At 52.9% G+C, this 56,475-nt stretch carries 60 protein-coding genes (2 of these 60 only partly in view); 19 read left to right on the top strand and 41 right to left on the bottom strand.

The genetic code is table 11. The features are described 5' to 3' along the window. From PsB1_RS02515 to PsB1_RS02475, 9 genes are all read right to left on the bottom strand, one after another. On the bottom strand, positions 1-122 hold the beginning of the coding sequence (locus PsB1_RS02515) for a hypothetical protein (RefSeq protein ID WP_284358836.1). Its footprint begins 253 nt before the window's first position; the window shows 122 of its 375 coding nt (coding positions 1-122); its start codon is at positions 120-122; its stop codon lies off the left edge, out of view. 182 nt (positions 123-304) lie between these two features. Continuing rightward, complete coding sequence (locus tag PsB1_RS02510; RefSeq protein WP_284358835.1) at positions 305-592, bottom strand: hypothetical protein; 288 nt, start codon at positions 590-592, stop codon at positions 305-307. A 76-nt stretch (positions 593-668) separates the two neighbouring features. After that, positions 669-1,220, bottom strand: coding sequence for a DsbE family thiol:disulfide interchange protein (locus PsB1_RS02505; protein ID WP_284358833.1), 552 nt, complete (start codon positions 1,218-1,220; stop codon positions 669-671). Continuing rightward, positions 1,213-1,410, bottom strand: a complete 198-nt coding sequence (gene ccmD, locus PsB1_RS02500) for a heme exporter protein CcmD (RefSeq protein ID WP_284358831.1) — start codon at positions 1,408-1,410, stop codon at positions 1,213-1,215. Before ccmD ends, PsB1_RS02505 begins: the two co-directional genes overlap by 8 nt. Next, complete coding sequence (locus tag PsB1_RS02495; RefSeq protein WP_284358830.1) at positions 1,407-2,138, bottom strand: heme ABC transporter permease; 732 nt, start codon at positions 2,136-2,138, stop codon at positions 1,407-1,409. Before PsB1_RS02495 ends, ccmD begins: the two co-directional genes overlap by 4 nt. Positions 2,139-2,207: 69 nt before the next feature. After that, entirely contained in the window at positions 2,208-4,034 is a 1,827-nt protein-coding gene (locus tag PsB1_RS02490) for a GldG family protein (RefSeq protein WP_284358828.1), read from the bottom strand. Next, the gene (locus PsB1_RS02485) at positions 4,031-4,780 is read right to left on the bottom strand and encodes an ABC transporter permease (RefSeq protein WP_284358827.1); all 750 of its coding nucleotides are present in this window, start codon (positions 4,778-4,780) and stop codon (positions 4,031-4,033) included. The genes PsB1_RS02490 and PsB1_RS02485 overlap by 4 nt, the downstream gene beginning before the upstream one ends. After that, positions 4,780-5,532: an ABC transporter ATP-binding protein gene (locus PsB1_RS02480; RefSeq protein WP_284358825.1), complete on the bottom strand. Its 753-nt coding sequence runs from the start codon at positions 5,530-5,532 to the stop codon at positions 4,780-4,782. The genes PsB1_RS02485 and PsB1_RS02480 overlap by 1 nt, the downstream gene beginning before the upstream one ends. Before the next feature lie 40 nt (positions 5,533-5,572). Then, entirely contained in the window at positions 5,573-6,565 is a 993-nt protein-coding gene (locus PsB1_RS02475; RefSeq protein WP_284358824.1) for an adenosine kinase, read from the bottom strand. 71 nt (positions 6,566-6,636) lie between these two features. Between PsB1_RS02475 and PsB1_RS02470 the strand changes: the two genes are divergently transcribed. After that, a complete protein-coding gene (locus tag PsB1_RS02470; RefSeq protein WP_284358822.1) occupies positions 6,637-7,548 on the top strand; it encodes an ATP-grasp domain-containing protein in 912 nt (303 codons plus the stop codon). Here PsB1_RS02470 and PsB1_RS02465 read toward each other — a convergent pair. From PsB1_RS02465 to PsB1_RS02455, 3 genes are read right to left on the bottom strand one after another with little or no spacing between them, the layout of a single operon-like run. Beyond that, positions 7,528-8,820 carry a UbiH/UbiF/VisC/COQ6 family ubiquinone biosynthesis hydroxylase gene (locus tag PsB1_RS02465; protein ID WP_284358820.1) on the bottom strand — a complete coding sequence of 431 codons (1,293 nt, stop codon included), beginning with the start codon at positions 8,818-8,820 and terminating at the stop codon, positions 7,528-7,530. The genes PsB1_RS02470 and PsB1_RS02465 overlap by 21 nt on opposite strands. Continuing rightward, on the bottom strand, positions 8,817-9,572 hold the full coding sequence (locus PsB1_RS02460) for a creatininase family protein (RefSeq protein ID WP_284358818.1): 756 nt from the start codon (positions 9,570-9,572) through the stop codon (positions 8,817-8,819). Before PsB1_RS02460 ends, PsB1_RS02465 begins: the two co-directional genes overlap by 4 nt. 43 nt (positions 9,573-9,615) lie before the next feature. Further along, complete coding sequence (locus PsB1_RS02455; protein WP_284358817.1) at positions 9,616-10,614, bottom strand: NAD(P)/FAD-dependent oxidoreductase; 999 nt, start codon at positions 10,612-10,614, stop codon at positions 9,616-9,618. Between the two features lie 159 nt (positions 10,615-10,773). Here PsB1_RS02455 and PsB1_RS02450 point away from each other — a divergent pair, with 159 nt between their 5' ends. Next, complete coding sequence (locus tag PsB1_RS02450; RefSeq protein WP_284358815.1) at positions 10,774-11,439, top strand: hypothetical protein; 666 nt, start codon at positions 10,774-10,776, stop codon at positions 11,437-11,439. A gap of 10 nt (positions 11,440-11,449) precedes the next feature. Here the strand turns inward: PsB1_RS02450 and PsB1_RS02445 are convergent, their stop codons facing one another. From PsB1_RS02445 to argH, 6 genes are all read right to left on the bottom strand, one after another. Continuing rightward, entirely contained in the window at positions 11,450-12,487 is a 1,038-nt protein-coding gene (locus PsB1_RS02445; protein WP_284358814.1) for an SDR family oxidoreductase, read from the bottom strand. A 32-nt stretch (positions 12,488-12,519) separates the two neighbouring features. Then, positions 12,520-14,661: a prolyl oligopeptidase family serine peptidase gene (locus tag PsB1_RS02440; protein WP_284358812.1), complete on the bottom strand. Its 2,142-nt coding sequence runs from the start codon at positions 14,659-14,661 to the stop codon at positions 12,520-12,522. A 76-nt stretch (positions 14,662-14,737) separates the two neighbouring features. Beyond that, positions 14,738-15,412 carry an inner membrane-spanning protein YciB gene (locus PsB1_RS02435; protein WP_284358811.1) on the bottom strand — a complete coding sequence of 225 codons (675 nt, stop codon included), beginning with the start codon at positions 15,410-15,412 and terminating at the stop codon, positions 14,738-14,740. A gap of 29 nt (positions 15,413-15,441) precedes the next feature. Then, a complete protein-coding gene (gene lysA, locus PsB1_RS02430) occupies positions 15,442-16,704 on the bottom strand; it encodes a diaminopimelate decarboxylase (protein ID WP_284358810.1) in 1,263 nt (420 codons plus the stop codon). A 7-nt stretch (positions 16,705-16,711) separates the two neighbouring features. Beyond that, a complete protein-coding gene (locus PsB1_RS02425) occupies positions 16,712-16,927 on the bottom strand; it encodes a lipoprotein (protein ID WP_284358809.1) in 216 nt (71 codons plus the stop codon). 106 nt (positions 16,928-17,033) lie between these two features. After that, a complete protein-coding gene (argH, locus tag PsB1_RS02420; protein WP_284358996.1) occupies positions 17,034-18,416 on the bottom strand; it encodes an argininosuccinate lyase in 1,383 nt (460 codons plus the stop codon). Positions 18,417-18,477: 61 nt separating this feature from the next. Here argH and PsB1_RS02415 point away from each other — a divergent pair, with 61 nt between their 5' ends. After that, positions 18,478-19,110 carry a TlpA family protein disulfide reductase gene (locus tag PsB1_RS02415; protein ID WP_284358808.1) on the top strand — a complete coding sequence of 211 codons (633 nt, stop codon included), beginning with the start codon at positions 18,478-18,480 and terminating at the stop codon, positions 19,108-19,110. Here PsB1_RS02415 and ccmB read toward each other — a convergent pair. Genes ccmB through metX form a run of 4 tightly spaced genes read right to left on the bottom strand, consistent with a single transcriptional unit; the run spans position 19,098 to position 22,163 of the window. Beyond that, positions 19,098-19,775 (bottom strand): heme exporter protein CcmB, encoded by a 678-nt coding sequence (gene ccmB / locus PsB1_RS02410; RefSeq protein WP_284358807.1) that lies wholly within the window; start codon positions 19,773-19,775, stop codon positions 19,098-19,100. The genes PsB1_RS02415 and ccmB overlap by 13 nt on opposite strands. Beyond that, entirely contained in the window at positions 19,772-20,428 is a 657-nt protein-coding gene (ccmA, locus tag PsB1_RS02405; protein WP_284358806.1) for a heme ABC exporter ATP-binding protein CcmA, read from the bottom strand. The genes ccmB and ccmA overlap by 4 nt, the downstream gene beginning before the upstream one ends. Further along, positions 20,425-21,045 carry a methionine biosynthesis protein MetW gene (gene metW, locus PsB1_RS02400; protein WP_284358805.1) on the bottom strand — a complete coding sequence of 207 codons (621 nt, stop codon included), beginning with the start codon at positions 21,043-21,045 and terminating at the stop codon, positions 20,425-20,427. Before metW ends, ccmA begins: the two co-directional genes overlap by 4 nt. Before the next feature lie 2 nt (positions 21,046-21,047). Beyond that, the gene (metX, locus tag PsB1_RS02395) at positions 21,048-22,163 is read right to left on the bottom strand and encodes a homoserine O-acetyltransferase MetX (protein ID WP_284358995.1); all 1,116 of its coding nucleotides are present in this window, start codon (positions 22,161-22,163) and stop codon (positions 21,048-21,050) included. Between the two features lie 116 nt (positions 22,164-22,279). On the opposite strand from metX, the gene PsB1_RS02390 reads away from it, so the two are divergent. The 4 genes from PsB1_RS02390 (at position 22,280) to PsB1_RS02375 (ending at position 25,791) form a co-directional block, all read left to right on the top strand. Beyond that, on the top strand, positions 22,280-23,353 hold the full coding sequence (locus PsB1_RS02390) for a DUF2855 family protein (protein ID WP_284358803.1): 1,074 nt from the start codon (positions 22,280-22,282) through the stop codon (positions 23,351-23,353). Positions 23,354-23,406: 53 nt separating this feature from the next. Beyond that, positions 23,407-23,817, top strand: coding sequence for a DUF1499 domain-containing protein (locus tag PsB1_RS02385; protein WP_284358802.1), 411 nt, complete (start codon positions 23,407-23,409; stop codon positions 23,815-23,817). 2 nt (positions 23,818-23,819) lie between these two features. Next, positions 23,820-24,809, top strand: a complete 990-nt coding sequence (locus PsB1_RS02380; RefSeq protein ID WP_284358801.1) for an alpha/beta fold hydrolase — start codon at positions 23,820-23,822, stop codon at positions 24,807-24,809. A 94-nt stretch (positions 24,810-24,903) separates the two neighbouring features. Then, entirely contained in the window at positions 24,904-25,791 is an 888-nt protein-coding gene (locus PsB1_RS02375; protein WP_284358800.1) for a response regulator, read from the top strand. 241 nt (positions 25,792-26,032) lie between these two features. Here the strand turns inward: PsB1_RS02375 and PsB1_RS02370 are convergent, their stop codons facing one another. The 3 genes from PsB1_RS02370 to PsB1_RS02360 all read right to left on the bottom strand — a co-directional run bounded on the left by PsB1_RS02370 (position 26,033) and on the right by PsB1_RS02360 (position 27,457). After that, a complete protein-coding gene (locus tag PsB1_RS02370) occupies positions 26,033-26,158 on the bottom strand; it encodes a hypothetical protein (RefSeq protein WP_284358799.1) in 126 nt (41 codons plus the stop codon). Between the two features lie 177 nt (positions 26,159-26,335). Next, a complete protein-coding gene (locus PsB1_RS02365) occupies positions 26,336-26,674 on the bottom strand; it encodes an alpha/beta hydrolase fold domain-containing protein (protein WP_284358798.1) in 339 nt (112 codons plus the stop codon). 78 nt (positions 26,675-26,752) lie between these two features. Beyond that, positions 26,753-27,457 carry a TetR/AcrR family transcriptional regulator gene (locus PsB1_RS02360; RefSeq protein WP_284358797.1) on the bottom strand — a complete coding sequence of 235 codons (705 nt, stop codon included), beginning with the start codon at positions 27,455-27,457 and terminating at the stop codon, positions 26,753-26,755. A 180-nt stretch (positions 27,458-27,637) separates the two neighbouring features. On the opposite strand from PsB1_RS02360, the gene PsB1_RS02355 reads away from it, so the two are divergent. Further along, positions 27,638-28,030: a thiol-disulfide oxidoreductase DCC family protein gene (locus tag PsB1_RS02355; RefSeq protein ID WP_284358796.1), complete on the top strand. Its 393-nt coding sequence runs from the start codon at positions 27,638-27,640 to the stop codon at positions 28,028-28,030. Next, entirely contained in the window at positions 28,017-28,175 is a 159-nt protein-coding gene (locus PsB1_RS02350; RefSeq protein ID WP_284358795.1) for a DUF2256 domain-containing protein, read from the top strand. Before PsB1_RS02355 ends, PsB1_RS02350 begins: the two co-directional genes overlap by 14 nt. On the opposite strand, the gene PsB1_RS02345 is transcribed toward PsB1_RS02350, so the two are convergent. From PsB1_RS02345 to mutM, 10 genes are all read right to left on the bottom strand, one after another. Then, positions 28,172-29,086 (bottom strand): DMT family transporter, encoded by a 915-nt coding sequence (locus PsB1_RS02345; protein WP_284358794.1) that lies wholly within the window; start codon positions 29,084-29,086, stop codon positions 28,172-28,174. The two genes, PsB1_RS02350 and PsB1_RS02345, sit on opposite strands and share 4 nt — an antisense overlap. A 48-nt stretch (positions 29,087-29,134) precedes the next feature. Beyond that, a complete protein-coding gene (gene ileS, locus PsB1_RS02340; RefSeq protein ID WP_284358792.1) occupies positions 29,135-32,029 on the bottom strand; it encodes an isoleucine--tRNA ligase in 2,895 nt (964 codons plus the stop codon). A 196-nt stretch (positions 32,030-32,225) separates the two neighbouring features. Continuing rightward, positions 32,226-33,266 carry a hypothetical protein gene (locus tag PsB1_RS02335; RefSeq protein WP_284358791.1) on the bottom strand — a complete coding sequence of 347 codons (1,041 nt, stop codon included), beginning with the start codon at positions 33,264-33,266 and terminating at the stop codon, positions 32,226-32,228. Between the two features lie 18 nt (positions 33,267-33,284). Next, positions 33,285-35,798 carry a DNA topoisomerase (ATP-hydrolyzing) subunit B gene (gene gyrB / locus PsB1_RS02330; protein ID WP_284358790.1) on the bottom strand — a complete coding sequence of 838 codons (2,514 nt, stop codon included), beginning with the start codon at positions 35,796-35,798 and terminating at the stop codon, positions 33,285-33,287. A gap of 17 nt (positions 35,799-35,815) precedes the next feature. Beyond that, positions 35,816-36,994: a DNA replication/repair protein RecF gene (recF, locus tag PsB1_RS02325; protein ID WP_284358789.1), complete on the bottom strand. Its 1,179-nt coding sequence runs from the start codon at positions 36,992-36,994 to the stop codon at positions 35,816-35,818. Continuing rightward, positions 36,991-38,109, bottom strand: coding sequence for a DNA polymerase III subunit beta (gene dnaN, locus PsB1_RS02320; RefSeq protein WP_284358788.1), 1,119 nt, complete (start codon positions 38,107-38,109; stop codon positions 36,991-36,993). The genes recF and dnaN overlap by 4 nt, the downstream gene beginning before the upstream one ends. Positions 38,110-38,265: 156 nt before the next feature. Then, on the bottom strand, positions 38,266-39,705 hold the full coding sequence (gene dnaA / locus PsB1_RS02315) for a chromosomal replication initiator protein DnaA (RefSeq protein ID WP_284358787.1): 1,440 nt from the start codon (positions 39,703-39,705) through the stop codon (positions 38,266-38,268). Between the two features lie 1,118 nt (positions 39,706-40,823). Beyond that, positions 40,824-41,096 (bottom strand): 30S ribosomal protein S20, encoded by a 273-nt coding sequence (rpsT, locus tag PsB1_RS02310; RefSeq protein ID WP_284358785.1) that lies wholly within the window; start codon positions 41,094-41,096, stop codon positions 40,824-40,826. 108 nt (positions 41,097-41,204) lie between these two features. Next, positions 41,205-41,981: an enoyl-CoA hydratase gene (locus PsB1_RS02305; protein ID WP_284358784.1), complete on the bottom strand. Its 777-nt coding sequence runs from the start codon at positions 41,979-41,981 to the stop codon at positions 41,205-41,207. 25 nt (positions 41,982-42,006) lie between these two features. Beyond that, the gene (gene mutM, locus PsB1_RS02300; RefSeq protein WP_284358783.1) at positions 42,007-42,882 is read right to left on the bottom strand and encodes a bifunctional DNA-formamidopyrimidine glycosylase/DNA-(apurinic or apyrimidinic site) lyase; all 876 of its coding nucleotides are present in this window, start codon (positions 42,880-42,882) and stop codon (positions 42,007-42,009) included. A gap of 41 nt (positions 42,883-42,923) precedes the next feature. Between mutM and PsB1_RS02295 the strand changes: the two genes are divergently transcribed. From PsB1_RS02295 to aptA, 5 genes are all read left to right on the top strand, one after another. Next, positions 42,924-43,262, top strand: a complete 339-nt coding sequence (locus PsB1_RS02295; RefSeq protein ID WP_284358782.1) for a hypothetical protein — start codon at positions 42,924-42,926, stop codon at positions 43,260-43,262. 8 nt (positions 43,263-43,270) lie between these two features. After that, positions 43,271-43,756, top strand: coding sequence for a hypothetical protein (locus PsB1_RS02290; RefSeq protein ID WP_284358781.1), 486 nt, complete (start codon positions 43,271-43,273; stop codon positions 43,754-43,756). A gap of 8 nt (positions 43,757-43,764) precedes the next feature. After that, positions 43,765-44,550 carry a class I SAM-dependent methyltransferase gene (locus PsB1_RS02285; RefSeq protein ID WP_284358780.1) on the top strand — a complete coding sequence of 262 codons (786 nt, stop codon included), beginning with the start codon at positions 43,765-43,767 and terminating at the stop codon, positions 44,548-44,550. After that, positions 44,547-45,968 carry an AarF/UbiB family protein gene (locus PsB1_RS02280; RefSeq protein WP_284358779.1) on the top strand — a complete coding sequence of 474 codons (1,422 nt, stop codon included), beginning with the start codon at positions 44,547-44,549 and terminating at the stop codon, positions 45,966-45,968. The genes PsB1_RS02285 and PsB1_RS02280 overlap by 4 nt, the downstream gene beginning before the upstream one ends. Positions 45,969-46,075: 107 nt before the next feature. Beyond that, a complete protein-coding gene (gene aptA, locus PsB1_RS02275) occupies positions 46,076-47,404 on the top strand; it encodes an omega-aminotransferase AptA (RefSeq protein WP_284358778.1) in 1,329 nt (442 codons plus the stop codon). 174 nt (positions 47,405-47,578) lie between these two features. On the opposite strand, the gene PsB1_RS11900 is transcribed toward aptA, so the two are convergent. Then, the gene (locus PsB1_RS11900; protein WP_420887868.1) at positions 47,579-47,782 is read right to left on the bottom strand and encodes a DUF559 domain-containing protein; all 204 of its coding nucleotides are present in this window, start codon (positions 47,780-47,782) and stop codon (positions 47,579-47,581) included. A gap of 242 nt (positions 47,783-48,024) precedes the next feature. On the opposite strand from PsB1_RS11900, the gene def reads away from it, so the two are divergent. After that, positions 48,025-48,546, top strand: coding sequence for a peptide deformylase (gene def, locus PsB1_RS02270; RefSeq protein WP_284358777.1), 522 nt, complete (start codon positions 48,025-48,027; stop codon positions 48,544-48,546). Positions 48,547-48,575: 29 nt separating this feature from the next. Continuing rightward, positions 48,576-49,478 carry a methionyl-tRNA formyltransferase gene (fmt, locus tag PsB1_RS02265; RefSeq protein WP_284358994.1) on the top strand — a complete coding sequence of 301 codons (903 nt, stop codon included), beginning with the start codon at positions 48,576-48,578 and terminating at the stop codon, positions 49,476-49,478. A 121-nt stretch (positions 49,479-49,599) separates the two neighbouring features. Here the strand turns inward: fmt and PsB1_RS02260 are convergent, their stop codons facing one another. The 3 genes from PsB1_RS02260 to PsB1_RS02250 are packed head-to-tail and all read right to left on the bottom strand — an operon-like array spanning position 49,600 to position 50,916. Next, positions 49,600-49,830 carry a YdcH family protein gene (locus tag PsB1_RS02260; RefSeq protein WP_284358776.1) on the bottom strand — a complete coding sequence of 77 codons (231 nt, stop codon included), beginning with the start codon at positions 49,828-49,830 and terminating at the stop codon, positions 49,600-49,602. Between the two features lie 32 nt (positions 49,831-49,862). Continuing rightward, a complete protein-coding gene (locus PsB1_RS02255) occupies positions 49,863-50,354 on the bottom strand; it encodes a TIGR02444 family protein (RefSeq protein WP_284358775.1) in 492 nt (163 codons plus the stop codon). After that, complete coding sequence (locus PsB1_RS02250; RefSeq protein WP_284358774.1) at positions 50,332-50,916, bottom strand: UbiX family flavin prenyltransferase; 585 nt, start codon at positions 50,914-50,916, stop codon at positions 50,332-50,334. Before PsB1_RS02250 ends, PsB1_RS02255 begins: the two co-directional genes overlap by 23 nt. A 96-nt stretch (positions 50,917-51,012) precedes the next feature. Here PsB1_RS02250 and PsB1_RS02245 point away from each other — a divergent pair, with 96 nt between their 5' ends. Next, positions 51,013-51,183 carry a YdcH family protein gene (locus PsB1_RS02245; protein WP_284358773.1) on the top strand — a complete coding sequence of 57 codons (171 nt, stop codon included), beginning with the start codon at positions 51,013-51,015 and terminating at the stop codon, positions 51,181-51,183. Positions 51,184-52,390: 1,207 nt separating this feature from the next. Here PsB1_RS02245 and rpmE read toward each other — a convergent pair. Further along, positions 52,391-52,615: a 50S ribosomal protein L31 gene (gene rpmE, locus PsB1_RS02240; protein WP_284358772.1), complete on the bottom strand. Its 225-nt coding sequence runs from the start codon at positions 52,613-52,615 to the stop codon at positions 52,391-52,393. Positions 52,616-53,114: 499 nt separating this feature from the next. Here rpmE and PsB1_RS02235 point away from each other — a divergent pair, with 499 nt between their 5' ends. Beyond that, positions 53,115-54,800: a phosphate ABC transporter substrate-binding/OmpA family protein gene (locus PsB1_RS02235; protein WP_284358771.1), complete on the top strand. Its 1,686-nt coding sequence runs from the start codon at positions 53,115-53,117 to the stop codon at positions 54,798-54,800. On the opposite strand, the gene serB is transcribed toward PsB1_RS02235, so the two are convergent. Next, a complete protein-coding gene (gene serB / locus PsB1_RS02230) occupies positions 54,797-55,669 on the bottom strand; it encodes a phosphoserine phosphatase SerB (RefSeq protein ID WP_284358770.1) in 873 nt (290 codons plus the stop codon). The genes PsB1_RS02235 and serB overlap by 4 nt on opposite strands. Positions 55,670-55,739: 70 nt before the next feature. Between serB and miaA the strand changes: the two genes are divergently transcribed. Further along, positions 55,740-56,475, top strand: the 5' portion of a protein-coding gene (gene miaA, locus PsB1_RS02225; protein WP_284358769.1) for a tRNA (adenosine(37)-N6)-dimethylallyltransferase MiaA. 134 nt of this gene lie beyond the right edge of the window; 736 of the gene's 870 nt are visible here — the first part of the coding sequence; its start codon is at positions 55,740-55,742; the stop codon falls past the right edge of the window.

Genomic DNA, 56,475 nt, shown 5'->3' with positions numbered 1-56,475 from the left:
TCATTTTGGTTTGGGTTAGACTCAATGTAGCTGACAGAATCCTCTGCCGGCCGCGTTAGTCGCGCCGCAACCTCTCTTTGTAAGGCCTCCAATGGGCCTATATTGGGTTTGATTGCAGTCATTTTATTACCTCATCCTGCGGTGAAACGTCCTTCTGACGCTTTGGTTAACATAACCAGTGACCATATTACCCATAAGTCACCAAAAATTCGTCTTTGTTATTGGCAAACATTGATTCAAATTTAGCTTCAAATTGAATAAAAGTTAGATCGTGTTTTACCTAATTTTTACTCAAAAAAATCAGCTAAACACGTATGTCCAAAACCCGACCAGAGCGCTGCATGGGTTCGGGTGAAGGAGTTGGTTCTTCGTCCTTTTCAGGCTCTTGCCTTTGCGCAATACGGGTCTCAACCGCCTTTGGCTCGCGCTGGGCGCTGGCCATAGCCGGCGGAGGGTACATTACTGGGCGCTGATTGGCATTGCCTAACAACGAGTCAAAAGCTTTTCGTGCCTCGTTGGCTTCCATCCGGCTTTTAGCAAGCGCCTGTGCTAATGCGCCAGACTGCATAAAGGGAGTTGGATCAATTTTCATGGCTACCTAGCTAAAGAGCGTCGCATTAATGATTTATAAACGCTAAACTACACCTATAATCAAGGTCAAGGGTTTTTTAGGGATCGATACTGCGCGCAGCCAAAAACACTAATTCCCCGGCGACTTTTGGTGTGATTTCGCCTTGATGGCGTGCTAGGATCACACCGTTGGCACCAATGACATAGGTTTCAGGCACACCCGCCAAGCCAAACTGCACCCCAACAGCCCCCTGACGGTCCAGCCCGGCCTGAGCATAGGGATTACCCAACTCATCTAAATACGCCTCGGTTTTGCTGGGATCATCGCGGTAGGCGAGGCCTAAAAGGACGAAGCGCTTATCTTGCGCCATTTGCAGCAATTGGGGGTGCTCAACCCGACATGGTGCGCACCAGGATGCAAAGACGTTCAAAATCACCGGGCGGCCCTTATAGGCACCCAGATCAAGCGTTCGCCCTTCGATATCGGGCAAAACAAAGCTGGGGGCGGGTTTGCCGATCAAAGCACTTGCATGGCGATCCACACGTTGGCCGAACATGGCCCAGATGAATAGGCTTGCTAAAGCGACAAAGAAGATGAGCGGCAAGAACGCCCAAACGCGACCTCTTTGTTGGCTCTCGACCTTAGGCATCACTGGCCTTGGAGTGCGGGGCGGCTTTGCGCAGGTCTGCCAACCGCGCTTTATTGCGTTTGCCTTGGATGATCGCGCGGGCAATAAGGCAGGCGATCACAAGCGCACTGAGCCCCCAAGCCCCAAACACAAAGCCCGCGTAGCCGCCCATCGCGAAAAAATCCTGAAGGGAAGTAAATTGCAGTCTCATGCCTGTATCCGTGCGGCCAAAGTGTCGGCAGACCGTGCCCAAAGTTCAGCGCGGATCGCCGCCAAGCTTAAAGCGGTGAAAATCAACAAATAGGCTAAACCCATCACCAATAAGGGATGCAACAAGCTGGGGTCGAGGCTTGGCCCCCCGGCGCGGATGATGGAGGCTTTCTGGTGCAAAGTGTTCCACCACTCAACCGAAAATCGGATGATGGGAATGTTAATCGTGCCGACTAAACAGAGGATCGCGGCGGCTTTGGCGGCTTTGCTGATGTCTTGGCCAGGATCTTCGAGCGCATTGCGCAGCGCCATATAGCCCAGATAGAGGAAAAACAGCACAAGAACCGAAGTTAACCTGCCATCCCACTCCCACCAGGTGCCCCAAGTTGGCCGCCCCCAGATCGATCCCGTCGCCAAGCATAAAGCCGTGAAAGCTGCACCAATCGGGGCTATGGCTTTGGCTGCAATATCGCCTAAAGTATGGCCCCAAACCAGATAAGAAAGACTACCGATCGCCATGCCACTATAGGCCCCAACTGCAATCCAAGCCGAAGGGACGTGGATATACATGATGCGCGCGGTCTCGCCCTGCTGATAATCGGCTGGCGCAAACCCTAAAGACCACACCACCCCGATGGCGGATACAAGCACAGCTAAAACGCTAAGCAGGGGCAATAGCCAATCGGTAAGCGACAAAAAGCGCTGTGGATTTGCGAACCTTGAAATCATAAGAAGCTAGTTAGAACGCGGTCGCGATCAGGTCCAGCTTTTGCCCCGATTAGACGCAGCTTTGTGTGCTCAAAATCCCTTGCGGGCCCTAACGCTTGCCCGGTTCGACCACCAAAACACGCAAAACCCAACCAGTAGGACAAGCAAGGGCAGAACGATCCCTAAAAGGGTGATTAGGGCCGTTTTAATTCCTGCCACCTCTTTACGTACGCTTTCTTGCAATTGGCGCAGGCGCGCCCGCAGTTCGCTTATGTCGTTGCGGTAGCGTTTGATTTCCCCATTGGATGCATCAGGTGCCGCCTGGCCCGATCCAGCCTCCAGCTCCGCCAATTGGCTTTCAGCTTGGGCTAAGCGGGTGGTTAGAACCTCTTCTTCTTCCAAAACGCGCGCCTGTGCCGCTTTACGAACCCGCTCAACAACAACCAGCGGGCGCATGGTTTGACTGCGGGAGCCTATGTTCAAAAGCTTTTCTTGGCCCGCTAAAGTGTCAAGGGCATTGAGAATAAAGCGGCCATTATCTGCCACACTGCCATCGGGTGTGAGATAAAGGCTATCGGCTAGAAAATCGACATCGCCCACAACCACCAAGCGCGCTGGCATCTGGCTCTCTTTCAAAAAGCGCGTCGCCGAACCGGATGGATCGCCCTTTGGAAACGCGGATTTAAGCTGCCCCGTGACCTTCGCGCCAAGGACGGTGCGCTCCCCAAGGCTCTCCCAGTCTAACGCCACATCCTGCGGGCTGAGGCCAGAGATCGCGCGGCTAGCGCCAAAACGCATGGTATCTGCGCTGGTGGTTATTAAGGGTTCAAACGTAAGCCCGGGCGTGTCTAAGAAAGTCACTTCGCCAGGGGTAGCCAGATGCAGGCCTTGACGGAGCGCGCGGGTGATGGGGTTGGTTTGGGTTAGGCCTTGGGGTCCCACACTAAAAACAATCGGCTGTGGCGCAATGATGGGGCGGCCATTGATATTGGTTTGGACCGGTAACGCGCCCAGACGGTCGGCGATAACATCACCTTGCACGCTAAAGCCCCAAGCCCGCGTTAAATTGCCAAGGGCTGTGGTGGCTGCAATTTGCCCGCCGCCATTATCATTGGATACCAAGCTTGCAGGATCTAGTAAGATTAAAAGAGCCCCACCTTGGAGGGCATATTGGTCGAGAAGAAATTGTTGACGGGGCTTCAAGGCATAGGGCTGGGCGACCATAATCACGTCATAGTTGCTAGAAAGCGCGTTGAATTGGGGGTCCAACACCGTCACGTCCATATCTTGACTTAGATCGTGCGCGATTTGGGCTACAGGCTTGGCGATCCCTGTGACGGGGTCGCGGTCATAGAGCCAGGGCAGGCTAGTGATCACACCAAGCCGGGTTGGGCGATTAGAGGCTAACTTTGTGATCGCCCGCGTCAAGACATATTCAAGGTTCGCTTCTTGATCGGGGGCCAGAAGCGGTAAGACCTGCCGGGGGCCGAGGTGTGAGGTTAAAACCAGTCCAATATAGGCAGGCGCATCGTCTGGATTGGCATTTGAGATCGGCGTTAGGCCAAGCTTTCGCGCTTGTTCCTCCTGGCTGGTAAAGGGGGCGGGGTCATGGACGCGCAGGCTAAGTCGCCCAGCTGAATGGGCCACATAGGTTTTGAGTAAATCAGTGATGCGCTTGCCATAAGCGCTTGCGACCGGGTCTTCGAGCAAGGCTGTCTTAGAGACATACAGATCAATCTTAATTGGCGCTTTAAGGTCGGCTAAAATCGCCACTGTCGCATCAGAAATCGTATAAAGCTTGTTGTCCGTGGCATCATAGCGCAGGGGTGCGAGCCATCGGCCGCTGATCATTGAGGAGCCAACGAACAAAACGCCAATCACGAGGCAAGCCCAAAAGGTAAATAGGGGTTGTTTCATAGGCCACCCACGCGCTTATTGGTCACAAAGAGGAACGTCACAGCGAGCCAAGCGGCGATCAAGCTCATAAAAAATACAATAGCGCGTACTTCAATCACCCCGCGCTGGAACCCGTCAAAGTGATCTTGAATGGATAAAGCGCACAACATCAGAGCGGCTTGATCGCCGATTAGGCCCGCGAAAATGGTGCTCACGATCGGCAGACCCGCTGCCGTAAGAAGCACGCTGATAGAGGTGGCGATCACAAAACTCATCGCTTGACTGGAACTGGCCGCCGAAGCCGCCATCCCAATCGCCAGATAGGCTCCCGCCATCAAAAAGGAGCCGCAAAAGCCCACCAAGGTCGCGCCATGATCAACCGGGCCCAAAAGCGCGATCCCAAGCCATAAAGTGGTGCCCAAAACCAGCATCAAAGCCACCAAGGTCCAAGCTGCCGCAAATTTTGCGAGCACCAAGGCAGCACGCGAGACAGGCAGGGCAAGCAAAGTCTCAAGCGTGCCGCGGCGCACCTCATCACTCCAAGTCCGCATGGCAAGCGCAGGCATGAGCACCGCATAAAGCCAAGGATGGAATTGAAAATAGCTTGATAAATCAGCGCGACCCGCTTCAAATAGGCCACCGAGCTGAAAGGTCGCAAGGACCGAGGCCGATAAAAACCCCGCGATGAAGACATAAGCGACGGGGTGCGTGAGGTCTTGGAAAAGCTCACGTCGGTAAATGGCCCAAAAGCCTTGCCAGAAGCGCATTACGGTTCAACCACCTCTGGTGCAGCATTTAAGCTAGCCCGTGCATCGGCAAGGGCGAAAAAGCCATCCTCCAGCCGCCCACTTGGGGTCCGCGCGCTCAAAGCTTCCGGGCTCTCATCGCCACAAATATGGCCGTCCCAAATGGTGATCACGCGGGTACATAAGGCGCTAATCTCATCCAGCACATGGGTTGAAATCAGGATAATACGCCCCGGCGATAGGCTTTGGATCAAAGCCCGGGACGCGCGTTTTTGTAGCGGGTCTAAGCCATCGGTTGGCTCGTCCAAAATCAAAACCTGGGGGTTATGGGCAAGCGCGCCCGCGAATGCGACCCGCTGACGATAGCCTTTTGAGAGGCGACAAATCCGCTCATCCGCCACCGGCTCAATTTGCGTCCGCGACAAAGCAAGGGGTAAAGCGACCGCAATCTCCTTACGGGTAAAACCACGGGCTGCGAGTAAAAACCCGATATAGCTGCGCGGCGTCATATCATCATAAAGGGGGGCATGTTCGGGCAGATAGCCCATGAGAGCCTGCGCTGATTGGCGCTGGGTCCGAAGATCAAAACCCATGACGCTAACTTTGCCCTCATCAGGTTGCAGCGACCCGGCTATCATCCTAAGCATTGTGGTTTTGCCCGCACCATTGGGCCCGATTAATCCCGCAATCTCTCCAGGCTTAAGGGTAAAGCTGGCAGGCTCGACACCCTGTCTGCCCCCGTACCTTTTTGAAAGACCCTCAATGATCAACATCCTGGCTTGCCCTTGAACATGGAAAGCGGTTTAGCGCAGGTTAAAGCCCCTTGGCAGCGGCCAAGGCAGCAAGACTTGTTTGTGGACGCGCACCAAAATGGGAGATGATTTCAGCGGCCGCTAAAGATCCTAACTTGCCACATACCTCAAGGCTGCGCCCAGTCGCGAGACCAAAAAGTACACCCGCCGCATAAAGGTCGCCAGCCCCGGTGGTATCGATCACGGCAGATACAGGTTCAGCGTCAACGCTGACAATCTCATCGCCACGCGCCAGAACCGAACCTTTTTCAGAGCGTGTAAGGGCAATAAGACCACAATCTTTGCGAGCAGCGGCCAAAGCGGCATCAAAATCTGCAACCTCATACAGGGCTTTGATTTCCTCCTCATTGGCAAATAAAATGTCGATGTGATGGGCGACCAGATCGGCGAAGGCCGACCGATGGCGATTGACGCAAAATAGGTCCGATAAGGTCAGCGCGACTTTGCGGCCAGCATTATGGGCAAGTTTAGAAGCCTCGATAAAGGCCGTTTTGGCTTCATCGGCATCAAACAAATAGCCTTCTAGAAATACGATTTGCGCATTGGTGATCTTCACGGTGTCTAAATCTTCTGGGGATAAGAGGATCGAACAACCAAGATAGGTGCTCATCGAGCGTTGGCCATCGGGGGTGACATTGATCATACAGCGTGCGGTGGAAGGGCCATGGGTAAAGGGTGGCGTATCATATGCTACCCCACCTGCGTTTAAATCATGGCGAAATACTTTGCCCAATTGGTCATCGGCGACTTTACCAATATAGGCCCCTTTGCCTCCCAATGACGCGATACCAGCTAATGTATTGGCCGCTGAGCCGCCCGATGTTTCTTGGCCTGGTGCCATAGAGGCATAGAGCTTTTCCACCATAGGCTCATCAAAGATCAGTGTCATCGCGCCTTTGGCAATGCCATGTTCCGCCAAGAAGGCTTCGGTGGCAGGGGCGATGACATCGACAATAGCGTTGCCGATACCGCAAACATCAAATGAGGTAGGCATGAGGGCTCCAAGCGCAGGTGTATAGCCTGTTGCACTAGACGTTTGCGGAACTTGGCGCTAGCGGCTTGGGCATGAAGCCAATCGCCATGCTTGTCACCCATGAATTTTATCCAAGCCGCCCGGACCGTGCGGAGCCTGATTATGCCCACACGCAGCTGGATTTGCTACAAGGTGCCTTTGCGCCCCATGGGGTCATGATCGAACCTGTATTCTGGCAAGATTCAGGCCAAGACTGGGCCGCGTGTTCGGCGGTCTTGCCGCTTCTGGCATGGAATTACCCCCAACAGCAGGCCCTGTTTTTAGCGCGCCTTCAAGAGATTGAGGCGGCAGGGACTTTACTCTTGAATGAAGGACATGTGGTGCGCGCCAATATGGATAAAAGCTATTTGTATGACTTGGCGAAGCGCGGTGCCCCGGTTCCGCCGACCTTAATGGTGGAGGCTTGCACACCTTCGGTGATACTTTCGAGTTTTAATGCTCTGGCCGCCGATGAGATCATCATTAAGCCGCGCATTGGCGCGGGCGCTTGGCGTCAAGCGCGGCTCAAGCGCGGGCAAGACGTGCCCCCCGCCGAACTTTTACCCCCAGAAGGTGCTTTGATCCAACCCTTCTTGCCCCATGTCGCGGATGAGGGTGAGTTATCCATGTTGTTTTTTGGCGGGCAGTTTTCCCATGCTCTGATCAAGCAGCCCAAAGCAGGTGATTACCGCACCCAGGGCCAGTTTGGTGCTGTGGAGACAGGGATTGATGCGCCCGATGGGGCGCTTGAAGCAGCAAATGCGATCCTAAAAGCCACGGACAATTTGGAATTGACCTATGCCCGGGTTGATTTGGTGCGTGGTCCAGACCTGAATTGGCTGTTGATGGAATTGGAATTGATTGAGCCTTGGCTTTATCTCAAGCTCGATCGCCAAGGCGGCCATCATGGTGCGAAGCTCTTGGCCCAAGCAGTGATGGCGCGCCTAGTTGAGGGCGGGGCTTAGGCTTTCCCCGCGCAGCAAGCGTGGCAAATCCCCGACATCCCCTCCGGCGTGGCTCGCAAAAAACCGCCGCGCAGGGCCAAGGGCATCTACCAAACCAAGTCCCAAGGTGCGTAGCGCCCGGATCGGTCCAATGTCGTTGGAAAAGAGGCGCACAAACGCGTCACATGAGATCGCCAGCGTCATAGTATCGGTGCGCCGCCATTGGGCGTAGCGCTCTAATACTGTTAAGTCGCCTAAATCTTGGCCCAAGGCTTTGGCTTCAACAAGTGTTTCAGCCAAAGCGGCAACGTCCTTTAAACCCAGATTGAGCCCTTGCCCGGCGATGGGGTGGATGCCATGGGCCGCGTCGCCCGCTAAAGTGATCCGTGGTTTGGCCCAAGTGGCCGCCAGTTCCAAGGACAGTGGCCATGACCAGACGGGTGCGTCTAAAGTTACCTTGCCTAGAAAATCGCCAAAGCGGCGCGCTAATTCGGCTTCCAGTGCAGCAGGGCTCAGGCTTAACAGCGCCTTGGCGCGGGATGTTTTCTCCGACCACACAATATTGGCGCGATTGCCCGTTAAGGGCAGGATGGCGAAGGGGCCGGTTGGTAAAAAATATTCATGTGCGACCCCGCCATGGGGCTGCTCCATCGCCACAGTGGTGACGATAGCGGTTTGATCATAGCCCCACCCATACGTGCGAATGCCGGCTTTTTTGCGCACAAATGAGCCCCGTCCTTCCGCCCCAACCAACAAAGGGGCGGTGATTTTAGTGCCAGATTTCAGTTTGGCACGTACAGCGCCTGGTTCGACTTGGATGTCCAAAATCTCATCTTGGGTAAAGCGCGTGATCCCCGGTCGTGTCGCGACTTGAATATCTAACGCCAAGCGGTTGCGGCGATTTTCTATCATCCAGCCCAAAGGCTCGGTTCCTGACCCAGTTTCACGGTGGTCAAAATGCAATGTAAGGGCAGAGGGGCCGCCTTGGCGTCCCGGTGTGCCGATGCGGCCATCGCTGACCAAAATATGCTCAATCGGTTGCACCTCACCCAAATGCTGGGCAATGCCAAGGGTTTCCATCATCCGATAAGCGGCAAAACCAATCGCCGCTGCGCGGCCATCAAAGCTTTCCTCCAACACCGCCTCTGCAGCAAGCCGGTCAATGACGGCGATCTTTAAGCCTCCTTGATCCAGCGCCAAGGCAAGGGTTAGCCCAACCAGCCCGCCACCTGAAATGATCACGTCAAAGGCTTGATCGGGGGCTTGATCGGGGGCTTGATCGGGCTGGCTCATCCATGCGTCTCCGCAAAAAACTGATTGGCGTCCGTGATCAGGGCCTTGGCCGCAGCACTGACAATCTTGCCGCCAATTTCGGCTGTGGCTTGGGTAGGGTCAGAGCCGATGCGCCCATCAGGAAAGCGCCCACGATAATCGGCGGCATCGCGAATGGGGCCATTGGGTGCGATCTTGGGGTTTAATGTCACGTTCCCAAGACTGGCCCGCTCTGGATAGGCCCAATAGGTGACGGCAACTTCGGACGCTGTGGCGTGGGAGCCATGGCCCACTGGAAAGAAATCGAGGCAGATGCGTTCGATCTGAGGCAATTCCCACCAGTTTTTGAGCATATGGGCAAAGGGTGCTGCCTCGCCCCGCAAAGAATAAGGCGCATAGGTTTCCGCAAATGCGGCCTGGATCGTTGCGACATTGCCGCCATGGCCGTTGATCCAATAAAGCCGATCAAAACCAGCGCGCGTGAGGCTAGCGGTCCAATCCACAATCGCTGCAATCATGGTGGATGGGCGCAAGGTCATGGATCCCGGAAATGCCATATGGTGTTGGGCCATGCCGATGCTGAAAGGGGGTGCCAGCAACAGGTCATCTTGCTTTTCGGCTTCCCGCGCAATGATGTCAGGGCATAAAGCGTCGGTTCCGATTAAACCGGTTGGGCCGTGCTGCTCATGGCTGCCGATGGGAATGATGATGCCGCGTTTGCCATCTTGGAGCCGCTGCGCGATTTCGGGCCAGGTGGCCATAGACAAAAACATCGTCAAATCCTTATGCGATCAAGCGCCATTAAGCGCATCTAGTTTATACTGTCAGCTCTTGGAGAAGTTTGTCACCCAAAGCATGGCCCGATTGCCACGCCGATTCAATGCGTGGGCCGCTGAGCCAATCGCCACACACACCAATCCCGCTTTCAGGGTCAAACGCGCAGCCAACCCCATGTTGTCCGTCAACCCGGGCATAGCGCCAGCGGTGCGCCAAGCTCACCAGCGGCTTCTGTGTGGCGTCGCTTAAGCTCAACAATACCTCTAGCAAAGCTTCGGCTATCACGTCTGCGGGTGCTTCAAGGTGCGCTACGGACCAATCCGCGCGGGCCTGCACGACATAGGCAGGGGGGCCACTTCGTCCTGGCTTATGCAGGCTGGTTGAAACCACATCCAAAACCGGGTGATCCTCAAAGCGCATCAAATCCCAGTCCAAGTCCAAGGGCGCTTCAAACCCAAACATGCCAGTCCAACAAGGTTGCGATGATACAGCTTGCGCTAATACTTTCAGGCTAGGGGCCTCACGGCCAATCAAATCGCCGACTTGTTCAGCGGGCACAGCGCAGATAATGTGGGTGTAGGTTTCGCTTTGGGTTGCGTCCTCAAACACCAATTGCCACGCCCCTTTTTCACCGATCAGGCCTGCAACCCGCTGGCCCCAAGTGGGGTTTAGGTCACGCGCCAGCCCGCGCACCAGGGCGTTCATGCCGGGTGTGCCGATATAAAGCGCCTCCGCGCTCAAGCTTTTGGTGTGGCCGCCTTGGGCCATATGAAGGAAACGGCCAGGCCATCGGGCTACAAAGCCCAAGGCCTCAAGCTGCGCAATTTCGGCTTTAAAGTGGGGGTCACGCGCCGTGAAATACTGGGCACCATGGTCAAAGCTGATTGGTCCATAGGGGCATTCAACCCGGCGCGTGGATAAGCGCCCGCCGGGCCCCCGGCCCTTATCGAACAAAGAGACAGAGACGCCAGCACGCGCCAACACCCGCGCGCACGATAAGCCCGCCACCCCTGTTCCAATGATCGCAATCTTGTGCAATTGATCATCCCTTCAAGGCTTAAGGTAGCGCTTTATTGGAGTGAGAACAGGCACCAACGCATCTGTATCGCACACACCTTTGCCCAGCGCACGAACTTGCATCTGTCGCCTTCGTGTGGAGTAGTTAGCGCGAGAGCAGAGCCCCCCATCGGAGATTCTATGGGCCTTTATGATATTCTGGTTTATCTGCACGTGCTGGCCTTTGCGGTTTGGCTGGGCGGGGGCTTGGGTGTTGCTGTTTTAAACAACGCCATTTTTGCCCGCGGCAAATCCATCGATACACGGCTGGAAATCGTGCGGCTCTATCATCTCTTGCAAATGGGACCCCGAATGGCATGGGTGGTCACTTTGCCCTTATCGCTGAGCTTGGTTGATCTTGCGGGCTATTGGGATGTGCCGACATGGGGCCTTCGCTTCGTTTGGCTAGTTTCGGTTCTATGGTTTGGGCTCATTTGGGCCATATATGGGGCCAAAAACCCCACAATTGTGGCGCGCCTCAAAGAGATAGAGCAGGGATTAAAGCTTGTTTGTGCTGCATTTTTTGGTATAATAGGATTGACATCTACGCTGGGTTGGGGACCCTTGTTCGACGCTTGGCTTGCGCTAAAAGCGTTCACTTTTAGCGCCCTTTTTGCCGCTGCTTTTTTTAGGGATCAAAGTGCGCAATCCATGGATCAATGGGTGATGGATTTGACTGAACGTAGGACCGATTGGGCAATAGAACAACCCCTGCGCCGTGCATTGCGTAAGGTCGGTTTTTGGTCTTGGACCTGTCTGATCCTTGTGTTTATCGCTGGCTTCCTAGGCACCGTTAAACCAGGTTAGTCTAAGCCAATTACAATCGGATAATGCCTTCGCGGATCAAGCTGCGTGCAGTATCGGTGATGCTGGTGCGCACCGGACGCGGTGCCCAACCCAGCATGGTTTTGGCTTTGGAGCTATCGACAATTCTGACTTGTTCAAGCTCAAACTGAATGCTTTTAACAACGGGATCAACCAGTCCAATCAAGCGCACGAGCCAACTTGGTAAGCGACCCGATGGCACTTTGCGTGCCTGGGTACCCAAATCGTCCTTGAGTACCCGCGCGATCTCTTCCATCCAATAAAAATCACACCCGCCCATAAAGCGCTCACCAGCCGCTTTTTCATGGGTCATGGCGCGCACATGTAAGTCGGCAATGTCACGCACATCAACCAAACAGAAGCCCAAGCGTGGAATGCCAGGATAGGCCCCATTGAGAAGCTTTTCGACGATCTGGACCGAGGTAGAAAAATCTGGGCCAAGAACAGGTCCAATTACGGCACTGGGATTGACCGCTGTAAGCTCCATAGCGCCGCCTTCCTTGGCCATAAAGGCCCAAGCCGCACGCTCCGCGATGGTTTTTGATTTGACATAGGCGCTGCCGGTTCGTGGACTGTTTTCATCGGTCCAGTCAGCTTCGGTGTAGGGTGCGGTCCGGGTGCTTTCGTGGCCATAGGCCATGGCGGCCATGGAGGATGTGAGGACCACCCGTTTAACCTTGGCGTCGCGGGCAAAACGTAGCGCCCGCAATGCCCCTTCGCGCGCTGGAATGATCAAATCATCTTCGTGATCGGGGTTCTTCGCGGGAAAAGGGGAGGCGACATGTTGCACATAATCAACCCCCGCCATCGCCTCAGCCCAACCACCATCGCGCATCAGGTCAACGGCAAAGAAGCTCAAACGGTCGAGATTAGGGGTGAGTTTCTTAAGTGTCTCGCGCACCTCAGGCTCCCGACCCAAATTACGGATCGTGGTGCGGACTTCATAGCCCGCCTCTAACAATTGGGCGATGATAAAGCCGCCAATATAGCCAGACCCACCGGTCACCAGCACGACACCTTGCTTAGACATAGTCACAACTCCTTGCGGACAATTGCGGCGCTTTAATCCATCAATTTTTGCAGGAGATAAGTAGCTACTAAAGCGCGTTGCTTGGCGCTTTCAACCAGATTGGCCGCCGCCGAATGACCCCCATCAATGTTTTCATAATAGAAGAAGGGCATGCCCAAGCTTTCCATTTTGGCGGCATATTTGCGCGCATGGCCCGGATGCACGCGGTCATCTTTGGTGGAGGTCATAAAAAAGGCCTCAGGGAATGGGCTGGTCTTTTTGAGGTTCTGATAGGGGCTGAATTTCTCCAGCCAAGGCCGCTCCGCCGCCACATCAGGATCGCCATATTCATCGACCCAAGACGCGCCCGCCAGTAGCTTGTGATAGCGCAACATGTCCAGCAAAGGCACTTGGCAGACTACAGCTTGGAACAAGTCTGGGCGCTGTGTCATCATCACGCCCATGAGAAGCCCGCCATTGGAACCACCTTGAATGCCAAGTCGGCGTGGGCTCGTTATTTTGCGGGTAATCAGATCTTCAGCAACGCCAATGAAATCATCATAAATCACCTGACGTTTGCCTTTGAGGCCCACTGTATGCCAAGCGGGGCCAAATTCCCCGCCACCACGAATGTTGGCCAAAACATAAACGCCACCGCGCTCTAGCCATAATTTACCGTTCATCGCCGAATAATTGGGCAACATAGACACTTCAAAGCCGCCATAGCCATATAGCAAAGTCGGGGCCTGACCGTCTAAGACCAAGCCCTTTTTGGCGATCACAAAATAGGGGATTTTAGTGCCATCCTTGGAGGTCGCTTCAAATTGATTGACCTCTAGCCCTGAAGCGTCAAAGCGCGCGGCTTGGGCTTGTACGGTCACCGGCGCAACATCGGATTTGGGCGCAAACAAAATCGACGGTGGGGTGATAAAGTCATTATAGGCAAAAAAGACTTCGTCCTGGCGTACGCCCGCATCCACAACTGAGGCCACCCCATTGGCCGGCAAGGCCACGGGTTTAAAAGACCAGCTACCACTGGTGTTTTGCTGATAGTGGCGCACAGCGCTTTTCACATTGGTCGATAAGGTAACATAAAGCCCATCCTTTGCCATCGACACATCTTGCAATGCTTCGCGGGGGCCAGGTGTGTAAAGGGTCGTGACTTTGATCGCCCCTGTTTTGGCGGTGAGTTGACTTAAAGGCGCGCTGACTAAAGCACCAGCCGCAATCGCTTTTTTAGCACCGCGCGGCGTCCAATCTTCTTGCAGCGTCAGATAGATTTGCCCGTCCCGCATGCCGACCAAATTATGCTTGCTGGGCAAATCCAGCATCAACGCAACATCTTTAGGGCCAAGATAATAGGTTTGGGTCGTAAAAAAGGTAGGGCTGCGGTATAGAAAATAATGGTAGGTCTGCCCATCATCGACCCGGTAAGCCCCGGCTGACACGTCTTTTGGCGTACCACGGAAGATTTCAACGGCTTGGCTCAGCTTCTGACCGCGCTTTAAGCGCTTGACGATGTAGGCATAGCCACTTTCCGTCATTGTGCCCTCGCCCCAATCGGTGGCGACCAACAGCTGATCTTGATCAACCCAAACAGCCGAAGACTTGGCTTCGGGCAGTTCAAAGCCACCCACAACAAAGCTACGTGTTCTCACGTCCCACTCACGCTTGGTATCGGCATCTTTGCCGCCATTGGACAATTCGAGCAGTACTTTGGTGTTCCAAAGATCATGGGGATCAAGCGGGTTTGAGCCTTGATAGACCCAGTTCTTGTCCTCATCCTTGGCCAATTTATCTATGTCAAGTACGGTTTCCCACATGGGTTTACCGTCGCGCCAAGCCTTAAAGTCAGCCCGCCGCCAGATGCCGCGTACATGGTCGGTATCCTGCCAGAAATTGCTGACATAGCCACTGGCATAAGAGCCAAAAGTCAAGCGATCTTTGGCCCGTATGATATTGAGGGCATCTTCTTCAAGCTTCGCGTAGCGAGGGTCGTTCTTCAGCTTAGGCAAAGTGCGATCATTTTGGCTCCGTACCCATGTGAGCGCGCGTTCGCCTTCAACTTCTTCAAGCCATAAAAAAGGGTCGGCTTGGGCCGCATCTGATGCAGCTTGGGCCAGGGCTGATGTGTTCAAAGCTAAAAATCCTAGCGCTGTTGAAGATAGAGCGGTCAAAAGGGTGCGACGATTCATGATCACCTCAAGTCAAAGTTAAAAGCAAAAAAGCCAAATGCGATTTTGGTCAGGTCGTTGTGTCTTGAGATGTGCCTCATGCCTTGTCCCTTGTTTCGTCCATAAGTGGCTTGCCATCTGCGTCGGTAAAATATTTGGCCAAAAAGATCATATTGATTATCCAAAAGGCCATATTGATCGCCATATCACCCCAAGTATTATAAGTCACCCACACCACCAAAGGCTGGGTACGCCACACCGCTTCGTTGATCATGGCAAGGCTAAGATACATAAGGCCCGCCCGTTGCGCCAGACCGTGCCATTGCACATCTGGCATATGAAGCGCGCCAGAAAACAAGGCTTTCACAAGATTGCGCTTGAGCAAGACTGAACCCAATAAAGCTAAGCCGATCAGACTATAGACCAGGGTTGGACGCATTTTGATGAAAATATCATTCTTAAGCCATAATGCTAAGCCAGAAAAAATCGTGATCATCACGAAGGTGAACAGGCCCATCGAACTGATCTTTCGCTCTTTCCAATAGGAGAACACAAAGCCAGCCACCGCTGCGGGAATGAAAAACGTGGTGGCAAATAAGACGGCCTGATCGCCACTAATGGCTTTGGCAAATGCAGGCACCCCATGCTTCTCAGCTTGGGAATAAGCGACAAAAAACACCAAAGCAGGTCCCAGATCGCTAAGAAGCCTGACCCAGCTCGCCCCGGCTTGGGGTGGTGGGGTTGTCTTGGACGGAGTGTCTTGGCTGGGCATTTTGGGGCTCTCATCTCTGAAATAGGGGGCTAAAGCCAGTCGGGCAAAATTTCCGTGCCGAACATGTCTTCATAGGATTGGCGTGGCCGCACCACTTGCCAGCGATCACCGCTGACCATCACTTCGGCGGCTAAGGGGCGCGAGTTATAGGTTGAAGCCATCGCAAACCCATAAGCACCCGTGCTCATAAACGCCAACAGCTCACCCGATTGAATGGGCGGCATAAGGCGTTCTTCGGCAAATGTATCGCCGGTCTCACACACGGGACCTACGACATCGATGGGGGTAAGCGCGGCATCTGGTCTGGCCTGTTGGATGGGCAGTAACTGGTGATAGGCCTCATAAAGTGCTGGTCGGATCAAATCATTCATCGCTGCATCGACCACCAAAAAGGACTTGCCGCCATTTTCCTTGGTAACAATAACCCGCGATACCAGAACCCCGGCATTCGCTGCAATCAGCCGCCCGGGCTCAATCTCAAGCTCAACGTCCAAATGACCCACCAATTTGCGCACCATCGTTCCATAAGCGGCCAAATCCGGCCCAATCCCGTTTTCATCATAGGTAGCAGCAAGGCCCCCACCTAAGTCCAAACGAAATACATCCAAGCCGCGTGTGCGAAGCCGCACCACACAATCAGCCAATTTTTGGTAGGCCAGCTCCATAGGGGCAAGGTCGATAATCTGGCTGCCAATATGGACCGAAAGACCGACAGGGCGAACCCCCGGCATTTGGTCGGCTAAGCCGTAAAGTTTTTCAGCAAGGTCTTGGCTAACCCCGAATTTATTGCTGGCTTTGCCAGTCGTGATCTTGGCGTGACCGCCTGCGCCAACGTCTGGATTAACCCGGATGCACACATCTTGCACCTGACCCAGCTCTGCCGCGATGGTTGAAATGCGTTCTAATTCGCTCATACTTTCAATGTTGATCTGGCGCACCTTGGTTTCTATGGCAAAGCGCAATTCTTGATCTGTTTTACCCACGCCCGCAAAAACAATGCCTTGTGGCGCGATGCCTGCATGTAACGCACGCCGGATTTCGCCTTCTGAGACCGTATCCGCACCAGCTCCTAAAGCTGCCATAGTGGCAATCACCGCGCGGTTGGAATTGGCTTTTACAGCATAGCAAATATGGACGGGTAAGTCACCAAAGGCGGCTTTCATCACCTTAAAGTGATGTTCTAATGTAGCATGCGAATAGACATGAACTGGCGTGCCGACTGCCGCGGCAATTTTCGCCAATGGCACAGCTTCTGCACATAAAGTACCATCCAGATAATCAAAAAAACGCATGGATGGCCTATTTGGGTATGTCGGTTGTGGCGCTGGATGAGGTTTTTTCTGCCTGTTTCTTGGCCGTTTTGTCTGCCGCTTCCGCGGCTTTTTCGGCCTGCTGCGCATCATAGGCTGCCCGATCAGGACCCCACATAGGAGGTGCTTTTGCCAAAGGCCCTTTGGTTCCGCAGGCCGACACGAGCGCGAGCAGAGCAAAAGATTGAGACAGCTTGGCTTTCATGGGTGGGCTTTCTTAGACTTTAACTTGATGAATGCATTTGACGGGCAGATAGGGCCATTGGGGAGGTGTGCAAGCTATAAAACCTAACACCACTGCAATTTATGGTCTATTTGGTGTTCATAGTTAGCGATTGGCACCAGCGCGCCACTTGCTCTTTTACCCGCACTGGCGCTGTCCCGCCATAGGAGGTGCGTGACGCTACCGAGGCTTCAACTGATAACAGCGCTATAGCTTCCATCGTGATACGCGGTTCAATCGCTTGAAACGTCGTCAATGGCACCTCCCGCAGTTCACCAATGCCAGCGGCTTCCGCCGCTTTAACCACGGCCCCGGTGACATGGTGTGCCTCACGAAACGGCATGTTTAAGTTCTGTACCAGCCAATCGGCTAAATCTGTGGCGGTGGAATAGCCAAAGGTCGCGGCCTTGCGCATGGCGGGGCGGTTAAAGACGATCGTGCCCATCATACCAGCCATCGCCCCGACACATAATAAATAGGCTTCAAAGGCCTCAAAGGTCAGTGCTTTGTCCTCTTGTAGGTCCTTGGCGTAGGCCAATGGCAGGGCCTTGACGATCATCATCAGGCAGTGGGCGTTGGATGCGATGCGCGCAACTTTCGCCCGGATCAGCTCTGCTGCATCGGGATTGCGCTTTTGGGGCATGATGGAGGAGCCCGTTGACCATGCGTCTGACAGCTGCGCAAAGCCAAATTGTGGCGACGTCCAAAGCACGACTTCCTCGGCTAAACGCGATAGATGCACGCCACTTATTGCCAAACAATTGAGTGCTTCCATCGCAAAATCCCGGCTTGCGACCCCGTCTATGGAATTGGCCATCGGCCGATCAAAGCCCAGGCTTTGGGCGGTTTTTTCCCGATCAATTGGAAAAGGCGTTCCGGCCAAAGCGGCACTGCCTAAGGGGCTTTCATTTAAGTGGCTGCTTGCCGCCACAAGTCGAATGCGGTCGCGCTCAAACATCTCCACATAGGCCAATAAATGATGGCCAAGGGTGATGGGTTGGGCCGTTTGCAGATGCGTAAACCCAGGCATGATCGCATCCCCATGACAATTGGCTTGCACCACCAAAACCCGCATCAATCCGCTCAAGGCTTCGTGGGCTTGGCTAAGAGCGCCTCGAACCCAGAGGCGAAAATCGGTGGCCACTTGATCATTGCGCGAGCGACCGGTGTGCAGGCGCATACCGGCATCTCCGATGCGCTCTGTTAACCTTGCCTCGATATTGAGGTGGATGTCCTCAAGCTCGACTGAAAAAGGAAATGTCCCAGCCTCAATTTCAGTTTCAATGGCGTCTAAGCCCGCTTGTATCGCTTCGCCATCGGCCTGCGTAAGAATACCCGTGGCGGTAAGCATTGCAGCATGAGCCTTTGACCCGGCGATGTCCTCGCGCCACATATGGTGATCAACACCGATGGATGCATTGATGGCGTGCATGGTTTCATCGGGGCTGGCGGAAAATCGGCCACCCCACATGGTTTGACCTTGGGATAGACCCAAACTGGCTTGTGGCGGTTTAGAGGGATGTGATGACGACATGAATGAGCAGCAACCTGATCTTAATGAGCCAAGAAAACCAACCAAACCCAAGCCCGCGTGGGTTGCGGTCTTGGCTATTTTGGTTGTCAGTATCCTTCTTTACGGAGTTTACAAGCTTGTGCCAATCTATGGCGGTGGCAGGGACTTTGCGCGCTTTAAAGCGGGCTCCCTCATTGGTCTACAGATCGCCGATCAAGCACCGGCCCAGCCCGCAGAAACCTTCATCGGACCAGACGGAAAACCCATTCAATTGGCAGCTTTCAAAGGTAAAGTGGTGTTGGTCAATTTGTGGGCGACATGGTGTGCGCCCTGCGTCACCGAAATGCCGACCTTAGCGGCCTTACAAAAGGGCTTAGGCGGTAAGAACTTTAGTGTGGTCGCGATCAGCGTGGACAAAGAAAATACAGCAAAGGAAGCCAAAGAAGAATTAGCCAAGCTCAGCAAAGGGGCATTGCCTTTTTATCATGACCCAAAGATGGCGATTGTCTACCCTTTAAAAGCGCGCGGCTTCCCGACTTCCATCCTCTATGACCGTCAGGGCAAGGAAATCGCCCGTCTTGCCGGGGAAGCCGATTGGAATAGTGCCGAAGCGCGCGCATTGATCAAGGCGGCGATCGATCAATCCACGTGAATACGAAGTGCTGCAGCTGCGGCAAAAGGGGCTAAGGCCAAAGCACCCAAAACCAAAGCGCACAGGAATAAAAACGGTTGGCTCCAGAGTGCGCCGTCTAACGCGAGGTTAGAAGAAGCTCCCGCCCCAAAAATCACGCTTGGCGCATAAAGGGGTAACACCAATAAGGATACCAAAAGCCCGCCGCGCCGTGTGCTGGCACCTAAAGCCGCCCCAATCGATCCAATCAAAAAAAGACCAAGACTTCCAACACTTAATTGAAAACATAAGGGGCCAATCAATTGGGGCTCTACCCGCACCAAGAGCGCACCAATAGGGCTGATTGCCAAAAGAGGCAAAGCGGTCGCAACCCATTGCCCAATGATTTTGCATAAAACATGCAAGCTTTGGGGCATATCCGATAGCAGCATTTGGTCCAGCGTGCCGTCTTCAAGGTCGGCTTGAAACAAGCGCTCAAGGGAAACAAGACTGGCCAAGGTCAAGGCCAGCCACAAATAGCCAGGCCCGATCTTGCCCAAGCTTTCTGGTGATGGGCCAAGGGCAAAGGGTGCAACCATGACGGCACCGGCGAAAAAGCTGGCGGACAAAAAAGCACCCCCACCACTACCCCAGCCCAAGCGAATTTCACGCCCAATAAGCGCTAGGCAGCCGCTCAATAAACTCATGATGCTAGCGCCATCGCAGCTTGGCCCAACCACAATATTTCCATTGGCCGTCCAGGTAAGGGGTCATGGACGGCCGCAATCACAATACCGCCTGCGCTTCGGTGGTCATCCAGTAAAGCACCCAAAAGCGTGCGCCCTTCTTGGTCAAGGGGTGCAGCAGGCTCATCTAAAAGCCAAATGGGACGTGCTTCTAATAAAAGCCGCGCCAGCGTTGCACGTCGGCGCTGTCCGGCTGAAAGCACCCCGCCGGGCAAGCCACTTTGATGGATCAGGCCAACTTGGTTTAATACCTCGTCCACCCGCTCCCTCTTGGCCCCAACGATGTCAGCCCAAAACCGCAACTGTTCGAACAGACGCTCACTCGATTTGATCGGATCTTGATGGCCCAGAAACGATCGCTCGGCCAATGTTTCTTCCCTTGCAGGGCCTGCTTCTTCTATGGCGATACTGCCAGCTGCGGGTCGATGAAGGCCGCCCAGAGCGCGGAGCAAAGTGGTTTTCCCGCTGCCATTTTGGCCTTGAATGGCAAAAGCACTCCCCGGTTCAACGCAAAGATCAAGCCCATCCACCAAGAGCCGAAAACCGCGTTGTAACCTAAGCTGGTTTACCACTAAGCGGTGGCAAAAGCGGGCAGGTGAAAAAGCCGACGTCATGGCTTGGCCCGCTTAAGCACAAAAACGGCCTCCTCCGAGAGCCAGTTTAGGGTGCTGCTGGTGCGTGATGAAGGGGCACTGGCGCGTCGTGCGGCGATTGAAGTTACAGATTCAACTTCAAATCCGTTTTCCTTGGCCAGATCATCAAAGTCAAGCAAAGTGCATAAATGCACGTTTTCGGTTTCATGCCAACTATCCGGTAAGCCTTGGGTCACAGGCATCCGGCCGCGTAATAAAAGAGACAGACGCACTTGCCAAAAGCCAAAGTTAGGTAAGGAAACAACCGCCTTAGCACCAATTCGGTGCATTTGTTGTAGGATCATTTGGGGTCGGCGAGTGGCTTGAATGGTGCGCGACAATACCACAATGTCGAAGGCATCATCGGGATAAAGCGCTAGGTCCATATCGGCATCACCTTGCACAACCGATAGACCCTTGGCCACGCAGGCATTTACGCCGGATTGACTGAGCTCCATCCCACGCACTATGGCGTTACGCTCATTCTTTAAGCGGTACAGCAATATACCGTCACCGCACCCGACATCAAGCACCCGCGCCCCGGTCGGTACGGCCTTTAAGATGATTTCGTGGTCGGCGCGTTGTGTATGCATGGCCATGCTCACAAGCCTTGATCGGCGGCGCTGGCGGCCAAAAAACCTGCCATTGCGTCATGGAACTCAGGCTCATCTAATAAAAAGGCGTCATGGCCCTTATCGGTTTCAACTTCAAACGCGGATACTTCAACCCCGGCCCCAATCATGGCGCGTGTGATATGGCGGCTATCGGCGGGAGGATAATGCCAATCGGATGAAAACGAAACCACACAGGCGCGTCCCTTAAAGGCCTGGAACGCCTCGCTCAATCGACCATTATAGCCCGCCGCTAAATCAAAATAATCCATAGCACGGGTGATATAGAGATAGGAATTGGCGTCAAAGCGATCCACAAATCGGCTACCTTGATAGCGCAGATAGCTTTCAATTTGAAAATCGGCGTCAAAGCCAAATGCTACTTCATCGCGGTTTTGTAAGCGGCGGCCAAATTTACGGTGCAAGGCAGCGTCAGAAAGATAGGTGATATGGGCGGCCATGCGGGCAACCGCTAAGCCTTTAGTAGGCTTAGCACCAACCTTGAGATAATTGCCACCATGCCAATCAGGATCGGCCATTACAGCTTGACGACCCACTTCGTGGAAAGCGATATTTTGGGCAGAGTGGCGTGCTGCTGTCGCGATGGGCATGGCCGCACAGACGCGTTCTGGCCTAGTTGCTATCCATTCAAGGACTTGCATACCGCCCATAGAGCCACCGATCACGCTAAAGAGCCGCTCAATACCTAAATGGTCGACCAAAGCCGCTTGCGCACGCACCATATCGGCTATGGTGATTACGGGAAAGGATAAGCCATAGACTTGTCCATCAGGGTTTTTGGAAGAAGGGCCAGACGTACCCATACAGCCACCCAGCACATTGCTACAAATCACAAAATAACGGTGGGTATCGATGTTTTTACCAGGCCCTACAAGATTGTCCCACCACGCCGCTTGGCCTGTGACCGGGTTTGGGCTTGCAACAAACTGATCCCCTGTCAAAGCATGGCAAATCAAAATCGCATTCGACTTCGCATTATTGAGCCTACCCCATGTCTGATAGCCAATATCAAGGGGTGCCAGGACGGCCCCACTATCTAAGACCAAGCCTTGGTCTAATCGGAGGGTTTGCAAATCGGTGTTCATCGTGACAAGGCGATAGACGGACTTTAAGAATTGGTCGAGAGGGTACTCGATTTTCATCCAGTCGCCTGACCATGGCTTAGCGTTTGCTTACTGGCCAATTTAGGGAGAATAAAACCATGAACAACGGTCATTCTGTGTTGGAAATGGCAAAACAGTCTTTCTATGACATGAAGCTGACACCTTTGTCGGAGGAAGCCATTGGGGAAGGCGAAGCCCTAATCGCGATTTCCCGCTTTGCGCTCACCGCGAACAATGTGACCTATGCAAAATTTGGCGACGCTATGGCCTATTGGAACTTTTTTCCCGCCAGCGCAGAACATTTGGGGCGCGTGCCTGTGTGGGGCTTTGGTGATGTTGTGGCTTCAAAAGTGGAAGCTGTTGTGGTCGGCACCCGTGTGTACGGATTTTTTCCCATTGCCACGGCCCTCAAGGTTCAGCCTATCAAGATCAATGCCCTCGGCTTTCGCGATGGTGCGCCACATCGCCAGGCTATGGCCCAAGCCTATAATCATTATGCCGTGGTAACCCCAAAAGATGGGGAAACCGAAGGGCGCATTGCACTGTTTAAGCCGCTCTTTACGACGGGTTTCTTGCTCGACAATTGGATTTTTGAAGAGCATGTGTGGGGGGCTAAAACCATTATTTCGTCGAGCGCTTCAAGTAAAACAGCTTTGGCCATGAATGCGTGTTTAAAGCGCAGCGGTGGGGTCAAACTTGTTGGGCTTACCGCCCCTCAATCCATCGGCTTTGTCGAAGCGACGGGTTATTATGATGAAGTGGTGAGCTATCAGGCCATCGATACATTGCCGGTCGAGGCCAGTGTTTTCGTCGATTTTGCGGGCGACCCAAAGATAACCCGTGACCTTCACACCCATCTGGAGGATCAGCTAAAAGCCTCCATCATTGTTGGCGGTGCGCATTGGGATGCGACACAGGGTGCCTCCTCCCCTTTACCGGGGCCAAAGCCACAATTCTTCTTTGCACCCACCCATCTGGCAAGGTTGAGTCTAAGCTTGGGTGGGGCAGAATTGAACCGCGAGATCGAGACGGCCTTGGTCCTTTTTATTCAGGACTCACAAGCTTGGCTCGACATTGAAGAGACTTTTGGCTTTGCGGGCGCAGAGCAGGCTTGGAAGCGCCTTCTTGATCATGAAGTTGCGGCCAAAACGGGTATCATGATCCAATTATAGGAACTGATGCTCCTATAGGCAGACTTTCCGACAAAGATAAGGATTGAAAGACCATGATATCAGATTTTCCACTTGATTTTGCCCACTTCAAAAAGACCTGGCGGCCCAACCAGTTTTTGGCACTGCCCAGCAGCTTTAAGGCGGTACAAGAGCCCGACATGCTCTCACCAAGCTTTAAGGCCAGTGCGACCGAGGTTATGGAAGCTTGGCAGGAGGTTTTGCTTAAACAGCCGCGGGTATCCAAGATACGTCAAGCAGGCTTACAAATTGAGGTGATTCAAAAAACGCCATTGGTAGGCTTTCCCGATTGGATCACGGCCCAAGGCCTTGACCTTGGCGACGCCATGGCATCCATCTGTGTATTCTCGCGCTCAAAATATGGGGTTCGTGATTTTGGCGTGAATGAAAAGCGCGTGCGTCTCTGGCTCTCGTGGCTAGCGCAGAAACTAGCGTTGGCAGACTGATTGTGAGCGTGGCACGCTTTTTTTGGAAAGTCCTAAAGCGGCTTGGCTTAATAGTCATAACTGGTGTCTTGACTTGGGCGGCGACGGGGTTGGCAATGGCTGGTGGGGGATGGGGGACACCGCCGCGCGGTGTGATGATCGAACTCGATGGGCGCAAACAGCGCCTTGTCTGTGAAGGAAAAGCCAAGCCTGGAATGCCAACCGTTATTTTTGAATCAGGGGCTTTTTCGGGTGCTGCTGATTGGGGCTATCTGCAACCAGAGGTCGCCAAACATGGCCGCACCTGCGCATATGATCGCGCGGGGATCGGTTGGTCGGAGGCATCCAGCGGCCCGCGCGATCCTGCAAACCTAGCGCGTGAACTCAAGGCTTTGCTGGTGACTGCTCAGGAGACAGGGCCCTATATTCTAGTAGGTCATTCGATGGCGGGATTATTAACTCGCTCTTTTATCAGCCAATTTCCAAATGAGGTGGTGGGCTTAGTTCTCATTGATGCTGCAGACCCAAGTGCCATTTCCATTCCAGAGGCTCAAATCTGGATCAAGCGCTACCAAGACCTTGCCCGTCTGGGTTCGACCTTAGCGCATCTTGGATTACTGAAACCCTTAGCCCCCTTTTTGGCTAATCCTATTGGGTTAAGCGGCATCGCCTTGAAGGAAAAGCGGCGTATGTTTGGTGCCCCTTCGCATATGCAAGCTGCGGCAGCTGAGATATTAGCGACAACCAAGGGGGTAGAGTTGGCTTTCGCGGCTGACCCCCATTTAAAAGCAATCCCTGTTGCTACCATAACTGCGGGGACAAACACCCCAAGTCGGCAAGCTTGGAAGGAAGCTCAGTCGCGTGCCGCCCGTCTCTCTCCACGTGGAACCTCGCTTCATATTGACGCGGCCAATCACACCACCATCCTTGGCCCCATCTTTGGTGGTGGCGTTGTAGAAGCGATCGAGCGAGTCCGCCAAGATGCCATTTTAGATCTCGCTAAACCATCATAGTCTAACCCTTTTATTTTAGAAGATAACCAGCATCAGGTAAGGCGTTCTTAACTCTGATCAGGATAAGAATTAATGTTCTCTAAGGATGCGAAGCGTGGCGATTAATCAACGATCCCCTCAAAAGCTCGATTTGTCGTCGATGTCGATCTTAGTTGTTGATGATCAGCCTTTTTTTCGAGTGCTTTTAACTGAGATTTTGCGCAATTTAGGGGTTCGTAGTGTTTCAGTGGCGGTGGATGGTGAAGACGGTTTTGCCGCGTTTGATTCTGTTCGTCCCGACATTTTGATCACAGACTGGATGATGCCAAAACTAGATGGTATTGAGTTGACCCGTAAGGTTCGGGCACTCCAAAATGATCGATTAAAATGCACACCAATCATTCTGGTTACAGCAAATAATCGTAAAAGTCAGATCGAATTTGCCCGCAATTCGGGTGTTGATGAATTCATTCTTAAGCCGGTTTCGGTAAAATCTGTTTGTGATCGCCTAAGAGAGGTGATGGAAAAACCACGTTCATTCATTGATAATCCCGGTTATGCGGGCCCTTGCCGGAGGCGTCACACCGACCCAGAATTTAGGGGACCATATCGTCGCTATGGAGATCCAATGGAGATTGCAACGGAGCAAGACATTGTGGAATCCATGCGATCCATTATGGGCGTTTCCATTGCACGTATTGGCCTGTTGCTCAATGGTCAACGCGATGGACGAACCGATACTTTGGAGCCAATGATGCGTGCAGTTAGTGAGGTTCGCTCGATTTCTGAAGAGATTAAGGATGTTCATTTATCCCGTGTCGCTGAGTTATTGGCTTTGTATCTGGGTCGTTTTGGCAGAGACGGCGTGCCACGCACCGATATCGTCCAGACACATTTAAATGCCATTGATGTTTTATTTAGATCTCCCGATATGCAAGGCCGAATGCGTGATCAAGTTCTAAGTGGTCTAGAAGAAGTGGTTGCCAAGGCCCAAGCTGCCTAAAGAATTGTGTTATGATCTTGGACCCAAAGCACTATAGGTATAGGCAGTAAGGTGCGCAATCTCAAAACAGGCGCGTCGCGCATTAACAATCCCATCCCTATAGGCCGTAAACCCGTGCCCCTAGATGTCAATAAAGCATTTCAACGCTCACCCATACTACTTTCATCAACCTGGCATAAGACTGGCTTTGATCAAGAAGTGGGCCATGCCCAGCGGTAACCATAATGACAGGGGCTAGCCCTTAAGACTGGGTGCCAAAGCTGGTGAGATCTTTAAATCGTCTGCTTGGGCGTTGGCGGGCAGATAATTGGCCATAAACCAGTCCATAATGCGCGGATAAGGCAAAGGCGTCGGCACAGCTTTGCATTGAGGCGTCCCGTTCAAGGATCGTGGAGGCGGGAAAATTTAAGAACTTTAGCATAGGTGGTAGCAGGACGTGTCGTTGCATTTCTTGGTCAATGATTGCTCAAAATGACCCCCCATGGGATCCCCGCCTAAACTGTCTTGATCCTTGAGCGCACCAAATTCAGGTCCATGAGCACGCTTAGATCAAAGCCTCAATCGCATCGTTTAAGTCCGCTGGCCAAGGACGTTCTGGTGCCAAGCGATTGTCAACCGATAGGACGGAGCCCGCAATCGACTTGGCAAAGATGACGCAAAAAGCAGGGCTGGTTTCAAAAGAACCGACAATTCCTCCGCCATAATGAAAAGAAACTAAAATCGGAATGTCTGGGTTTTGTGCGCTTGGCCGATATGAAAGTGCAGGAAAATCTCGACCTTCAAAGGGCAAGACATGGTGGGCGTAGTTTACGCTGGGCTCTGCTCTACCACCAAATTGCTCAACCAGCTTATCGGTACCAGCGCACATTATGTCGGCTTGCACAACATCTGGTCGTGGCTGTTTGGCATCTAAAGCGGCGATGAACTGAAAACCAGGATCACTTATTGTCCATCGCGGACACTAGGTCGGCCACCTGGTTTCGCAACCAGTGCAAGTGCTGATAGCTTTTACATCAGATTGGCTGTCCATTGTTGCGTTTTCAAGCGGAGTCTGACTTTGAATAAAATGAGCGCCACCGATAACAAAATGCGCGGCAAATTGGGCCGCTTCTTTAGGATCATCAATCCTGCCGCGTAGTAATCTATCCCCAATCTCTTGGGCAATCCCGATACAAGCGGCGGTCAATAATTCTGGATCGACATGGATAAGATGAAATTGAGTAGCAAAAGATATGATATCAGCCTTGAGTTCATCAAACAACGCGTGGCTTTCAGGAGTATCAAATCGCACCTTGGTCCATTTGGGTACATCCACAGCATCGCGGGTCGTCGGTTGATTTTGGATCAAAAAGTGAAAATAGGCAGCAAACGCGGAAATTAAAAAGGCTTTAAAGTCATCACCCGCTTGTTTACGCGCTGCGCGCAACAATGGTTTAAAGCGGGTGACACCATCATCATGGAGCGCATGGAACACTTCTTCTTTGGATTTGAAATAATTGTAAAACGTACCTGATGCGAGTGAGGTACGGCGAATGATGTCGCGAACGCAGGTGGCCTCATAGCCTAATTCGGCAAAAATCTGTTGCCCAGCTGCCAAGATAGCAGCCCGATTGGCAAGCTTGGTGGCCTCGCGTTTTGAGACGGGCTTCGCAATAGATTTGCTCAAGCGCTCCTGCGCGCTAATTTGGTTGGGTGAAGAAGTGGTGGAAAGCATAAGTGGATAGGCTTTCTAGTTAAGTGTAAGATGCCTGTTCAGCGTTGTTCTTAATCATGAGTGGCAAAAAGATGACAAAGCGTCAACTATGACACCATTCAAGTCGCAGTTTTGTGCTGCCCTGGAGATAAAATGATCGACGATGTACCAAGTGCCCCCATTACTCAAAAAGTAACCATTTGGTTTGATGGTGGCTGCCCCTTATGCCTTCGCGAAATTGGTTTATACCGCCGCCTAGACGCAAAGGCCCAGCGCATCGACTTTGTTGATTTAGCAGGAGACGCGCCATGCCCTTTAGACCGTGCAGACATGCTGGCGCGTTTTCATGCTCAGGAAGAGGGAAAACCACTGGTGTCGGGAGCGGCAGCCTTTGGCGCGCTGTGGCGCCACGTAACCCCCTTGCAGCCCTTGGGCTGGTTGGCCCAAGTGCCCATCATTTTGAAGCTATTGGACTATCTTTACGGCCAGTTTCTGCGCATCCGTCCGCGCATTCAGGCTTGGTTTGTCGATCATGAAAAGCGCTAAAGGCAAATCCGTCGCGAAAGCCCATCTGCCTGATAAGCCGTGTAAAGCGTGTGGGCGGCCTTTTTCGTGGCGCAAGAAATGGGCACGCGATTGGGACCAAGTGCTTTATTGCAGCGACAAATGCCGCGCGACGTCAAAGGGCTAAGCCTTCTTCACCCGCTGGACCAGATAAACGCCAAACAATAAAATCGCCAAAGCTGCAAAGGTGGTAGGCGGCAAAACCTCGCCAAAGGCAATGGCCCCAATACCAATCGACCAAAAGGGTGCGAGATTGCCAACATTGGACATAAAAACCGCCCCAACCCGGCGTATGGAGAGCACATACAAAAGATTAGCCAGCCCGGTCGATAAAGCACCCAAGGCCAGAATCGCACCCATTTGATAGGGCTGAACCTGCACCCCTTGGCTTGGCCATGCCGCAACCGCAAAGGGCAGGGATAAAATGGCGGCGATCAGGACAAAGCCAAAACTCATCGCCACAGGATGCAAATTGGGACTAACGAGGCGCATCATCACGCTTGTCGCGCCATAAAGAACCGCAGCGATCAGAAGCAAGACCTGAGGGATCAAAGGTGTGGCGCCAATCCCATGATCCATCAAAGCAGGCGCGAATAAAAGGCATACCCCGCCAAAGCCTAACGCAACGCCAAGCGCTCGGGCCCAGTTTAAGCGCTCTGACTTCACCAGAAAATGGCATAATAGCGCCACCGTCAAAGGGGCGGCGGCGATGTAAATGGCTGCTAAGGCGGAGGGGACGGTTTTTTGCGCCGTTGAAATCAGCAAGAAAGGTAAAAGTGTCCCCGTACCACCAATCAGGGCCAATCGGCCCCAAGTTTTTTTATCCGAGATCGAGGGCAATGTGGCGCGCACCCAAAAGCAGCCAATACCCAAGACACTGGCCCCAATCCAAAGTCGGCATGCAACCAAAACGGCTGGGGGAAGTGCCCCAACCCCGATATGGGTGCCTGCATAAGCAGAGCCCCATAAAATGACGAGCACGGCCAAAAGGCACCAGTCGATCAAGCCGGGACGCACAGGGTTTATGTATTCATTCACCCCATGGACGTGCCATGCGCCGCTGGGGCGCGCAAGCCCCATCGCATATCAATTGGAAGCTGGATTAGCACGGTCCCAGGCCATAACGGCGCGCGCGTCGCGCGGTGTGATGTCGGGGAAGCCTGGTAAGGCTGTTGCGGGATCAAAAAACTTCCAAGATCGCGCGCATTTGATACCGGGCGCGCGCTCAAACACCACCGCAATGCCCGCAACGTCTTCAAGCCGGAAGGCATGCTCTGGGCCTTCGCCATTTTTCAAGACCAAATCTGACGTGATGCAAAGTTCGGATAAATCCACTTCACCAATGGCGGACCGCACGCCGTCTTGGGTGATATAGACAATGGGCGCCGCCTCTAAGGAAGAGCCGATGACTTTGTCGCGGCGCTGCACTTCCAATGCTCCGGTCACCACACGGCGCACATTACGCAAATGCTCCATCCGGTTGGTGAGCGCGCTATTGCGCCATTCTTCTGGGTCGGTTTGCATCACCCGCAAATGGATCGAGCCTGCGTCTGGGAAACGTGTGCTCCACGCTTCTTCGGTGGTAAAGGGTAGGATGGGGGCCAGCCATACCAGCATGCGCTCAAACAATAGATCAAGCACCGTTCGGCTCGCTCGGCGGCGCAGACTGTCCAGTTCATCGCAATAAAGCGCATCCTTGCGCACATCGACATAAAAGGCAGAGAGATCAAGATTGGCGAAATCAACCACCGCCGATAAAGCCCGCTTAAAGTCATAATCTAGCCAAGCCGCGCGCACTTCTACGCCGACTTCGTGGGCGCGACCCAACAGCCATTGTTCCAGCATGGGCATATCGGCGTAAGCGACTCTTTCTTCAGTGCTAAAGTCTTTGAGGCTTGCTAGCATATAGCGGATGGTATTGCGCAGCTTGCGGTAGGTTTCACTCGCCTGATCAAGGATGGTTTTGCCCAAGGCCAGCTCATTGGTGTAATCGGCGGCGGCAAAAAGGAGGCGCAGGATTTCCATGCCGTTTTGGCGCAAGACGTCTTCAAGCTCGATCCCATTGCCGAGGCTCTTGGACATTTTACGCCCCTGCTCATCGACGATCATGCCATGGGTGCGCACCGCTTTATAAGGCGCTTGCCCACGCGTGGCGCAGCTTTCAAGAAGGGAAGATTGGAACCAGCCGCGATGCTGGTCAGAGCCTTCAAGATAAAGATTGGCTTGAGCGTTTTCGCCATAGCGCACACGGGTCACAAAGGCGTGGGTACACCCAGAATCAAACCAAACATCGAGAATATCATCGACTTTTTCATATAAGGACGCATCATAAGCCTCGCCCAAGAAGCTTGCGGGATCGGCGGTAAACCAAGCGTCAGCTCCACCTGTGCGCATGGCTTTGAGGATGCGGGCATTGACCGCTTCATCCTGCAAAATAGCGCCGGTTTCCTTATGGATGAACATCACCAGCGGCACGCCCCAGGCGCGTTGGCGGCTGATCAACCAATCGGGCCGCTCATTCACCATCGCCGTAATCCGGTTGCTGCCCGCCTCATTGCCCCAATCAGTGGCCGCAATTTCAGCCATCGCGACCTGACGCAGGGTTTTACCGCCCAAATGCGCAACAGGCTTATCCATGGCGATGAACCATTGGGGGGTATTGCGATAGATCAAAGGCGCCTTAGAGCGCCAAGAATGGGGATATTGGTGGGTTAAGCGCCCGCGCGCCAGAAGCTTACCCGCTTCAATCAAAGCGGCAATGACGGCACCATTGGCGGGGCCTTCTTTACCGGCCTTTTTGCCTTCCAATTCCAGCACCGCCAAGCCCTCAAAGCCCGGCGCTTCCTTGGTATAGCGGCCGTTTGCATCAATGGTGAAAGGGATGTCGGCTTGGGGCAAGCCCGACTTCATCCAGACCAGATAATCATCGGTCCCATGGCTGGGGGCGGTATGCACAAAGCCTGTGCCGGCATCGTCGGTGACATGATCGCCTGCAAGTAGGGGGACTGAAAACTCATAGCCGCCCCCGCGAAATGGATGGGCGCAGGCGGCAGACTTTGGATCAAAATCACCGACTCGGCGGGCCACCGCGATCTTGGCCGCATCAAACACATCATCCTTCAATCGGTCAGCAAGGACCAATCGTTCGCCAGGAGCTGCCCAAGGCTCAAACGCCAAATCCGCCTGCATCGCTTCAACTTCATAGACGCCGTAGGCAATATCGGGTGAATAGCTCACGGCGCGATTGCCGGGAATAGTCCAAGGGGTCGTGGTCCAGATGATCAGGCTCGCACCCTCACTTGGACCCGATACAATCGGAAACTTAACCCAAATGGTGGGGCTGACTTTTTCTTGATATTCGACTTCGGCTTCGGCTAGCGAAGTGCGCTCCACCGGGCTCCACATCACAGGTTTGGAGCCGCGAAAGACCAAACCTGCTTGCACCACCTTCAAGAATTCTTCCGCGATAATGGCTTCTGACTCATAATTCATGGTCAGATAAGGGTCGTCAAAATTGGCCAACAGGCCCATGCGCTGGCGCTCTTCGCTTTGAATATCCACCCATTTTTGCGCATAGACACGGCAGGCGGCCCGAAACTCCGCCGCGGGCACTTCATCTTTTTTGCGGCCTTTGGCGCGAAATTCTTCTTCAACCTTCCATTCAATCGGCAGACCATGACAATCCCAGCCTGGCACAAAATCAGCGTCATAGCCCAAGGCCTGACGGGTGCGGCAGACAAAATCCTTCAAGCTATTGTTAAGCGCGTGGCCGATGTGGGAATGGCCATTCGCATAGGGGGGGCCATCATGATAGATAAAGCGCTCCCGGCCTTTAGAGGCTTCGCGCACTTTTTGATAAAGGCCCGCTTCTTTCCAAGCCGCCACAAATTGGAGCTCTTTTTGGGGCAGGCCCGCGCGCATAGGAAAGCTTGTGTCAGGCAAAAAGATCGTCGGGCGATAGTCACGTGGCTCTGTGGTCATGATTCCGGTCTTTATTAGCGTGCTGCTCGCGTGATGGGCAGCTTGGTCTCAAAAAGGGTGTTTGGCGATGTCGTCCCGGCGCGCGATGTTGGTTCAGCGGCGTGCCGGGCTGATAATTCGTATGGCGGCTAGGGCGGCAAAGACAGGGCTCATGCGCTAGCTCTAGACCAATTCAAAGCCCATGTTAAGGCGGGCTTCAGCCCACTGGCAGTGCGGTACTATTGACCAAAATAACCGTCACTTGGCTGCGATCTTGAAAACGGGCATCGCGTAAAAAGCGCGCCCACGGCCCGCTATGCCCTTCTTCTGGCGTATATCGGCCAGCAACCACCATGCAGCCTTCTGAAGAAAAGCGGTCAAATGGCTCCAAAAGGGGCGTTTCGGCGCAATGAATATTGTCGTCCATCGTCTTATCCACACTGGCCCCTTGCATCCCAGTGGGCGTGGTGGCGCGCAAAGCCGGTAAAGCGCCTGCACCTCCACCCACCCCATTTTGGCGCAGAGCACCCACAATCGCAAAGTCAAAGCCATATTTTTTATAGTTGGAATGACTGCCCGGCGTATAATCAAAAATGCCCGGCAACAGCATATTGGCGGGCTGCACGCCCAAAGCCGAAGAGACAATGGCTGTGCGATTGGGCACGGTGGAGGCTGCATAGGCCGATACTTCTTGGTTGATTGGATCCCAAACACCAATGGTGCAACAAAAGTTCAAATGGTCGGGTGGGATTATGGCAAGACTATATTCTTGTGCAAAACCGTTGCTTGGCCGGGGCGGGCGGGCACCACGGACCGCAAACACTACGGGCCCGTCTTTTAAGGGACGTTCACCAATATGGGCGCGTAGCACAGCGTCAGAAACCAAAACCCCAGCCCCAGAGCGTGCACCAAAACCTGGTTCTGTTAAAGCGCGCACAGCGAGCCAGCGTTCTGGCGTTACACTTTCTTGCAGGATCGTCTTGCGCCAAGGCAGGCCAGCTCCACGCACCAATGCGGCCTGCGGGCTCTCCCACTCCAATGGGTTTGCAATCAGTTGTGGACGCACTGAACTGAGCGGCAGTTCTGGTTCTGGCGTCAGAACGGGTGCAACTTCTGGTTCAATGGGAACAGCCGGTGGGGGCGGGGGTGGTGTTGTTACCACGGGTGGTTTTTTGTGAGCGTTCAGCCAAGCCCAAGCGCCCAAGCCCGCTGCTGCCGCAGCACCTGCGCCACCTAGAATAATGCCGCGTCTTCTCAAGCCACCACCTGCCAAGGTCTAGACATCCACTTCGGCCTCCAGCGCGAATTCTTGGATGAACTCACGTCTGGGTTCAACAATATCTCCCATCAGGCGGGTGAACATACCGTCCGCCGTATCGGCGTGATCGACAAAGACCCGCAACAGCGAACGGGCTTCTTTGTCCAATGTGGTTTCCCACAATTGCTCGGCATTCATTTCGCCAAGTCCTTTATAGCGCTGGATAGTGATACCCTTGCGCCCTGCGGCCCGAACTGCTTCCAACAATGCCAATGGTCCATGGATATCAGTTTCAACTTCACGGCGTTTTAGTTTGGCCAAACCGTCATAAGCGCCAGCCATCGCGGCGGCACGCTCTGCCAAACGACGTGCATCTGCAGAAGCCAACACATGTTGATCAAGCTTGATACGCTCAGTCACGCCGCGCACTTCGCGGATCATGGTCAGGCCCGTTTCATCAATCGTTACAGACCAGGTGTTTTCGCCTTCATCCGCCAATTCATTGAGGCGGACGGCCAATTTGGTGGCAGCCTTACTACCTGCGCCAATTGTTAGAGCGCCTGCTAAAGCCGCTTGCTCCAGCGCGAAGGCCGGAAAACGGGTAGCCAAGCGGCGGACAGTGGCCTCAAAGCCTTCCGCGTCTCTTACCGTTGCCAAAAGATCAGCACCCAAACGACCCTCGCCGTGGGCAAGGGTTAGGATGGTTTCGCTTGTGCCCTCTTCAATCAGATAGGCTTCTAATGCGGCATCGTCTTTGAGATAGCGTTCAGAGCGACCTTTAGAAGCTTTATACAAGGGCGGTTGAGCAATGAACAAATGCCCACGTTCAATCAATTCAGGCATTTGGCGGAAGAAAAACGTCAGTAAGAGCGTACGTATATGCGCGCCATCGACATCAGCATCGGTCATGATGATAATTTTATGATAACGCAATTTATCAGGATTAAAGTCATCACGGCCAATGCCGGTGCCCAAAGCCGTGATCAAAGTGCCAATTTCTTGGCTCGATAACATCTTATCAAAGCGCGCGCGTTCGACATTTAAGATCTTGCCACGCAACGGCAAAACCGCTTGGAAACCCCGGTCGCGGCCTTGCCTAGCAGAGCCACCGGCTGAATCGCCCTCGACGATAAAAATTTCAGATTTTGCGGGATCGCGCTCCTGACAATCGGCCAATTTACCGGGCAATGAGGCGATATCGAGCGCGCTTTTGCGCCTGGTCAACTCACGGGCTTTTTTTGCCGCCTCACGCGCTGCTGCCGCTTCAACAATCTTGGCCATCACCATTTTTGCAAGGCTGGGGTTTTCCTCAAACCAAGCAGTCAATGTCTCACCAACGGTATTTTCTACGGCAGGACGCACTTCTGAGGATACCAACTTATCCTTGGTTTGGCTGGAAAATTTGGGGTCTGGCACTTTGATGGATAAAACGCACGTTAAGCCTTCGCGGGCGTCATCGCCGGTAATATCGACCTTTTCGCGCTTGGAAATCCCAGATTTTTCGCCATAAGCATTGATGACGCGGGTCAGTGCACCACGAAAGCCCGCTAAATGCGTGCCGCCATCGCGCTGGGGTATAGTATTGGTGAAACACAGCATTGTTTCATGATAGCCATCATTCCACTGCAAAGCGGCTTCCACCATGATGCCATCGCGCTCACCGCGCACAACGATCGGCTTTTGGGTGACACTGACCCTATTGCGATCTAAATGCTCAACAAAGGCCTCAACCCCGCCATCATAACGCATAATCTCTTCATAGGGTTCTGGCCCACGTAGATCACGGAACCGCACTGTGACGCCAGAGTTCAAAAACGCCAATTCGCGCAAGCGGTGCTCCAAAGTCTTGCGATCAAACTCCACCATGGTGAAAATGGTCGGCGACGGCCAAAACCTTACCCGCGTTCCCTTTTTCCCAGCTTCAACGGGGCCAACAAGGCGCAAAGGCGCTTTGGCTTCGCCCAATGCAAAGCTCATCGTGTGTTCTTGGCCGTTGCGATAAATCGTCAGCTCTAACAGGTCAGACAAAGCATTGACGACCGAGACGCCAACCCCATGCAATCCGCCCGACACTTTGTAGGAGTTCTGGTCGAACTTACCTCCTGCATGCAACTGGGTCATGATCACTTCGGCTGCCGATACGCCTTCTTCGGTATGGATTTCGGTTGGAATGCCGCGGCCATCATCTTCGATCTCGGCAGAGCCATCTGCATAAAGGGTCACATGGCACATGGTGGCGTGGCCGGCCAATGCTTCATCAATGGCGTTATCGACGACTTCATAAACCATGTGGTGCAGGCCTGAACCATCATCGGTATCGCCAATATACATGCCCGGTCGCTTGCGAACGGCATCAAGACCCTTGAGCACCTTAATCGAGTCAGCGCCATACGAGGCCTGGCCATTGGCATCGCGGCCATTTTCATCAAAGCCTTCGGCGTCAAAAACGCGAAAATCCCCTCCTTCAGGAGCATCGACATGAGGGGTTGCTTTGGTGGCGTTTGCGCGATTGGCAGTTGGAAGATCGCTCATCAGGTGTTACTTTTCTCTCACTCTATCAAACGGGCATTACCCGGAGACACTTCAAATAAGCTTGCACGTGAACCAAAGGCCTCAAACAGGCTTTGATCCGTGCCGGTTAGCCAAGCCTGACCTGGAAGTGCTAGTAATTCTTCGCACAAAGCGGCGCGTCTAGCAGGGTCAAAATGGGCTGCGGCTTCATCGAGCAACACTAACGGATTCGGCCCACAATAGCCCGAACTTTTTGCCGTTGGCAGCCCGGAGGCAATTCGGCGAGCTTGTGCTAATATCAGGGACACTACAAGGGCTTTCTGCTCACCGGTTGAGCATTTTTGCGCCGCCATTCCAGAGGGGGTGTGCACCGCAGTTAAGTCCGATCGATGTGGGCCATCCAACGCCCGCCCTGCCGCCGAATCACGGGCGCGACAATCATGCAGTAATTGCGCAAAATTGGCTTCCGCTTCGCTGGCACTTGGGGTTTCTCGAAGACCATTTTCAAACGCGCCATCAATGGCCAATTGCGCTTTAGGAAAAGCGCCATCCGGGCGCTCGGTAATGAAGGTTTGTAGCGCGTCAATCGCTTCAAGCCGGGCCATGCCCATCGCAACACCGGCCGCTGCTGCTTCAGCCTCGATCAGGCGCAGCCATTTAGGGTCCGGGCTGGCATCTGCGAGAAGTCTGGTGCGCTCACGCAGGGCTTTTTCATATTGGGTCGCTTGTTGGGCATGTTCAGGCGCAATGGCAAAGACAAGGCGGTCCAAAAACTTACGTCTCTCCCCGGCCGGGCCAGCAAACAGTCGGTCATAGGCGGGGGTCAGCCATAATAGGCGTACGGTTTGGGCAAGCTCTTTTGGCCCAGCGTCCTTGCCATCCATGCGGGCGACGCGCCTGTGTCCAGATAGTAGACGCTCTAAGCCCACCCCAATGCGGTATTCTTCCGTACCAAGCTGTAATAAGCCCGCCACAGCAAAAGGGCCACCATCTTGGGCTTGGCGCGCCATTTCGTCCAAGTCGGCACTGCGCAAGCCACGTCCTGGACCTAACAGCGATAGGGCTTCCAATATATTGGTTTTACCAGCACCATTGGGCCCAAATAGACACACAGGCGCATCCTTGGTTTCAAGATCCAGCCTAGCGTGGTTGCGAAACTGGGTGAGGTTGAGCCGACGCACAAAGGCGCGCGACCCTGATGAACCAGTCAGGATCACACCCGCAACGGCATCAGCACAAACAGAGCATTAGGATCGTTGCCGTCGCGCACCAAGGTTGGTGAGGCCGCATCCGCAAACTCAAAACGCGCTTCCCCTGTGCCAATCTGGCTGGAAATATCTAATAGATATTTGGCGTTAAATCCGATTTCGATGGTTTCAGACTTATAATCGGCTTCAACCTCTTCAGTGGCGGCCCCGGTTTCTGGGCTATTGACTGCTAGGACCACTTTTGAATCGCCAACGGTAAGCTTGATGGAGCGTGAGCGCTCTGCCGCCATGGTTGCCACACGATCCACAGCACGCGAAAACTCATCATTGCGAACGGTCATGACCCGCGAATTTCCTTTTGGAATGACCCTTGTGTAATCTGGAAACGTACCATCGATCAGTTTAGAAGTTAGGGTTGTGCGTCCAAAGGAGAATTGAATTTTAGCTTCAGAAACCGCAATTTCGACTTCTTCCCCGGCGTCTTCCAATAGACGACGCAATTCTTGCACGGTTTTGCGCGGGATGATGACGCCACTGACGGGGGTTGTGCCTTCAGGTTGGGGGTGATCGGCCAAGGCAAGTCGGTGCCCATCTGTTGCCACAGCGCGTAAGGCAAGGCCTGAATCACCTGTCGCCGAATGAAGATAAACGCCATTGAGATAATAGCGGGTTTCTTCGGTTGAAATCGCAAAGCGTGTTCGGTCGATCAAGCGCGCCAAAGCGCTACGCTCTAAGCTAAAGCGGGTATCAAAAGTTCCGCTCGACATAGCCGGGAAATCACCCGCCGCCAGTACGGGCAAATTAAACCGACCACGTCCTGCCGTGACAGTCACCCGCGGATCATCCGACGATAAGTCTAAACGTACTTGCGCACCGTCGGGTAATTTGCGCACGATTTCATACAATAAATGCGCAGGTACGGTGATAGCGCCAGCGCGCTCAACATCTGCCTCTGCCCCATCTATGATTTCTATATCCAAATCGGTCGCGGCAAAGGTCACGCTTCCATCATGCGCTTCAATCAAAACATTGGATAAAATAGGAATTGTATTGCGCCGCTCCACGACATTTTGCACATGCCCCAGAGCTTTTAAAAGCGCTCCGCGTTCGATCGTTAGGCGCATACCCGAACCCGCTCCTCATGAATTGTGTTGTCATTGGCACCAGAAAACGCAAGCCTGCTCTACTTGGTACATGAGATAGATTGATCTCATTGATTCTGACCAAATAGAAGCAACACTTTGCCCGATTTTTATCCTAAGATGCAATGACTTTAGGCGCTATTCGGTAATCTTGCGGCCAATTTCCTGCAATTCAGCAGCAAATGCGGCATCTTGGGCGGCTAAATCTTCAATGCGCTTTACCGCATGCATCACGGTCGTATGATCACGCCCACCAAAGCGTTGGCCAATATCGGGAAAAGATCGGCGCGTCAGGCGCTTGCAAAAATACATAGCCACTTGACGTGGCCGTGCCACAGCGCGGTGACGGCGCTGGGAGACTAAATCCTCTATCGTCATGTCATAAAAGGCGGCAACCCGTCTTTTAATGGTCTCATCGGGAACCGACTTTTCGGGCGGGCTCCAATTTCCCGCGAGTGCTTCAACCACCAATTCCATACTCGCCTCCCGGCCTATTAATGCTGAGGCCGCAAATACTTGTTTAAGGGCACCTTCAACCGCGCGCCCGGTACCAGTAACCCGCGCAGCTATCAGATCAAGGGCTTCATCGGGTAAGTCAAAGCCACCCCGACGTGCATTGAGCTCACTGGTTTTGCGTTTTGCGATCGCCCGGCGTAACTCAAAATCGGGCTCATTGATTTTGGCAATAAACCCACCTTGTAACACACAGCGCATCCGCGCATTTAGACCTTGCAGGCCATCAATGGCCACATCGGCGCTACACACGACCGTGCGTCCGCGCGAAATCAAATCGTCTAAGGTCTGGAAAAATTCATCCTGTGTCGCAGTTTTTCCACAAATCAGCTGCAAATCATCGATCAATAATAGATCAGCACCTCGCAGAGCTGCTTTGAAGGGAATGGTTTCACGTTCCCGAAGGGCGGCTTGAAATTCGTTTAAAAAACGCTGAGCCGTGAGTAATAATACCCGTTTTTTGGGCGATTTTTCACGAATCTGGGCTACAATGGCTTCTAAAAGATGGGTTTTCCCAACACCATGCAACCCATGAAAATAGACAAGGTCGCCAGTGGAGGGACCTTCGGAAATGCCACGTGCAATGGCAACAGCAACCCGATTAGCTTCACCGACCTCATAATTGGCAAATGTCTTGGCAAAAGCCGATAGCTCAATGGGTTCTAGCACTCCACCAACATCTTGGTGGCTGGTGTGAGTTTCGCTGTTAGTTTCGCAGACATCTTGATGAAGATTAATGTCAAGGTGTCCGTGGTTTAGGTCAAGATCAGCCACAACAAGCTTTACCCGCCGCCCAGTTGGATCTAGAGCAGACCAACGCGCTTGCAGGCGATGTAGATATTCGGTGGTGAGGCGAGATACAGCATAAGCATTGGGAGCTGCAAAGGTCACCGCACCCGCATCAAGTGCCACAAGCCGTAATGGTTCAATCCAAGCCCGATAGGCATCCCCACCCAATTCACTGCGCAAGCGTGGTAATGCGTTCGCCCACAAGCCCAGCGCACTCGATAATTCCAAGTTTAAATTGCATGCTTGCGCAGATGGGTTCTTTGCTGTCTCAGCCATAAAAGATGCCCCATCTTGAGAGGGAGCATGCGATGCAACCAAGCCCGTTGGCGTCACTATGTTTGAATGCACTCCATAGTTCATCTAACAAAAACCCCACCAAATCAAAATTTCGTCGCACACCAACTTAAAGCAGGTCCTATGAAAGTAAGCCCTATGATTGCATCAAAGCCTAATTTTCATCCTTGACCCGTCGAGACCATGACTACCCATTATATGGGTAAACATCAGTCCCCTAAACCTACAAACGAACCCAAATCAGAAGCATCATGGATTTCACATCCCATATCGCCCCAATATGATCGAAGCCCTTTAAATCAGATCATATCATCTTGATTGAATAATCATGATCATATCATCGTGACATTAAGACTCTGGGCCTTAAGACTCTGGGCCTTAAGACTCTGGCCCTTAAAACCCTGACCTTTAAGACCCTGGCATTTAGCACCCTAACATTTAGCACCCTAGTTTTAGAAACCTGACTTATGAACCCAATTGGATGTTAAGTCCCAATTGGAATTTGAGTCTAAAAGAACATGGCACTTCGCAGTCAACTTCCATCCAATCGAGTGGCCCCATAATTTCTTGCGTTCATAAAAAGAGACACATTTCCGCAATCGTCTTACGACGTTGAATGAAATAAGTCCGTTCCAGAACGACGATACCTTTTATAAGTTTTAAATAGGTTGGCGTCGTGACCAAACTAAAGCCTACACAGCGTCAGTGTGCAACAGTATTTTATGCCTTTGTCAGGTGCTTTTTCCCGTAAATGGGGGCTGTGATTCGCTTGACATGTGAAGATTCTCAATGATCAGCGAGACTTAACACAATGCTACAAAAAGCAGTCAACTCCACAACCTTGTGGATAAAGCTGGGCGACTTAAGAAAGTCTAAAAAGACCATTGAATCAGGATGTTTTAGAGTGCCCATGGGATGGGCAGGTAAAGTATCTTACCAGCACAAACAACCGCATACGTTCAATGGCGGATGTTAAATAATGGTGCGTTTGATAGTCTGTATACGTCTTAGGACAATTCAATCATAATGGGGAGAATTATACATGCCCTCAGCCTTATCTGGGAGATGAAGACATGGCGGATTGATACTTAAGATTTTAGTTAGGGTCGAAGCGCGATAGCTTTTACCCGCTGTGCCAGACGTGACATTTTGCGGGATGCGGTATTGTGGTGGACGACACCCTTTGTGACTGCGCGCATAATTTCTGGTTCAGCCGAGCGCAAGGCAGCAGTAGCTGCAGCGCCATCACCAGAAGCAATCGCCTCTTCAACTTTACGAATAAAGGTCCGCATGCGCGAACGGCGCGCAGTGTTGACCAGAGTGCGGCGCACGATCTTACGGGTCATTTTTTTGGCGGAAGGCGTATTAGCCATCGATCATTCCAATTTAGACTGTGAGTGGAGTGGGCAAGCAGCTACCCAAGAGGGAGTGGTCTATGCCCAAATGAGGCGTAAAGGTCAAGCAATAAAGCCTGGATTTCATCAGCGACCTTTAAAGTGCGCGGGCCTTTTTTCGCTAAAGGCTATCATGCCTTCTTTTTGATCTTCGGTTCCAAACAAAGCGTGGAATAGACGCCGCTCAAAGCGTACCCCTTCTGCCAAAGGCGTTTCAAAGGCGCGGTCAATGGCCTCTTTCGCGGCCATCACAGCTAATGTGCCATAGCCTGCAATGAGTGTTGCGGTTTTGTGGGCTTCTTCTAATAAAGCGTCTGCGGGCACTATGCGTGCAACAATGCCACACCGCTCTGCCTCCGCCGCATCCATCATGCGCCCGGTTAAAATCATATCCATGGCTTTGGCTTTTCCTGCTGCACGGGCAAAGCGCTGTGTACCACCAGCGCCTGGAATTACACCAAGCTTGATTTCGGGCTGGCCAAATTTGGCGGTATCGGCGGCAAGGATCAGGTCGCACATCATCGCAAGCTCACACCCACCACCCAAGGCAAAGCCCGCAACCGCTGCGATCGTGGGCTTGCGGCAACGCGTTACGCGCTCCCACGAGGCCGTGATGAAATCTTCGCGGTAAACGTCCGCAAAGCTCTTGTTGGCCATCTCTTTGATATCCGCTCCCGCTGCAAAGGCCTTGGCAGAGCCCGTGATCACAATCGCGCCGACATCGTCGCGGGCTTCAACCTCATCCAAACAGGCTGCTAATTCAGCCATCAGTTGCTGGTTAAAGGCGTTGAGCGCTTCGGGCCGGTTCAAAGTGATGGTGGCTACTTGGTCAGCGACAGCAAGGAGGATTGTGTGATAGGCCATAAATATACTCCAAAAGCGGCGTGCCTTAGGTTTGGCAGCTTGGACAAAAAAAGCTAGATCGGCCCGATTGAACCAGGCGTTGAACCAAGGTGGTGATCCCTTTGTCTTGCGCACAGTGCGGGCAAGCCAGCCCTTCGCGACCATATACGTCGAAGCGTTCTTGAAAACCACCCAAGGAGCCATCGGCTGCCGCAAAATCGCGCAAGGTAGATCCCCCAGCGTCGATGGCTTCGCTTAGAACAGCGCGGATGGCTGCTGATAATGCCACAATTTCGCTGGGCGTTACCGCGTTGCTGGGGCGGGTTGGGCTAATCCCCGCACGAAACAGCGCCTCGCATACATAAATATTGCCCAAGCCCGCAACCGTCGATTGATCGAGAAGGGCAGACTTAATCGGTGTTTTTCTGGCGCAAAGTGCTGCAGCCAAACCCGCCGCCGAAAACTGATTGCTTAAAGGCTCTGGACCCATGGCCTTAAAATGCTTGCAGCTTTCAAGCTCTGCTATTGCAACAATATCCATAAAGCCAAAGCGGCGCGGGTCATTATAAATGACTTTGGCCCCGCCCTCGACGTCAAATTCAACATGATTATGCTTGGGATCGCCCTCGGTTGAATAGGCATAATCATCAAAGGCCAAGACACCGCGCGCATCCACAATCGAAAACCGGCCTGACATGCCCAAATGCATAATAAGGGCTTCACCGCTATCGAGATAAGCAATCAGATATTTTGCCCGCCGCCCAAGGCTCGTGACGCGCCTACCCACCAGCCTGTTTGTGAAGTTGGCGGGCAGTGGAAAACGCAGATCTGGGCGATGGGCGTGCACACGCAACAGCCTTTGCCCCTCTAATGTGGGTGCAAGGCCCCTTCTGACGGTTTCAACTTCGGGCAATTCAGGCATGATATTTTGCGCGCTTAACGACTTTATGCTAGGATTTAAGAATGTCAGGAACCCTACGCCTTACCGATGAAGAACTCCAAGAGCTAGCGTGGCGGGCTGTAAGGCGCTTTTTCCCGGCGGATCAGTTAGAGCACGCAACTATTGAGTTGGAACATACTGTTTGGTCTACCCCAAGTTCTGAAACAGGACTGATTGATAGCGGTGAAGTTGTGGGGGTGTGGTTATCACATCCTAATCCAACATCGTTACCTGACCCGGATGCAACCGCTGCGGCCACGGGCCAGATGATCCAAGAGGCTGATCAAAAGGGTGACCCTAGGCTCCTGCTGCTTTATCACAAGTTTCCTAACGCGGACCTCAAACGCAAGCGCGTTGCCTAGGCTACTCCATGCCTTACTCCAAAGATCTAATTAAGAGTGCGTCACGTCTAGTTGGTGGAGAGCGCGGTCGACCCAAAGCGAGTGATTGCAACCGAGCAGTTAGCACTGCTTATTACGCAGTTTTCGACCATCTTTGCAGATCGGTTGCCAATCGGATTGTTCCGCTTGAGCGTGACAATTCAATGCCATCAGAAACCTGGATTAATGTTTATCGATCAATTGATCATGTCCGAGTAAAAGCAAATTTTGAGGCAATCTCTAGATCATCAAATAGAAATAGATCAGATCACTACAGCAACTTTGCATTGACCTTCATCACATTGCAAAATGCACGAAAAGAGGCAGATTACTTGCCAACCAAAGAATATGGCAAGACCGAAGCTGAAACCCTTATCGATCAAGCGAAGCGCGCCATTTATAATCTTGATCATATAACTAAGCACGAAGTTTCAGAAATTGTTGTCGGGCTAGTCGTAAAGCTTTCAGGGCGTTAAAGGGTCTTATGGCCAAGACAGCAGAGACACAATCCAACACCGCTTCCTTTGGTTTCCAAGATGTGCCGGCGCATGAGAAAGCCACACGCGTGCGTGGGGTCTTTGATGCTGTCGCCAGCCGCTATGATCTAATGAATGATTTGATGAGTGCGGGCATGCACCGCGCTTGGAAAGACGCAGTTGCAGCAAGACTTAATCCAAGGCCCGGTGAACGCATCTTAGACCTTGCGGGTGGAACCGGTGATTTGGCGCGTCGGTTTAAGGCACTGGCCGATGCAGCAGGGGCGCGTAGCCAAAGGTCAAAGGCACAAAAGCCTGCCGAAATCATCGTGGTCGATATCAATGCGGAAATGATTGCTGCAGGGCGTGAGCGTGGGCTTGATGGACTGGGTTGGGCTGTAGGCGACGCTGAAGCCTTACCCTTTGCCGACAATTCAGCCGATGGTTATGTCATATCCTATGGCATCCGCAATGTCACCAATATTCCCAAAGCCTTGCGTGAGGCATATCGGGTTTTAAAGCCCGGCGGGCGCTTTTATTGCCTTGAGTTTTCCAAGCCAACGACGGGTGCATTGGAAGCTTTGTACGATGCTTGGTCGTTCAAGGCTATTCCATCTATTGGGAAAGCTGTGACAGGGAACGCAGAGCCATATCACTATTTGGTTGAAAGCATTCGCCGTTTCCCCGATCAAGAATCCTTTGCGGATATGATCTCCGTAGTAGGCTTTAATCGCGTAACATACACCAATTTTTCAGGTGGCATCACGGCCTTGCACGGGGGTTGGAAGGTGTGATTGATGCGGTGATGCGGTTGGTGCGCGCGGCTTGGATTTTGGGGCGCTATGATGCGATCCTTCCGCGCGAATTTTATGATCGACTACCAGCGCCCGCGCGCTTTGTTGGTCGTTTGTTGCGCTTGGGGTCGGCCAAGATTGCTGGCGATCCAGGTACAAGGCTGGCCAGCGCCCTTGAAAAGTTGGGGCCTGCATGGATCAAATTTGGCCAGCTTTTGGCAACCCGTCCTGACATTGTAGGTGAGAAGGCGGCCCAAGGCTTATCGCGCCTTAAAGATCAGCTTGAACCCTTTTCTCAAAGTGTCGCGCTCGCGCAATTGGACGCGGCTTTTGGTGATCAGCGCGAAAGCCTGTTTCCAGAAATCGGGCCAGTGGTTGCAGCCGCTTCTGTTGCCCAAGTCCATCAAATGACACTGGCTGATGGCAAAAAAGTCGCCGTTAAAATCCTGCGTCCGGGTATTGAGCGTGAGATCGCCGCCGAAGGTAAAGCCATGGCACTCGCGGCCATTCTGGCACAAAGACTTTATCCACAAACCCGCCGCCTTGAACCCATCGCCTTTGTTGCAACCATTCGCGCGGCCTTGGAAAAAGAACTGGATTTGCGGCGTGAGGCCGGGGCAGGGGATGCCTTTGGGGAGATCATCGCAAAAGACGGGTTTTTTAAAGTGCCCACGATTGATTGGCAGCGTACCGCGCGGCGGGTGTTGACCACCAGCTGGGTTGAGGGCGTGGGTCTGACTAAAGTTGGTGCTTTGGAGGGTGCGGACCGGCCTAAACTGGCGAACGCTGTCACTTGTGGGTTTTTGGCGGCGGCGTTGGATCATGGTGTTTTTCATGCCGATATGCATGAAGGCAACCTTATATTGGGCACCGATGGCGCGCTATGGGCGATAGATTTTGGCATTATGGGACGCCTTGGCATGGCAGAGCGGCGTTATCTGGCTGAAATCCTCTATGCTTTCTTGCACCGCGACTATCGACGTGCCGCTGCGGTCCATATTGAAGCAGGCTATGTGCCCGCCCACTATGATGAAGGCGAATTTGCCCATGCGCTACGCTCTGTGGGTGAGCCGATCTGGGGTAAGCCAGCGCGCGAAGTCTCCATGGGCCGGGTATTGACCCAGCTTTTTGATGTGACCGAGCAATTTGGCATGCATATGCGACCCGAACTTGTTTTGTTGCAAAAGACAATGGTGCAAGTGGAAGGCGTGGCGCGCGCTATTGATCCAAATCACGATATTTGGGAGGCGTCCCGCCCCATTGTCGAACGCTTTATGACCGCCCATTTGGGGCCTGAAGGCATGACGCGCCAATTGTGTGAGGATGTTTCAGGCGTAATAACAACGGCGCGGAAACTACCCCTCTTATTTGCCCGCATTGAGAAGCTGGTGGAACGGGCCGAGCAGCGTAAGCGCTAAAGACATAAAGCCTCGCCTGTCCTCCCCCGTGAGCTGGGGAGGACAAGTTTGCGTCCAGCCTCGATAATGCGCTTGATTGATCACCGAGCGCGGTTTAGCATTTTGTTATGACAAATTCTGCTCCAGCCAATGCGCCCGTTCTTGATGCCTTTTGGATGCCGTTTACGGCCAACCGCCGATTTAAGGCGGCCCCGCGCCTGATGGTTTCTGCCTATGGCATGTTTTATCGCAGCGACGATGACCGCGAGATATTAGACGGCACCGCGGGGCTTTGGACGGTCAATGCAGGCCATGGGCGCCAAGAGATTGTGGACGCGGTCGCCAGACAAATGGCGACACTCGATTATGCGCCAACCTTTCAGATGGGCCATCCGATTGCGTTTGAATTTGCCGAATGTTTGGCGAGACTTGCACCCGATGGTTTTGACCGCATATTTTTTACCAATTCGGGCTCTGAAAGCGTGGAGACGGCCCTTAAGATCGCTTTGGGCTATCATTATGCGCGTGGGGATCACCGCAGGACCCGCCTGATCGGGCGGGAGCGCGGCTATCACGGTACTAATTTTGGCGGCATTTCGGTTGGCGGTATTGTCACCAATCGACGGGTGTTTGGCTCGGGGCTTCCTGGCGTCGATCACTTGCCCCACACACATGGTTTGGCTGACAATGTGTTTGCTAAAGGCCATCCCCCAAAGGGTGCCCATCTGGCTAAAGAGTTGGACCGCATTGCCGCTTTACATGGCCCAGAGACGATTGCCGCGGTGATTGTTGAGCCTGTGGCAGGGTCAACTGGGGTTTTAATTCCCCCTATCGGATATCTGGAAGAATTGCGCGCCGCCTGTGATCGCGTCGGCTGCCTTTTGATCTTTGATGAAGTCATCACCGGCTATGGCCGCTTGGGCAAACCCTTTGCCACCCAAGCGCTGGGAGTCACGCCTGATCTGATCTGTACCGCCAAGGGCATTACCAATGGGGCTTTACCGATGGGGGCTGTTTTTGCCCGCCGTGAAGTTCATGATGCTTATATGGGTGGGCCTGAAAACCTGATTGAGCTCTTCCATGGTTATACCTGCTCGGGCCATCCTGCAGCCTGCGCTGCGGGCCTTGCCACGATGGAAATTATGGAGCGCGAAGGCCTCATGACCCGTGCCGTCGATATCGCGCCCTATTGGCAACAACGCCTGCACGAGCTTAAAGGCGCACCCCATGTGATCGATGTGCGCAATTTAGGCTTAATAGGTGGCATTGAACTTGCCCCACGTGACGGGGTGATTGGCGCACGCGGCTATGAGGTGTTTGTGAAGGCTTATGAAAAAGGTGCCCTGATCCGTGTCACTGGCGATATAATCGCCCTTTCGCCGCCATTGATCATTGAAGAAAGCCATATTGATCGCTTGGTGGATACGATTGGTCAGGTTTTGCATTCGGTGGATTAGGCGTTGTAAGAAGTCACCAGTCCATTTAGTTGAAGCTTTTTCTCCCCTCGCCCCTTGGGGTCGACCTATAGGTCGACGGGTCGGGGGTGAGGGGGTACGGAGTGCGTAAATAATCCTCAATGAGGCCGACCACCTTCTCCAACTGCTCAAAAATAGCGCGATCAAAGCACCCCATCACCTGAAAGCCAATGGACGCGAGCTTTGCGTCACCAACTTCATCGCGCGTTGCACGGCCCCAAGGCTATGAATGCCACCATCAATCTCGATAACTAAGCGATTTGAGAGACAAGCAAAAGTGACCACGAAGCCGTGGATCGCAACTTGGCGACGCAACTTCAAGCCGCCAATTTGGCGATTTCGAACCCGTTGCCAGAAAATTTCTTAGCTTTTCGTCATGTGCTGTCGTTATGAGCGCACTGGCTTCAGGATCGGTGAAGGAACATCTGGCATGATGGACATCCTACAAATGAATCTAGGAGTGTTAATGCCCACACCCCAACCCGTCGCCCAATTGGTCGACCCCAGTAGGAGAGGGGCTTAATCGCTTACCCATTGGTGGGTAGCGCAACCTGTCACACCCTTTACTTGACCTTTAGGCTTCTCACTCATACCTAAGCAACATGACAGTACGCCCAATTCTAACCGTCCCCAACCCGATCTTGAAACAAGTCTCCACCCCGGTCGCGGAAGTGGATGATGCCATCCGTGCGCTAATGGATGATATGCTGGATAGCATGTATGCGGCCAGTGGCATTGGCTTGGCCGCTGTGCAGATCGGTGAGCCCGTCCGGGTGATTGTGATGGATCTGGAATGGGGCAAAAGCGACCCGCCAGAAGCGCGCGCGCCACGGTTTTTTGTGAACCCTGAAATCATCTGGCGCAGCGAAGAAACCGCCCCTTATGAAGAAGGCTGCCTATCGGTTCCTGAATATTACGATGAGCTCGAGCGGCCCGCCAAAGTGCGCTTGCGCTATCTTAATCGCGATAATGAACTTGTCGAAGAAGATGCCGATGGCATGTTTGCCACCTGCATTCAGCACGAGATGGATCATTTAGAAGGCATTCTCTTTATTGACCATTTGTCGCGCTTGCGGCGCGACCGTGCGTTGGCCAAAGTCAAGAAGCTTAAACGGGCGGCGTGAGCGCTTCTTTACCACTTCGCTTGATATTCATGGGCTCCCCCGATTTTGCGGTGCCCACTTTGGTGGCCTTGAAAGAAGCGGGCCACCAGATCGTGTGCGTCTATTCCCAACCCGCCAAGCCTGCCGGGCGCGGAAAAGCCTTGCGCGCCACCCCGGTTCATAGCTGGGCGCAGGCGGAAGGTATCGAGGTCCGCACCCCTGCCAGCCTGAAATCAGTGGAAGCTCAAGAGGCTTTCGCATCGCTCAAAGCCGATGCCGCGATTGTGGTGGCTTATGGCCTGATCCTACCCAAAGCGATTTTGGAGGCGCCGCGCTTGGGCTGCTTTAATCTGCACGGCTCGCTCCTTCCACGCTGGCGCGGTGCCGCACCCATGCAGCGCGCGATTGAAGCAGGCGATGCTGAAACGGGCGTGCAAGTCATGGCGATGGAGGTGGGCCTTGATACCGGCGGAATTTATGCAACCGCACGAACCCCGATTGCGCCAGATGAGACAACCGGGAGCTTGCATGACCGCCTGGCATTGCTCGGTGCCCGCTTAATGGTTGAAACACTGCCCCAGATCGCCCATGGCGGCCTGAAGTGCGTGCCCCAAGCAGAGGTCGGGATCACCTATGCAGCCAAGATTGATCGGGCCGAGACCCGCATTGATTGGACCAAACCCTCAGAGATTCTAGACCGCGCGATTCGTGCTTTTTCTCCCTATCCTGGTGCTTGGTGCGTGCTGCCCGATGGGGCGCGCGCCAAAATTCTGTTGAGCCGAGTTGAGGACGGGCATGGATCAGCAGGAACCACCCTCGACGACCGCCTACTCATCGCCTGCGGACAAGGCGCGCTTCGTGTTCTTGTTGTACAACGTGAGGGTAAAGGAGTTGTCCCTGCAGATGTGTTCCTGCATGGGCATTGGATACCTAAAGATAGCCGGTTTGGCTAACCAATCAATCTTTGGCCGACCAAATCTGGATTGCAGCCCGGCATTTCGATCTATGAGCTGGCCTAAGAAGACTAACGATCTAAACCAATTCTACATAAATCACGATAGCCTTATTAGGAATTCACGCGATGATATCAGGAGTGCGCTGGTCTTCCCAATAAACGATTTCATCCTTGAGCGACAATTTGCGGCGTTTGAGGCGCATGATGCTGATCTGATTGTGGGGGGCGGCAGCCTGGAGTGCCTCTATCGCAATATCAAGTGCCCGGTGCTCTTCGCGTAGGGCTTCTATCTTGGCTTCCAAGCGGGCGGTGTCAGCATTCTCAGAAGGTGAATCCCAGTCGCTTGCCATTATCTTGCCTTGCTGAAATGGGATCTATCCCATCAAATCTTTTGTCCCGCAAGCGCGAGCCGCTTTAGAAGTGCCTCCAAATCTAAGTCAAGGCTAATATTGGCCGCAACAACACAAGCACACAAGCTATCATAGCCATTTCGCTTAGGACCCTTAATGTCGGATTTTATCAAGGTCTGTAAAATGGTGTGTTCACCGGCCAGCTCTGCGGCCTCGATCTGATCTCGTAATTGCGCGATTGTTCTAGGGTCATGGCCTGCAGGGGTGGACTTTAAGGCGCGACGGCGTGCGCGCAGGGGATCAACCAGCATGCGGGTTAATTGACGTGCCAATTCATAGCTGGCTGGTGCGTCAAAGCCTAGTCCATGACGGCTGCGATATAGGGCAAAAATCAGCATTGTTACATCCAAGCCGTAAACGTCTTGGGCCACTAAGCAATCTGCTTTTACCCCATTTTGTTGATAAATCGCGAGTGCAAAATCCCAAATATTATCCATCGTTTTAGACTTCAACTGGACCGACATCTTCACCCCAGCGCTTGACCCCCTTTGCTTCAAATCCCAACAGGTCAAGTGCGCGCCCTACAGACTGAGTAACGACTTCATCAATGGTTTGCGGTTGCGCATAGAAAGCGGGCACCGGAGGAAAAATGATACCACCAATTTGGGTAATTGTAGCCATGGCCTGAATGTGACCAAGATGATAGGGGGTTTCGCGCACCATTAACACCAAACGACGGCGCTCTTTAAGCTGCACATCGGCTGCGCGGGTTAAAAGATTGGAAGTCACCCCCGTTGCAATTTCACCCATGGTGCGAATAGAACATGGAGCAATCAACATGCCGCTTGTTTTGAAAGAACCAGAGGCAATAGAGGCACCAACATCGCTAATTTTATGCACAACAGTGGCACGTTTTTTGAGCTCAATTGAACTTGGTAGGCCTTCAGAGGCCAACGTCAATTCTGCGGCCTTTGTCAGTACAAGGTGTGTTTCCACACAAAGCTCGCGCGCCATGTCCAAAGCGCGCACGCCATAGAGTGCGCCGGAGGCTCCACTTATCCCTATTATCAAGCGCTTTGACATCATTGTGATCAACCTTGCCCATATTGCGATAAAAAATGCTTGGCGATTCTCCAATCACGTGTTTTCATACTTGCCTCTGAATGCAAAGGAGGCCGCCACATGGCGATTGAAGCGTATATCCGTGAGTTGTCCGATAAACATGCCAAGCTTGATTTAGCGATCCAAAACGAAATGAAAAGCTTAGCTTCAGACGATATACAGATTGCTACGCTTAAGCGACAGAAACTCAAACTCAAAGAAGAACTTGAAACATTAAGACGGCGACACTGAAACCCTCGATGATAGGGAAAGGGGCCAATTGGGCCCCTTTTTTGTTGGGCGACCTCATGATTTGGCAATTTTAGGATTATGGTTCAAGTTTAAATGTGGGCTCGCCATGAGACCTACCTTCTAAAATGCCATTGAATTGCGGCATTAGTCATTATCATGATTTCTGCCTACAAATGATAGCACAGGGATTATGTGACACATTTGACATCATTCTTGAATTTCGACGCGTTTAATCATTGGTTTATGTGTTGTACTTGAATTAAGTGATGACCAAGCAACACATGTTTTTAATCCTTAAATAGCAATATCTTGCTTTTCTGAACTTGTGCGTGGCTTAGACTTCCCGAGTGACAATTAGGAAAAGTGTGATCTGTCGAGCCATGCTTGATGCTCGCATCGCCTTCTAACCCCTTAAAGCGCGCGGCCCGCCCTTTGCCATGCGGCATGAGGCCATCTCCATCATATCCACCCACAGTCCAATGGCTGCCCCCGTGTCTCTCATTGTTCTGGTGACGTCATGGCGAAAGCATCGCTAGAACGATCGACTAACCCTGCGATAGGATGTTGGCAAACGTTTAGCCACCTTTGATCTTCTCTTACCGGTAGGTTCATTACCATGAGGGAAGAACTTGCAATTGATCCCGTGTCATGGTCGGTATCAAGCACAACTCACCAATGCCTTAATGATGGGTGAAGATAGGCTTAACCTGTGGTTGCCTGCATAATCCACTTTATGATCCTGCAAACCAATTGCCCATAGGCAGGGTGGTGATGCAGGTGGAGGGGTATTATTTTGGAGTGCGTGATATAACGTAAGACGCTTGGATGGGATATGCTGCCCATTGCAATCCCTCAATCGCTTGCGCAACAGGCCGGCTATTGGACGTATAATTCGCCAACCCATTATGCCCAGTGCCATTTGTGATGCTGCCTGCGTCAAGGCACCCCCGACCAAGAGCCTTGGTCAACCAGTATGCACCAGTGTCAGCAAGTTACATAATCAGGTATTTGATCTGGCAGGGATTTGATCTGGCCGCCATAGTTGAAATCGAAACATTTAGCATATGATCACGCACAATGTCACAATCACACTAAAAGGGTTGCATTTATGCTATACCCTCCTTGGGTAGCATCCAACAATGGTTTCTTTAAGATCAGAAAACCCCGTTCCGGTTTTCCACACTCAGCTTATGAGCCAGATAAACAGTTATTTGGTTATGAAACCAGCAAATTTATCATTGAAGCGGGCAACACGACCACCGCGGTCCAGCAGTGTATTGGTTGAACCCGTCCAAGCTGGATGGACGCTTGGGTCAATATCCAACGACAAGGACTTACCTGCACCGCCCATGGTTGAGCGGGTTCGGTAGGATGTACCATTGGTCATCACGATGGTGATGAAATCATAGTTGGGGTGGGTGTCGGCTTTCATTATCGTATCCTGCGCGTAGGCCAAACGTGGCGCGCGGTTAAGTCAGTGAGGTCATAATTCCGATGAGATGGGCGCGATAGAGGAAAAAGGGCCCAGAGTCTAGTCCTGCAAGCAGGCCAAGATGCTAAGCTTGCTCTATCAGGGCCTCATGTATCAGACCCAAGGATCCCTGTTGAGACGTGATCCATCCGCGGGCCTTTCATTGTGCAATGAGGTAATGCTTTATCCCAGTTGAGACCACTCAACACTTCAGGCTTTAATCATGTTAGAGGATCTTGCGCGTTGAGTCACCGAGTGGGTATACTGAACATGAAAGTTCATGGAACTCAGGTCTTATTGCGATTAACATTTATTGGTCTGGCATTTAAGTCTGGACCTTTTAAGTTCACTCGACTATCAGCACGAGGCAGCCATCGCGCTGATCAGCATTAGACGTTTTGTCCTAGTTTAGGATAGACGTAAGTTAAAATAAATTTAGTTAGAATTTAGGGAACCCATCATGGCAGATGGCCGCGACGATGTGCCTTATGACTGGGAGCAGGCGTTCAATCCAAAGAGTGCAAAATCGCGCACGCCACGCCAGCGTTCGAAACCCATGGCAACCTCTGGCAAGCTTGTGGCCACTGCCCCTAAAAAAGCAAACAAAATAACCGTAACTGATTTGTTGCTTCTGTTGTCCAGCGTCGTCATTGTGGTTGGATTGATTGCGCTTTTTTGGATGTCTTGGATTTTTCAAGCTGAAAGCCAGCATCTAAAATCGGCCGAACAGGGCCAAATTCCATCCAATGCCAATTTTTCTGCTGGACAAAACCGTGCCCCGGATGTGCTGTTCCGACTTGGTGGTGCTGCCATAATGGGCTCAGATATCATGATGGATCTGGTCAGTGCTTGGATGCGTCAGCGTGGTTATACGTCGGTACGTGGTGAGAAAACCGATCAGATGATAGAGGTTAGGGGTTTCCGCAATGGCGATGTAGGTCGGGTCTTGATCGCTTTGGCTTCTTCGCAAGGTGGTTTTGAGGCGCTGACACAACAACGTGTGGAAGCGGTGATGTCCGTGCGGTCGATTCAGCCAGGTGAAGCCGATCGCCTTTCTGCCTTGGGTAATCTTACCAGTGCCGCCAGCGAACGCGTGATTGGGCTTACGACCAGTCTAGTTATCGTCAACCGTGGCAATCCTATCAATAAGATGGATGTTGAGACCCTCAGTCGGATTTTGGCTGGTGAGATTACAGATTGGAAACAGGTAACAAAAAATTGGCAGGGTCCAATTGTCATTAAGCTTGAAGACACGGGGCCTGATTTTGCATCCAGTGTGGCCGGGCGTCTCTTAGGGGATCGTGAGCCGCCAGACAATACTGCTTTTTTTACCGATCAAAGTGGGGTCGCTGAAGCTGTGGGTCTTGATACTTATGCAATTGGTATCACCCAGCATGAGAGTGGCAATGCCAAATCCCTAGCAATAAACGAGCGGGGCGCACGGTCAGTTGGCGCGGATGATTTTTCGATCTCAACCGAGACTTATCCATTTACCCAGCGCCTTTATCTTTACGTAGGTTCATCAGGTGCCGACCCTGAAGCACGGGATTTTGCCGATTTTGCAATTTCTCCGACTGGTCAGGATTTGGTTGCACGCTTGGGCTTCACACCGATGAAGGTGCGCGCGGTGAAAGTATTAGCACCAACTGATGCCTCCAAAGACTATCGCGCATTTGGACGTTTTGCCGAACGTATGAATTTCGACATACGTTTTTATGAGGGGGCGAATGAACTTGATTCGCGTGCTGTTGAAGATTTGAAGCGCTTCGTGGATTTTGTGAGAAGAAACCAAATAGATAAGCGAAGAATCGCTTTGCTAGGTTTTGCTGATAATGTCGGTACTCGGACTATTAATATTGGCTTGGCGCAATCGCGTGCTGAAACGGTCGCGCTGGCCCTGCAAGGCTTAGGCGTGACGCCAGGACTTGTGCGCTCTTATGGCGACAGTCTGCCAGTGGGATTTAACGGAGATGAACGTGGGCGGGTTCGCAATCGCCGCGTCGAAGTATGGCTATGTGCTCCACCGGCATGCCCCTTGATCAATCTAGGTTCGCAGGCAGTATCCCAAGAACGCGAAATCCCAGCCGGCGTCAGGCTTGGCCCACCAAAACCTGTGGGTGAGGGCGAACCTGCCCCAAAAGGTTAAAGTGTGTCTGGTTTCACAAAGTCACGCCGTCTAATTCCTTGGAAAAAAAGCGCACTTTCCAAGGTGCCATATTCAATACGGGCACTGGCCTTGGCCGCGACAATCGGTTTGGCGCGGTAGGCAATGCCAAGACCAGCTGCTTCAATCATCATCAAATCATTGGCACCATCGCCAATCGCTATCGTTTGATCTAGGTCTAATCCTAGGCGGGCAGCGTCTTCTTTAAGGGCCAGAAGCTTAGCTTCTTTACCCAAGATCGGTAGGCGAACCTTCCCGGTAAGCAAGTTGCCCTCCACCATCAATATGTTAGCCCTTTGACTATGAAAGCCCACTGCCTCAGCGACTTTGGTGGTAAAAAAGCTAAATCCGCCTGATACTAAGGCGCAATGCGCACCCAATTTCGTCATCGTGCGCACGAAAATCTCAGCGCCCGGATTTATGGTGACGCGCGCATCATAACAGTCCTGAAGAGCTGAAAGGTTTAATCCTGCCAACATGGCCACGCGCGCAGTTAGCGCGGCTTCAAAATCCAATTCTCCGGCCATGGCGCGTTCGGTAATGGCGGATACATCCCCTTTTTTTCCAGCAAAATCGGCTAATTCATCCAAGCATTCGCAGCCAATAATGGTCGAATCCATATCGGCAATTAACAGCCGCTTTAAGGTGGGTTGGCGGGTTGAATAGTCCAGCGGTAAGCCCTCAAGCCAAGAGATGGCCTCTTCCACATCTCCAGATTGGCAACTCACATAAAGGGCTTCACCAGCCTCAATTGTGGTCACCACCATTTCGCCCCACAGCGCTTCAATCCGCGCTACTGCTTCTTCAAGTATGCTTCCCCCTGTGGGGCTTACCAAAACCAGTGCGGGCACATCCTTCTCCAATTTCTTCTCAAGCAGCAGTGCATTGGCGGCCACGTCAAACTTGGGCTAGAGGCAGGACATGCAAACCGTTCTCCTTATTCTCGGCCCCACCGCTTCAGGCAAGACCGCTTATGCCATTGATGCTGCCATTGAGCATAATGGTGAAGTGATCAATATGGATTCGATGCAAGTGTATCGGGATTTGCATATCCTCACTGCCCGCCCTAGTGCACAAGAAACCGCGCGTGTACCCCATCATCTGTTTGGCCATGTAGACGGGGCGATCATTTTTTCAACTGGGGCGTGGCTGGAAGCGGCCCATAGCGCCATTGTGGATTGTCAGGCGCGGGGCAAGCGTCCCATTTTAGTGGGCGGAACGGGTCTTTATGCGCATGCATTGACCCAGGGATTGGTGCCCACACCGCCCGTTCCCGCAGAAGTTCGCGCGAATACGCGCAGGCTAGTAAGTGATGACATCAAGGCTGCCTATGCCCGTCTTTTGGTTGTGGACCCCAAGTCAGCCCGCCAGATTGAGCCCAAGGACGGGGTGCGGATTGCGCGCGCCTTAGAGGTTTTTGAAGCCACCGGGCGACCCTTATCGGTTTGGCACCAAGACCCCCACCCCCCGCTTTTGGCCGCGGGTACTTGGGAAGGCGTGGCCCTGATGCCGCAGCGCGAGGTGCTTTATCAGCGCATCGAGAGCCGGTTTAAGAAGATGATGGAAGATGGTGCACTCGACGAAGCCCATGCGCTTTATCAACGCGGGCTTGATCCTAGCCTACCGATTATGAAAGCTGTTGGCATGCAAAGCTTAA

Origin of the sequence: Candidatus Phycosocius spiralis, from assembly GCF_030158815.1 — a bacterium.
GTDB classification, from domain to species: domain Bacteria; phylum Pseudomonadota; class Alphaproteobacteria; order Caulobacterales; family Aquidulcibacteraceae; genus Aquidulcibacter; species Aquidulcibacter spiralis.
Note: the sequence above shows the minus strand (reverse complement) of the source record. Positions and strands in the feature narration are given on the sequence as shown.

Coding starts and splice junctions, on each gene's coding strand:
- PsB1_RS02510 (WP_284358835.1), bottom strand. CDS start 592: ATGAAAATTGATCCAACTCCCTTTATGCAGTCTGGCGCATTAGCACAG.
- PsB1_RS02505 (WP_284358833.1), bottom strand. CDS start 1,220: ATGCCTAAGGTCGAGAGCCAACAAAGAGGTCGCGTTTGGGCGTTCTTG.
- ccmD (WP_284358831.1), bottom strand. CDS start 1,410: ATGAGACTGCAATTTACTTCCCTTCAGGATTTTTTCGCGATGGGCGGC.
- PsB1_RS02495 (WP_284358830.1), bottom strand. CDS start 2,138: ATGATTTCAAGGTTCGCAAATCCACAGCGCTTTTTGTCGCTTACCGAT.
- PsB1_RS02490 (WP_284358828.1), bottom strand. CDS start 4,034: ATGAAACAACCCCTATTTACCTTTTGGGCTTGCCTCGTGATTGGCGTT.
- PsB1_RS02485 (WP_284358827.1), bottom strand. CDS start 4,780: ATGCGCTTCTGGCAAGGCTTTTGGGCCATTTACCGACGTGAGCTTTTC.
- PsB1_RS02480 (WP_284358825.1), bottom strand. CDS start 5,532: ATGTTGATCATTGAGGGTCTTTCAAAAAGGTACGGGGGCAGACAGGGT.
- PsB1_RS02475 (WP_284358824.1), bottom strand. CDS start 6,565: ATGCCTACCTCATTTGATGTTTGCGGTATCGGCAACGCTATTGTCGAT.
- PsB1_RS02470 (WP_284358822.1), top strand. CDS start 6,637: ATGAAGCCAATCGCCATGCTTGTCACCCATGAATTTTATCCAAGCCGC.
- PsB1_RS02465 (WP_284358820.1), bottom strand. CDS start 8,820: ATGAGCCAGCCCGATCAAGCCCCCGATCAAGCCCCCGATCAAGCCTTT.
- PsB1_RS02460 (WP_284358818.1), bottom strand. CDS start 9,572: ATGTTTTTGTCTATGGCCACCTGGCCCGAAATCGCGCAGCGGCTCCAA.
- PsB1_RS02450 (WP_284358815.1), top strand. CDS start 10,774: ATGGGCCTTTATGATATTCTGGTTTATCTGCACGTGCTGGCCTTTGCG.
- PsB1_RS02445 (WP_284358814.1), bottom strand. CDS start 12,487: ATGTCTAAGCAAGGTGTCGTGCTGGTGACCGGTGGGTCTGGCTATATT.
- PsB1_RS02440 (WP_284358812.1), bottom strand. CDS start 14,661: ATGAATCGTCGCACCCTTTTGACCGCTCTATCTTCAACAGCGCTAGGA.
- PsB1_RS02435 (WP_284358811.1), bottom strand. CDS start 15,412: ATGCCCAGCCAAGACACTCCGTCCAAGACAACCCCACCACCCCAAGCC.
- lysA (WP_284358810.1), bottom strand. CDS start 16,704: ATGCGTTTTTTTGATTATCTGGATGGTACTTTATGTGCAGAAGCTGTG.
- PsB1_RS02425 (WP_284358809.1), bottom strand. CDS start 16,927: ATGAAAGCCAAGCTGTCTCAATCTTTTGCTCTGCTCGCGCTCGTGTCG.
- argH (WP_284358996.1), bottom strand. CDS start 18,416: ATGTGGGGTGGCCGATTTTCCGCCAGCCCCGATGAAACCATGCACGCC.
- PsB1_RS02415 (WP_284358808.1), top strand. CDS start 18,478: ATGAATGAGCAGCAACCTGATCTTAATGAGCCAAGAAAACCAACCAAA.
- ccmB (WP_284358807.1), bottom strand. CDS start 19,775: ATGAGTTTATTGAGCGGCTGCCTAGCGCTTATTGGGCGTGAAATTCGC.
- ccmA (WP_284358806.1), bottom strand. CDS start 20,428: ATGACGTCGGCTTTTTCACCTGCCCGCTTTTGCCACCGCTTAGTGGTA.
- metW (WP_284358805.1), bottom strand. CDS start 21,045: ATGGCCATGCATACACAACGCGCCGACCACGAAATCATCTTAAAGGCC.
- metX (WP_284358995.1), bottom strand. CDS start 22,163: ATGAACACCGATTTGCAAACCCTCCGATTAGACCAAGGCTTGGTCTTA.
- PsB1_RS02390 (WP_284358803.1), top strand. CDS start 22,280: ATGAACAACGGTCATTCTGTGTTGGAAATGGCAAAACAGTCTTTCTAT.
- PsB1_RS02385 (WP_284358802.1), top strand. CDS start 23,407: ATGATATCAGATTTTCCACTTGATTTTGCCCACTTCAAAAAGACCTGG.
- PsB1_RS02370 (WP_284358799.1), bottom strand. CDS start 26,158: ATGCAAAGCTGTGCCGACGCCTTTGCCTTATCCGCGCATTATGGACTG.
- PsB1_RS02355 (WP_284358796.1), top strand. CDS start 27,638: ATGATCGACGATGTACCAAGTGCCCCCATTACTCAAAAAGTAACCATT.
- PsB1_RS02350 (WP_284358795.1), top strand. CDS start 28,017: ATGAAAAGCGCTAAAGGCAAATCCGTCGCGAAAGCCCATCTGCCTGAT.
- ileS (WP_284358792.1), bottom strand. CDS start 32,029: ATGACCACAGAGCCACGTGACTATCGCCCGACGATCTTTTTGCCTGAC.
- gyrB (WP_284358790.1), bottom strand. CDS start 35,798: ATGAGCGATCTTCCAACTGCCAATCGCGCAAACGCCACCAAAGCAACC.
- dnaN (WP_284358788.1), bottom strand. CDS start 38,109: ATGCGCCTAACGATCGAACGCGGAGCGCTTTTAAAAGCTCTGGGGCAT.
- dnaA (WP_284358787.1), bottom strand. CDS start 39,705: ATGGCTGAGACAGCAAAGAACCCATCTGCGCAAGCATGCAATTTAAAC.
- rpsT (WP_284358785.1), bottom strand. CDS start 41,096: ATGGCTAATACGCCTTCCGCCAAAAAAATGACCCGTAAGATCGTGCGC.
- PsB1_RS02305 (WP_284358784.1), bottom strand. CDS start 41,981: ATGGCCTATCACACAATCCTCCTTGCTGTCGCTGACCAAGTAGCCACC.
- mutM (WP_284358783.1), bottom strand. CDS start 42,882: ATGCCTGAATTGCCCGAAGTTGAAACCGTCAGAAGGGGCCTTGCACCC.
- PsB1_RS02295 (WP_284358782.1), top strand. CDS start 42,924: ATGTCAGGAACCCTACGCCTTACCGATGAAGAACTCCAAGAGCTAGCG.
- PsB1_RS02290 (WP_284358781.1), top strand. CDS start 43,271: ATGCCTTACTCCAAAGATCTAATTAAGAGTGCGTCACGTCTAGTTGGT.
- PsB1_RS02285 (WP_284358780.1), top strand. CDS start 43,765: ATGGCCAAGACAGCAGAGACACAATCCAACACCGCTTCCTTTGGTTTC.
- aptA (WP_284358778.1), top strand. CDS start 46,076: ATGACAAATTCTGCTCCAGCCAATGCGCCCGTTCTTGATGCCTTTTGG.
- def (WP_284358777.1), top strand. CDS start 48,025: ATGACAGTACGCCCAATTCTAACCGTCCCCAACCCGATCTTGAAACAA.
- fmt (WP_284358994.1), top strand. CDS start 48,576: ATGGGCTCCCCCGATTTTGCGGTGCCCACTTTGGTGGCCTTGAAAGAA.
- PsB1_RS02260 (WP_284358776.1), bottom strand. CDS start 49,830: ATGGCAAGCGACTGGGATTCACCTTCTGAGAATGCTGACACCGCCCGC.
- PsB1_RS02255 (WP_284358775.1), bottom strand. CDS start 50,354: ATGTCGGTCCAGTTGAAGTCTAAAACGATGGATAATATTTGGGATTTT.
- PsB1_RS02250 (WP_284358774.1), bottom strand. CDS start 50,916: ATGATGTCAAAGCGCTTGATAATAGGGATAAGTGGAGCCTCCGGCGCA.
- PsB1_RS02245 (WP_284358773.1), top strand. CDS start 51,013: ATGGCGATTGAAGCGTATATCCGTGAGTTGTCCGATAAACATGCCAAG.
- rpmE (WP_284358772.1), bottom strand. CDS start 52,615: ATGAAAGCCGACACCCACCCCAACTATGATTTCATCACCATCGTGATG.
- PsB1_RS02235 (WP_284358771.1), top strand. CDS start 53,115: ATGGCAGATGGCCGCGACGATGTGCCTTATGACTGGGAGCAGGCGTTC.